Below are 57,671 nucleotides of genomic sequence, written 5' to 3'. Positions count from 1 at the left end.
CGATGCAAACCAGACTTGGCAATCCTAACGATGGCGGCTGTTGTAGATACTGTGTAAAGGATAGCTCACTATACGGGTGCGCCGCGATGGCTCGATTGGTTACCAAACCTGCCAGCTCATCTTCCACGAATGGCTTGAAGCGTTTTTGTAAAGTGATACGAGGCGCGATGGTATCAACCCCTTGTTGCAGCCCTTCTAATACAAACTCATCAAGGCGCTCAAGCATCGGACTTTGCCAATAGCTTTTTTGCGTGCGATAGCTGTTGATTAGGATAATATCGCGCACCCCAAGCGCGGTCATATCCATAATTAAGCGTCGTAGCACTTTAGGACGCGGTAGTGCCAACACAACGGTCAAATCTAGCTTTGGTGGCGGCGAAGTGGTGAGCTGAATATCACGCAACTCAATAGCATCAGAGCGGATGCTCTCAATCACAGCAGTGCCCAAATGACCGCCCATTTGACCGATTTTCAGCGTATCACCAACTTTTGCTGTTAGTACTTTATTGACGTGATTTATTTGTGATAATTCATCAATATATGCCGCATCCGAAGAGAAGTTTTCAATGGGTAATAATAGACAATTCATAGCAGCTCTTGGCTTGGTTGTTGAATAGCATGCTGCTCGACAACCTCTTTAATCATGGTAAATTGGCGGGTCAGTACGGCTTGCTGTTGTCTCGTCATTCGCGCGCCAGCTTGCCCTGCTTGTTCCGCTACCTCAAGATCACTGAGCCAAGACACTAGCTGCTGATAAATGAGCGCTACCTCCTCTTTAGCGGCAGGCTTCTTACGAGAGGATTGTTGATTCGTATCATCATCAGTAGTAGCCGCATTAACAGTAATGGGACGATAGAAAACATTGTTTGGCTGATATAACGCGCCGACCTCCGCCAATTTATCCACCACGCTTTGACAAGACTGCGTATAGCGTCCCATGAGCACAGGCGTTGCCACACTCGCTGGCTCAACGGGATTGTGCCCACCGACATCTACTAACGAGCCGCCGACCAGTGCCACATCTGCCAACTTATACCACGCCATCAGCTCACCCATGCTATCAGCCAGATAGACTTGTGTGTCTACATGAATGCTATCTTCTGCACTACGCCGTGCCATTGTTAATTCAGACGCTTGAATGAACGCTGCTACTTCATCAAAACGTTCAGGATGTCTAGGTACAATGATAAGCAGCGCATCAGCGAGCGCGGGATGTGACAATAGCTGTTGATGCAATGACAGTGCCGTCTCTTCTTCGCCACTATGGGTACTTGCGGCAACCCAAATCGGTCGACCAGCGATATTCATCTCTTTTGCTAATGTGGACTCTTTGACCGATTCAAAATATTGGTTTGGTACACTAGAATTTTCTGTATAGTCAGCTTCTATATCTTCAATTTGAGGCGTATTAATCACCCATTTGAGTGAACCTGCGACACGAATTTGCGCGCTATTCGCACCCAACTGTCGAAAGCGTTTAGCAGAGTCGCTGTCTTGGGCGATAATCAAAGTCAGATTTTTCATCATACTGGCACTGACCGCAGCGATTTTTTGATAACTTTTAAAAGAAGACGCTGACAGCCGACCGTTGACCAAGATACTGGGAATATGGTGTTCGGATAATTTGGTTAGGATATTTGCCCACAGTTCCGTTTCGACAAACAGAGCAGCGATGGGCTTTACATGCGCCAAAAAAGCCTCAATCACAGTTGGGCTGTCGACAGGTACGTAGCTATGGCTCATCCGACCTTGAGCAATATCATCGGCGAAACGGCTAGCACCGCGAGCAAAACCTGTCTGCGTGGTATTGGTTAGCCATATTTGATAGCCATCAGCCAATAATGTATCTAATAATGGCGCGACGGTATTGGTCTCGCCCAATGACACCGCATGACACCAAATAACGCCTTTATCAGTTTGCGCATTAGTCACTTTAGCCACTGGCCGCGGTGGATATTGTTTGCCAAAACGCTGCGCCACTTCTTGTTGATAGTTGTCGCGGTTGTGTGAGCGTTGCCAAACTTGGAGTCGATATAGCGGCTTAAGTAAGCCAATGGCGCACTGATAATACAAAGGCGCAGTATAAACAGTGCGACTGGGCAACGATACTGGGTCAGTCGCTTCTAAAGGACAATCAGAGGATATAGGAGAAGATGGCATAAAGTTGCCCAGATTAGTAATGGCTTAAATAATATAGTCAATTCACTATAAAAGAGTGACGGCATTAACCTCTTTAAATTAAATCGACTATAGTAAGGTGACGGTAAAAAATGCGCCAATTCTACCTGAATTTAGCGATTAACAATACGCTTTACAGCGTGTTGCCATAAAATATTTTAGACAATAATTAGGATCAATATTGCCACTACGAGTATGGCGGCGAATAGCAGCTGATAGCGCTTCATGCTATGTTGCTCTTGTTTTTGTGTCGTTATCAGCGCTTGCGCCTGCTGCCATTGCCCTACTACGCTCGCCGCTTCCGCGTGTCCATTCTTTGCTGCTTGCTCTAGCCAATATTTGCCAGTGTCTATATCTTGCGCCACGCCGACCCCTTGGTAATACATCTTGCTTAGTAGGCGCTGCGCACGACTGTCATTTTTGCTGGCTGCCTGCTTAACCCACTCAACCCCTGACGCTGTAGCAGCACCCTTATCAACCGTTAATCCTTCGCCAAGTAATTCATACATTGCCAAATGTAGCATGGCAGCACTATTACCCGCCTGCGCCGCCTCTTGTAGTGTTAATAGCGCTTGCTTTTTTGTCGTTAAATGACTCTCTGAAAAGCGCATTTGTGCGCGCGGCTGACTTTGCTTGGCGATATGCTGTTCTAACTGCTCCAACACTTTATGGGCTTGCTGATACTCACTATTGCCAGCCGTTTGAACGACTTCTATGTTATCTAGCTCTACGAGTAGTTGCGTAAAAATCGCAGGCGTTGGCAATTCTTGAGGAGAAGGCACTGCCGATGGTAGTGGCTGCTCTAATACCGTATTTTCTGAGGTTGTATGAGGTTGCACTGTTTCTGATTTAGACAGCACAGGCTTAGTTTGGCTCTCTTGCTGAGACAGGTTCTGAGATTCTGGCACAGCATGTGGCGTATGACTCAACCCTTCTTTTTCTAACGGTTTCTGACTATCAACCGTTTTAATGCGCTCTACATTAGCGCTTGTATTTGGTGTGCTGATATTAATGGCTGGTGTGATTGAACTGGCAACGTGATCGTCGTGCGCATGTGGCAACCTTGCGCTAACCGCTTGATAAAGACCACTCGCCACTTGACCGCCTTGTACCGCCTCAAACGGCCGATCAATATGACCAAATAGACGCATCCCTATCGGCTCTAGTGCAAAAAACAATGACGTAACGCTATTAGCATCAGCCGACTGACAATAGACAACCGCCATGTATTGATAAAAATCATCGGTTGTAAGAGCCAGTTCAGGATAGCGCTTATGTAGCTCAAACTGTCCATACCAATGCGGCGTACTTTGCCATTGCTGTGCTAATACTCGCCCTGCATAAAACGCCAAAAATACCATAAAGTTACGATAGCGTTCATCGAGCAATAATCTCTCTTCATGCCATCGACCAGTTTTAACCATCTCACGGCGTATGTGCGACAGCAGCGTATCGACTCGCTGTAAGCTTGCCAATGACTCATCTAAGATACAATCACGAAGCTCGCTTTCGTAAGCAATGCCACCAGCGATAGGACGATCCGCTAGAAAGTCTTGCCAATAGCCTGCTGCAATATAATCAAAGGGCGTTAGAGGTGATGCAGACGATGCATACATAGACAAGCGCATCCTTTATCGGGATAAATTAATAGTAATAAAAATAAGGTCATCATGGCACTAAACTGACATCAGTCGTTTACCTTACCCTAAAATCGAAAATGCTACAATAAAGGACTAAATAAGCGTACCACATTATCAAATAAACGCTCTGCACCATGGCGCTGTTGCCACTGCTCTAAACTCAAAAAACGGCAACTTTGTAAGTAGACTTCTTGGCAATCAGCGACTTGAGCGACCATCTCTGGTGTATAAATGGCCAAGCTCACTTCCATATTTAGATAAAAACTGCGCATATCGATGTTTACAGTACCAAATAAACAATAATCCTCATCGATAACCACTGTTTTGGTATGCAACAGACCACCCTTAAACAAGGCAATCGTCACGCCTGCCTCGAGCAGCTCTTGATAATAGGCTTGTGACGCATGCTGTACAAGAAATGAATCCACCTTTTCCGGGACAATCAGCGTCACCTCAACCCCGCGTTTGGCAGCGATCGTTAATGCTCCCGAGAGCGCCTCGTCAGGTACAAAATACGGTGTGGTAATGCGAATGCGTTTATTGGCGCGATGAATAACGGTCACCAATGTATTGTAAATAACATGGGCTGTCACTTGCGGTGCGGAGGGTATCAGCTGCGCCAGCACTCCTTCTACCATCGGCATCTTCGGTATCACAATCGATGTTGAGCCAATATTTGGTTGCTTATAATAGTCGATCTCACCAGCCAATACCTTTACCCGACTGTTTAAATCATTAATGGTTGGGTTCATCACATATAGTTTACGAGTATAGCCATTGACGCGCTGATTGAGCGCGTCTAAATTGTCGTTATTTTCCGCACCAATATCCGTGGCCACCACGATCGCCATGGCTGTCGTAATACTAATAGAGTGTTGACTGGTCGTGCGTATCGCCACATCGATCCACTGTCCAACGTTTTTATTTTGTTTAAAAAATCTTGGATCGACCAAGTTAAAGCTACCGATATAGCCAATGTGCTCATCAATCACGATAATCTTACGATGGTTACGCAAGTCAGAGCGCTTAAATAGCGTTTTAAACAAACCCACTGGTAGTGACTGATGGACAAAGACACCTGCTTTTTCTAATGTACGATGCGCGCTACTATTAAAGAAACTAAAGCTGCCCACGCTATCGGCCAAGATATGACACTCAATACCACGCTGCGCTGCCGCTGACAACGCCTCTATCACCTCTAGTACTTGTCCTTTAGGATAAACAATATAAAACTCCATCAAGATAATACTCTGAGCGGCATTGATATCTTCGATTAATCTCTGAAAAATAGTATGAGGATCTGTCAATAGCTGCATATTGTGATTAGGAAACACGCCCAGCCCCGTCCAGCGCGTGCCTATTTGACTGACACCGCGGTAGTTGGCTGGCAGCAACTCTTGTCCCTGATCAAAAACCAAATTCTCACGCCGTGCCATATCATCCATCAACAAGCTTGCTTGGTCTACCCGTTGACGATAGCGCCGCCCTATCATCGGCTCACCCAATAGTATATAAGCGATGAAACCAAAAAGAGGCAAGGTATAGAGCACAGCAATCCAAGCGATAGATACACCGATATTGCGCTGCACCGATACAACACGTAACGTCATTACTATCATGAGAACAATATGCAATACCAGACCCAAGCCTGCGAAGTCTCCCCAAGACCAGGTCGTAAAAGTTTGTTCAATAGTGGAATTTTCTATGCCCGCCTCCAACAATCAACATAAAATAAAGCATGAGTCATAAAACACCCTCAATAGTATAGTAGTTTTTGACCATCAAACAATGAATAACCATAATAAGTTTTTAGGCAGCAACCTTAGTAAACACGTGCCTCAGACTACTATTAATAATAGCTTTCAGACAGTATTTTCAATTATTTTTCAAAATAGTTAAAAAACTGTTTGACAGCCATGTGTAAATCTATATAATACACACCCACAGCAGCAGAGCTTAGTGACAAACTTAGAGCTCAGTTGATGTTGAATAAATTGCTTAGCAATTGTTCGAAGGGTGATTAGCTCAGTTGGTAGAGCGTCTGCCTTACACGCAGAATGTCGGCGGTTCGAATCCGTCATCACCCACCACTATTTAGTATAGCGTTACTCTCAAGTAGTAGGCTAAGTGGTTAAATAAACTAAGTACGACCTAAGCAGCGGTAGTTCAGTTGGTTAGAATACCGGCCTGTCACGCCGGGGGTCGCGGGTTCGAGTCCCGTCCGCTGCGCCATATTTAAAACGAATTTAGACTTTCGAGTTTAAGCAAGTTTCGCCTCAAGTATTAGTTTACTTGAGGTTTTTTTGTGTCTATTAATTCTGCCATACCTCTATTCACTTGCCTCTCATATCATTTCTCCTCAACCACCCTACCAGCTCTTTTCACTACTCTGAATCGTAATAATTATTGCTAGTGGTTTAGCCTACCAACTACTTCAACATATCTCCTTGTTTACAAAAATAATAAAGCTGACCATTTAGTCAGTTAATTTAATAAAATCATAAACTTAGGTAATATCAAATACTTAGAAGGATTGATAGACCATTATTCTTAGCCAGCTTATGGTTGTTACTCATTATAAAACATGCTTAACTGTTTCAAAGTGTTAAGAATTATTGCGGATAATGTAGCCAACAGAGCATTTTTTATACTTTTGACAATACTTATATTGATAGCATTTATCTTCATTATTTTAGATTGCTATCAAAAATTGACCGCGCTTTATCCTTAGCAGCATTGACCCGTTTTGACAGGAAGTTAAAACGCGCTTCTGTCATATACCCAGCCTGCTAGGATGACCCACTCTATATAAAGGAATATTACTGTGCGTTATCACTTATTTGCAAACCTGCCACTGGCTAGCCAATTATGTAGAACCAATATTCAGAAAAAACTGTTTTTTAGTAGCTCATTAACCACGGCTTTAGCCGCGATCGTTGCCTTGGGTACGATGAGCAGCAGCCATGCAAAGGTGCTTTTCACCGATACCAGTCTTTCTGTACTGTATGGCAATGACTATGAGCTGGTAAAAGACGGAGAATTGACGACAATCACTCTGGAGCACGCATCAACCCACAGTTGGGGCGGCGTATTTTTCTTCGTCGATCGCCATCAAGGCGCAAATGATATTGAAAACAATAGATTTAAAGAAACGTATGGTGAGTTTGCGCCCAAGCTTAAGCTCACAACTTTCGATGATAGCTTTATCAAACAGCTCAATCTAGCGGGGCAATATGAGTTTGGCTCGAACAGCAAAGGCTTTAGCCAAGACAACTATATGATAGGACTAGGGGCAGATTTGAATGTGCCTATTTCAGGCATGAAGTATGCCTCTGCTTCCCTATATCATGTCTTCAATGATAATACTGATGATGACCAGCAAATCACCTTAACTTACGGTTGGGAGAAAAACAATTTTGTGGTCGATGGTTATGTAGACTACTCTTTTAACAATGATGACTTAAAAAACCAACTACATATCAATCCGCAAATAAAGTATAACTTACAACCGCTATTAGGCATTGATAATCGCTTAGAGGTCGGTATGGAATATAGTTACTGGAAAAATAAGTATGGCAGTGATACAACTCAAAATGTGCCTAGCGCTCTAGTGAAGTTTCATTTTTAACCGTCTAATTGGTTTGACGAATAGTTCTAAAACAGCTTTCAACTCTTTCTTAATAAAATAAATAGCTTCTTAATAAAACAAAGAGTCCTCATGCAAAATTGACAGCTTGCATGAGGATTTTCATTTTATATTTGGTATATTAACCCTTAGGATTCCACTGATTCTCAAGCTGGATACGCATTCATACGTTTTATAAGGCTGTTACGACGTATAATTATTGGCTATTTATAGCCGCTAAATAATCATTTTCAACTGACTTTATCAATGGATATATTTCAAAATTATTCAGCATTTTTTTATTATAAAAGGGACAAAATATGGAATATAACCACATACCCAGACAATAATTGGGCTTCTTCCCCACTCCCTTGATAGCGCTCAGCAGATTGAGTAAAGTGCTTGATGGCCCTACTATTTTTATGAAACGAGATGACAACACGGGACTGGCATTGGGTGGTAATAAAACCCGTAAGCTTGAATTTATCATGGGTGATGCCCTTGCTCAAGGTGCTGATTGCGTGATTACGGCAGGTGCCGCACAATCAAACCATTGTCGCCAAACTGCTGCCGCAGCGGCAAGCTTGGGACTTGACTGCCATTTAGTATTGGGTGGAGAAGAACCCGAACAAACAAGTGGCAATCTGTTATTAGACAAAATTTTTGGATCACATATTCACTGGGCAGGCGCCAATCGTAAAGGAGAAGACATTCCTAAAATCGTTGAGCAGTTAACAAAACAAGGCGAAAAACCATATGTCATACCCTATGGCGGCTCCAATGAGCTGGGTGCTTTAGCGTTTGTAGAAGCTTTTAAAGAGTTGGAATCGCAACGTGAAAGCATGGACGTATTATTTACTCATATCGTTTTTGCTTCTAGCTCTGGGGCAACACAAGCCGGTTTGATGCTTGGCAAAAAAATACTCAACTCGCCCAAATCGTAGGTATTAATATCGATAAAGGCGAAACAGACAAAGTGCCTTTTGATCAGTATACCGTCGCGCTTGCCAATAGCACGGCTTCACTTATCGGTGCCGATCATCAGTTTTCAGAAACCGATTTAATACTCAACTCTGATTATGTGGGCGAAGGCTATGGCGTGGTTGGTACATTAGAAAATGAAGCCATTGCAATGACAGCTCAAACAGAGGGCATACTTTTGGATCCTGTCTATACGGGTCGTGCGATGGGCGGACTCATAGATATAATTCGATCTGGCAAAATCAAGAAAACTGATCGTGTTTTATTTTGGCATACGGGCGGTGCACCAGCTTTATTTGCCTACTCAAGTGACTTAGATATGATGAAAAGAAATGGATAAATAAATTTTAACGCATTAACTCAAGCTATAGGTATTAACTGCAATATTATGAGCGTTGATTCAGCCGGCTTACACTAGCAATCAGCGCCACCATAACCACTCCCATAATGATGAGAATCCCAGACATCATGTGCGCTGCCTCGTAATTTAGCGCCTCTACTTGCTCGTATATCGCAATCGAGACCACTTTAGTCTCATCGGATATACTACCCCCTATCATCAAAACCACGCCAAACTCACCAATAGTATGGGCAAAACTTATTAAGCTACCGAGCACAATACCGACACGCGCTTGTGGCAGAGCGACTCTGAGAAACCGTTTGAAACGGCTTGGCTCCAATAAATGTGCCACTTCCATCACGCTTTGTGGAATACGTAAAAATTGGGCGTAGACAGGCTGAATATAAAAAGGCAAGGAGTAAATAATGGAACCAATGACAAGACCTTCAAAGGTAAATATCAAGGGGCTGATATGATGTTCGCTAAGCCATTTACCAATACCGACACTAGGGCTTAACAGTAATAAAAGGTAAAAGCCGATGACGGTAGGCGGCAAAACCAATGGCATGGCAATGATGCCCATAAGCAAGACTTTAAGACGTGCCACAACTTGCATACGACTGGGCTTAGCGAGCCAATAAGCCACAGGCGTTGCAAACAGTAATAAACAAATGGTAGTAACACCAGCAAGCTTAATACTTACCCAAAACGGACTAAGCATATCGGACATAAGAGACTGGTCTATCATAATGTCACTGCTCGTTGCCATTCGTTATGAGAATAAAGGATCTATTGTATCTAATATTAAAAGATTGAACAGACAAATATAATGCCAGCTCTTATAAATAGCGCGTTTATAAACAAAGCGCATTGATAAACAAACAGTGTAGCGTTTATCAGTCACAGTATCGGTCTTCTTGTGTCGATATTATTTACTAAAACATGACAAGATTAAAGTCTGTTGAAAAATAATCATAGCGTAAAATAAAAAAGCACCTTATTAGGGTGCTTTTTTATTGTATTCACTAAGCTCATCGTATTAAATATTACCGTCAAAAATGATGGTTAAAAAATTTCTTTCAACACGGTAATATTAGAATCAATACGAGTCAAAAGCAATGCAATCAACCTGCTTCACCACGAAGCTAACGATGACGCACTACGCTGAGTAATAAAGCCGTCTGGAGTCTGACCATTGTCTGCTTGCCAGCGCTGGAACGCCAACCGAGTATTGGTACCCACGATACCGTCAGCGCCTTTAGTATCATAGCCTGAGTTGGTCAAACGCTGCTGTAAATTTCGTACTTGAGCTGTGGATAATGGACGCTCATAACGCGGCCATGATTTCTGTAACCCGCCTTGTCCAGCAAGCGCTTTACCCAACAAGCTGACACCTAGCGCATAGCTCGATGAATTATTATAAACTTTGATCACATCAAAGTTTGGACTGAGTAGCAGCACTGGACCATCCTTGCCAGCTGGTAGCCACAGCTCCATTTCGGTATTGGCATCCAAATAAACATCAGCTATCGTATCAACACCCATCGCCGCCCATCTCGCGGCAGGCTGCTTACTACCAACCATGGAGTAATCGAATGAGGCAGGAATGGTCGCTTCGTAAAATGGCGCTAGACCTCGCACCCAACCTGAGTTGCTCAAATAATTAGCTGTGGACGCCAGTGCATCGCCCGTTGCCCACGGATTACGGTGACCATTACCATCGCCATCCACTCCGTGCTTCAGCCAAGTATCGGGGATAAACTGCGTCTGCCCCATGCCGCCTGCCCAAGAACCATCGAGCTGCGACCAAGACACATCACCGCGCTGCAATAACGTCGCTAATGACAACAACTGAGTTTCGGCAAATTCTTGGCGACGACCATCATAAGCCAGACTCGCAAGTGAGCTTGGTATGCTGCTATTACCCGTCACCACGCCGTATGACGACTCCATGCCCCAAATGGCAGCGATTATTTCTGCATTGACACCGTACTGCGATTCTAATTGCGACAAAAATGCCCGTTGCTCGGCAAACTTACGCTTACCAGTACTCACACGCCCATCAGATACGGCAGAATCGACGTATTCCCATGGCATCTTAGAAAACTCTGGCTGTCCTGAGTCAAGTGAGATGACTTGCTGATTTAAATAAGCGGTATCAAGTAAACGGCGCACCGTCGCTGCATCATGGCCTGATGAAATCGCCCGCATAGAAAAATCCGAATTCCAATCAGAAAAACTGTTATAGCTTGGCTTTGCCACTGGCTGCGGCTTGATGACAGGCTTCGGTGCTGGCTTCACTTGAATGGTTTGAGTTTGGGTAATCTGAACGTTGCCTTGACGCACAGGCTTGCTAGGTTTTTGCATTGCCTGTTGGCTGGTACACCCAACCATCACTAACGCAGGAAACAGAGCAAGATATTGTTTTTTTAACATCATAAAATTCTCAAGTATGAATAAGTAAAGCGACTCAAATAAACCGATTTAGTTAAGGTGGCTTTATTCAAACACTCTGAAATTCAAGCGCTCTGAATAAAGCCACTAAACTTGCCAAATCAGTCAAAACTTGGCATCACGTTTAACGCCCTAGTACCGCACGTGGATCAATAGGATTGCCATTTAAGCGCACTTGGAACTCTAAGCCGACCTGATTGGTTTGGCCACTGTTACCCATGTTTGCAATGCGCTGACCGCGCTGTACAGCATCGCCTTCTTTGACCAGTAGCTGACTATTATGCGCATAAGCGGTGATGTAATTATCACTATGACGAATCATAATAAGATTGCCATACTCTGGCAAACCATCGCCCGAGTACAGTACCGTGCCAGATTGGCTAGCAAGTACTGGATCACCGATATTACCAGCAAACCACATACCCATCGTGCCCGCTGCCGCATCAAAGTTACGGGTCACTTGATTGCGACTTGGATATTCATAGCCTGACGTTGCGTTAGCCGTCACTTCGTATACAGGGTTTTGTGAGCTATTATTAGGCACGCTCGTTACAGGTGGTCTGTACGTTGGCTGTGTCGTTGTAGGCGCGTTATAACGATTGTTATCGGCTGGCGTACCTTGCCACAGCTTAAGCCATTGACCACTATAAATCGTATACTTGCTGTCCAAACCATTGAGCGAACCGATTTGACGGTAACTGAGACGATAGCGCTCAGCAATCTGGCTGACCGTATCGCCACGCTGTACGCGATGGTAGTTAGGAACGCCTTGTGCATTGGTAATAATCTTCGGTCCCGCTTGGTTGGCTGATTGGTAAGTAGGCTTGGTTGCACAGCCCACCATCGTTAACGTTGCTGCTGTTAAAGTACCTATCAATGCCACTGTTGCAAAGCGCGATCCAGCAATAAGCTTCTTCATACAAGATTTCCTATTCTTTATGTTACTCACAAACTCCTTGTGTTACTCACAAGCATTTTGCTAACTTTTATACCGTTTAGTATTTAGTATTTGGCAAATACCATTATCAATCATTCGATAGTAAACCATTTTTTAAGGCGTGTCCTCATTTTGAAAATGGTGATAAAAATGAGATAAATGGTAGCCAAATAACAAAAATAGCGCAGATAATATCAGGATATTGACCAGCTGTTTGACGCATTTTGGCAGCGTAAATTTATAGCATTAACGCCGACAGCGTTTTAAGCGTGTCTGCTGGCGTATGATGCAGGCGCACTGGCGATAGACTAATATAACCCGCCGCTACCGCTTGATCATCCGTCAGATCTGTTGTGGAGGACTGCAAACCTTCAGTTTCTAATGGCAACTCATGTGGGCATTTACGTAGCGACAACCAATAAGCATCACGCCCACGTGGATCGACCACATGATGTACAGGACGCGCAATCTGACGGTGCCCTAACGCCGTTATTTTCCGACCTTTGATCTCATCAGCACTATCCACATCAGGAATATTAACGTTTAATACATGATAGGGCAAATTTTTGCAAGCATCTAATATCGGTGTTTCTATCAATAATTTAACAATTTCAGCTGCCGCCATTTGATAATGACTGGTCTGCTCTTGCTTTTCTCCTTTGACGCTGCCGCCCACTAGGGAGGTCGCAATGGCAGGTATTCCAAAGAGCTGTGCGGTTAATGCAGCACCAAAGGTACCCGAAAATAAAACGTCTTGACCAAGATTGGCACCAGAATTGATACCAGTAATCACACTATCAAAACGCGTATCAGGATACAACTCATGCAATGCCAAATGTACACAATCCGCAGGCGAGCCATTTACCGCTATAAAACCAGAATCCAATTGATGAGTATATAATGGCATCGATAGGCTCAAAGCACTCGCGCAGCCACTTTGCTCACTGTTTGGCGCAACCACTACCACCTCTGCAATAGCAGACAGGGCTTGATATAATGCCAATAACCCTGGTGCATAAACCCCATCATCATTACTAATTAAAAATTTCATTCTCACTCAATATACTCATTAATGACCGCCTGTCCACTTATGAACTTTAGCCGCATAAAATTGCTATAATCAGACCCGAAAATGGTGGTTAGATTGTGTGATTATACTGTTGATACTGACATCTACATTGACTTTTTCTACATAAATAGTATTTATAAAAAGCATTTAGCGAGCGTCAAATGATAGCTGAATTTACTATAAAAGTTAAAAAAGCCATACCGCTATCAAAGTAAAATGACACTGTGTTTATATCACAGCATGGATATGGAAAAACTGATATAGCAAAACGTAGATGCCACTATAATTTTGGGCGATTATACCCTAATAATACGCTGACACGAACCCAGTCTTTGCGCAGAATCTATCCAATTTATAATTTTATCTCTATGATATCTGCATCAATAACAGCAAAAAAACTTGGCATGACGTTACAATAGGCAACACCTTACAACAATACAAACTTATATTTTTATGCTGACGTAACTTATGAGTCTATGCTGCTGATATGTTGCTCAAAAAGAGCTTTGGCTCACAAGATATCTACACATAAATCAATATTTTATGTGACTTTTGTTTTTTTACCCATTAACATATCACCATTAAATAAAGATAAGCGAGTGTAATACTGCATGAAAAATCAATCGATATTATCTATAGCTTCTATGATAGCAAAGACGGCGTCCAAAATTAGTCTTGCAGGACTGGTAACGTCTGTTGCCATGCTGTCTCAAGCATCCTTTGCGGCGAATAATTCTGCTACAACCATACCTCTAGATATGTCTGGCATCAATGTTACTAAGCATGAAATTGCGGTCATGCAAGTGCTATCAGAGATATGTCCACCGATGCTCAATGGCAAACAAAAACAGCGCTTTTATAAATCTTATAACGTGCAGCTTCACGAGTTGATGCCGTCTTTAGAAGATCCAAAAGCAGCGATTCAATATCTATCCACTCAGCAAGATTATCGCCAGATATTACAAGGCATTCGTAGCTGGACAATGGGCTTCTCTAAACAAGACAACAAAGCTCTATGCGAAGATTTGGCGAATGCTGAATACCAGTAGTGGATCATCATAATTAGGCTCAACAATTACAACATTATAATTGGCTTACTTATCAGACATCCTATCGTCTCCCCTACAATAGCTATGCCCCAGCATTGATTCTAAATTGATAAAGTCAGCTATAATTAATGACAATAAATCATGGCATTATCTGTCTTGGAACGCTGATTATGGGCTATTTAGCGACAACTTATAAGCTTGTTCATCAGGCTTGTAGGTAACAAAAAAGCTTACGGTCATTCTGTTTATACCAACAGAATGACCGTAAGCTTTTTTATGACAGTCGAATTATTTCTATTCGAGACATTGTGGCAGTCCTAGTCTGAGCAAACGTTTACTTCTTACCACTCTTTCTTTTTAATCGGGTCTTTTTTTGCATTTATCGATTCCCCATCGGTTGGCATTTTGCTAAGATAAGGCGTTAATTTTATGTCTGTCGCTCGGCCATCACCACTCTTATTAATACATTGTTTTTAAACAGAATGTTTAAGACAGGCTACTTAAAATGTTGCATAAGATTTAGTGCAAGGTACAAGCGGTAGATACATTTGGTTTCATGATGCGGTGTAACGATATATGACAGTAAAGCGTGTAAAAAATCAGCTGGTGCAGCTGGTAGTCGGTGTGAGTATCTCTATGAGTGCAGTGATGGCAAACGCAGCCATCCAACCGCCTGAGATGGATAATACCGCCTATGTATTGATGGATTATAATACTGGTGAGATTTTGGCACAAAAGAACGCCAATGAGTCGCTACCGCCAGCGTCTTTGACAAAAATGATGACCAGTTACATCATTGAGCAACGCTTAGCATCAGGCGACCTCAAAGAAGATGACCAAGTCATAATGAGTCCAAATGCTTGGTGTCGTGGTAGTAGCAGCCAGTCTTGTATGTATGTGCCGGTAAATAAATCTGCGAGTGTTATCGACATGCTACGCGGTATTATTATTCAATCAGGTAATGACGCCTCAAAAGCTATGGCTGAGCATATCGCTGGTAGCGAAGCCTCATTTGCTATCTTGATGAATGAGCAAGCAGAAAAACTTGGTATGAAAAATACCCATTTCGTCAACTCTACTGGTATGCCTGACGAAGGGCATGAGGCATCAGCACTAGATTTGGCCAAATTGTCACGCGCTATTATCAAGAATAGCGGCGACTATTATGGTATTTATGCAGAAAAAGAGTTCACCTATAACGGTATTACTCAAGGTAACCGTAATGCTCTACTTGCAACCGACCCAACCGTTGACGGTTTAAAAACTGGCCACACTGATGCCGCAGGCTATTGCTTAGCGGCTTCAAGCAATCGTGATGGCATGCGCTTGATTTCTGTGATTATGGGAACAGAGAGCCAGCAAGCACGTGCCGATCAATCACGTGAGCTGCTCAACTGGGGCTTTGGCCACTTCACTACTGTCACCAAAGCACCTGCCGGACAATTCGTCAGCAAAGTTCCGGTCTGGTTCGGTGAAACTGATGAAGTCGAGCTAGTTACTGCGGATAATTTGCAAATTCTAACCAGCAAAACGCAAAAAAATAAAATCACGACTGTGGTAGATATTCCTGAGAGCCTAGAAGCACCCATCAAAAAAGGTCAAGAAATTGGCAAAATGATGGCCGTTATTGATGGTAAAGCGGTGGCTTCAGTGCCTATTATAGCGACCAGTGATATCGAGCAGTCAGGCTTTATGAGCCGCACTTGGCAGCGTGTCGTACGTTGGGCACAAAATCTGTTTTAGAGAATATTAGTAAAAGCTATTTTTCAAGAACATTACTGACAAAAAAGACGCCTCAAAACGGGGCGTCTTTTTTATGTCTTCATTCACCGCACAGATTTTATTATTGCTATTAAGTAGTGTCCTCATCAAACTGTGATAAACACTGATTTACTAGAATTAGCAGGTTTGCCCTCGTTCATCATATTTTTCAGATTAAAAGCAAGCACCTTTGTCAAAAATACGATTTTCGACACTATTTACAATAAATGAAAGGCAATCGAGTACATTAAACGAGGTTAGTACGGTAAATATGACAAATATTTCGATCTATTACATCCATACCAACCAGCGCTTGAGCAAGTCGCTTAATGCTTTATCTTTATAAGTGGCGCTATAACAGTAATCGACACCAGCTGCTTTTAAACCATGCTCAAAGCTATCTAACTGCTTCGCTCGATGTGGTGGATACCAATATACCAATAAAGCCCGATGTTCACTTTCAAATTGACGAATACGCTTGGCTAACGACTCAGCTTTACTTGGAAAAATATCTTCCGCAAACATCACCATACTCACCTGTCTTATACTCATCTCCTCTATAACCAGTGCTTCATGCTGACGATAAATGACCGTCGCGCCTAAACGCTCTAGCTCTTTCGCTAAAAACCCAACTTCATGATAATAATAGTAAATAATAGTCAATCCAGCCAATAAATGCTGCTGCCGAGACTGCTGTTTATTGGTCATCGATATGGTCAGCATGAATTGGGTGCCTGACCCTAACGTGCTATCTACCTCTATAGTAGCGCCCATCAGCTGAGCCATTTGCTTGACGACTGGCAAACCAACACCTGAGCCTTCATATTGACGAGTTTGTGATGAATCCACTTGGAAAAACGGATTAAAAATATCATCGATATGAGTGCTATCGATACCAATACCTGTATCTTTTACACTGATTTGCCAGCGATTGCTTTTATCAAAATGGGTCAATTGCGACGTAATAGTCACCTGCCCCGCTGGAGTAAACTTAATCGCATTGCTCAATAATATCGATAATATTTGTTTTATTTTTTCCGCATCCCCTTCCAAACCATAGTCTATATGATGAATACGGCTGATCAACTCTAGCCTTTTTTGCCGGGCAATAGGCTCATATTCTGCCAACAGATCGGCGATTAACTGCAATGGATTGAACGCAATACAATTAATACTCATCTGACCTTTTTGTATTTGATTCAATTGAATAATATGATCAAGCGACGACACCAATTTATCACTACCGTCACTGATAATTTCAACCGCATCTTTTTGTTCTCTATTGAGGGTATCGTAATCTAACAGCTGTAAACCGCCTACGATAGCATTTAGCGAAGTTTTCAGCTCATGGGTGATCATGCTTTGAAAGTTATGCAGCTGCACATCGAGGGATACGTCTTTGTTGTGTAATTGCTGCTCAAAAATAGCAAGCGCCTCATAATCTTGTTGGACTTTCTGTAAACGATCAAACAATACAGCCAAAGTTTGCTTGATTTGCACCAGTTCCTGAAATTCAAAAAGCTGTGGAATCACTGGTAACTGCTCAAGCTCTGGGTTTTTCACAACGATGTGACAGACTTCTTTCAAAGCTTCAATATCTCTGATTGGCCATTTGAGTTTGCGCAGAATGTACAATACCCAAAGTACCGTCAATATCGTGGTAATAAGCCATAGCAATATATTGCTTCGAAACCAATGTGAACGCAGGGTGTTCACATCTAAAGTGAGATTAATATATCCAACTAACGCGCTATTTTTATTGGCCTCACTAGACGCTGACGATTCTTGCTCACCATTTGATAAAGTCGTGGACGATTGCTGACTGCTGTTTAACGTATCTAGCGCGCTATCATCACCGATATCGTCACTGGTAACGGGATAATTGAAGCTGACAGTATCTGCAAATAAGGCATTCTTCCAATCATCTCTAGATTGATTAACTTCATCAATAGGTTTGGGTGTTGAGTAAAATAAAATACTTCTAATGCTGGGTTCACTTTCTAACAAGAATCTCACTTGCTCAGCCACGATATCAGCACCATCGGCTGTCGATGCACTGGTGGTCAACATGGTAGCCAATTGCTGGATATGCTGACGCTTCTCTTTATAGTGGTATAACAAACCATAAACAATAGACATCAAGAAACCTGCCAACACAGCCAAAATAATGGCTTGTACGACAGAACGCCAAATAAGCGTAGAGATGTTTTGAGAGGGACGGTTGTTCATATTACTTAACTGAGTTAAGAAAACTTTTGATTATAGTACAGGTATTTTGTAGGAGTAGTGAGGGAAATATCACATGTTAATAAAACTTAACAACGTATTAATATATCATGATGACCGATATAATCATCATGATATAGCACATTACAGAGAAGTATGAACAATAGAATAAAATAGTCTTTATTTACTACAACAATATAAAGACCATCATCATTCTGCTAAATTAACGCTTTTTATCTTTATTGGTGAATTTCTGCTTATCTTTGGTAGTAAATTTCTGTGCCCGATTACGCTCGCGTTGGCGCAACTGTTGCGTCTTCGCTTTGGTTGGTGTATCGCTCTTGTTGGCATATGGGTTGTCATTTTGTTTAAGAACAACGTTGAGCGGCGTGCCTTCGAGCTTAAATACTTGACGGAATTGGTTCTCCAGATAGCGCTGATAGCTCTTAGGTAGCGCACTGGTTTGGTTACCATGAATGACAATGACAGGCGGATTGTGACCACCGATGTGAGCGAAGCGCAGTTTAATACGGCGACCAGCAACCGTTGGTGGTGGATTGGCTGTCACCGCATCTTGCAGAATCTGAGTCAAACGATTGGTTGATACTTCAAACATCGAAGATTTATAAGCACGCAAGATAGACGGGTATAGATTACCCACACCAGTGCCATGTAAGGCTGAGATTAGATGCACTTTTACATAAGGGATAAAGTTAAAGCGGCGATCCATCTCAATCTTGATATAATTTTTCTGATCAGCAGTCAGACCATCCCACTTATTAATCGCAACAACTAAAGCACGACCCGCATCAAGCGCATAGCCAATCATATGCAAGTCTTGATCAACGATACCTTCATGCGCATCAATAACAATAACGGTTACGTTAGAATCCTCGATTGCTTGCAGGGTTTTAATGACCGAGAACTTCTCTACTTTTTCATCAATTCTGCCGCGGCGGCGTACACCAGCAGTATCGATTAAGACGTAGTCCTTACCCTCACGTGTATAAGGAATATAAATACTGTCACGTGTGGTACCGGGCATATCAAAAACCACTACTCGGTCTTCACCCAATAGACGATTGACTAGCGTCGATTTACCAACGTTTGGACGACCTATGATCGCTAGCTTCAAACCTTTTGGCTCTACAACATTCTCTTGCTCAGGCATATCAGCCGTCAATATTTCAAGCAAATTACCGACACCGCGACCATGACTTGCCGCCATCGGATATGGCTCACCCAATCCTAATGCATAAAATTCGGCAGGTGCAGCGTCGTGAGCACCATCGACTTTATTGGCAACCACATAGACTGGTTTGCCAAGGGTGTGTAAAAACTTACCAATCTCAGCATCTGCGCCGATCATACCAGCACGAGCATCCACCACAAATACGATGATGTCCGCTTCATGAATTGCCGTATGCGACTGCTCAGACATATAATCATCAATGTTGCCGCTACCGTCATCCGCCTCACCAATACCACCAGTGTCTACAACGATAAAAGATTTGTCTTCATAGGTCGCATCACCGTACTGACGGTCACGAGTCAGTCCTGACAAATCAGCAACCAATGCCTGCCGACTTTTTGTGAACTGATTAAATAAGGTGGATTTACCGACGTTTGGACGACCAATTAAGGCGACCACAGGCTTGATACTCATGGGTTACTCTCAGTGAAAGGCACAATGGCGGGCAGTACAGTTATTCTTATAACCAGTGATATAACAGTAGTCGTGAATAAGCTGCTCTTGACCGCAAATTAAAATGAATGATAAAACAATAGCAAAAATAATAGTCAGCTATTTTACAATTAGCAAGTGGTACATAGGATGACTAAATGATAAATAAATAATATATATGGATAACACCTACGGCGCATCGGTCGCATAGAGTACGCGAAAGCCTGTATTTAAACAAGCAATTTACACAAGGCACTAAACGCTGACGAAGCAGCGTTTGTGTTCTCTAAAATTGCAATCCATCAGTTGGCTTAACGATAATATCAAACATACTATCTAAGTAAGCATTAACCGATAAAAAGCTTAGCGAGCTAATTGCCAAATAGCAACCTGTCCTGATGTGCTCTGTGTCATTAAACGGCTGCCTTGTACTTGCAAGCTGCTCAAAGCACCCTTAGTTTGTACACGGCTAACGATTTTACCGCTAGCTGGATCGAATAAGTGTACCATGCCGTCAAAATCACCCACGGCAATATAATTGCCAATCATTACAGGATTGGTTAAATGACGATAAGCCAGCTCTTCACTTTCCCAAAGAACCTCACCATTACTGCGATTATAGGCAACCACTTTGCCCTCTAAGCTGGTACCAATCACTTGCTGGTTATTTACAGCAAGTGACTTTAAGCTGGCAAGCTCGTTGACAAACATGACTTGACGCGAAGCCAAATCAATACCTAATAACTGACCACTATAACTGATGGCAAATAGCTGGTTTTTATCGACGATCGGCGTACCATCGACATCACTCATGCGCTCAACTTCACTACTACCAGTGCCAACGCCAACACGTCTTGACCACTGCGGTAAACCACTATCAGTCGTCACCGCATGTAAACGACCATCAGCAGTCGCTAATAATGCTGTTTTGCTGTCCAACAATGTTGGCGCCGCACTACCGCGCACACTGATGGCTGGAACTTGTGTGGCAAACTGCCAGACTGACTGACCTGTCTGTAGTGACAAGCCATGTAAAAAGCCATCGTTCGCTGATAGAATGACACGGTTATTGGTAATTAAAGCGGGTGTCAATACTGATCCTGATAACTGCTTCTGCCAGCGTTTTGCGCCAGTCACACTATCAAATGCCATCACTTGACCACCGCGTGTGCTAATAATCGCTGTTTGGCTCAAAGCATCTAAAGCAACGCCGCCCGTGATTTGATCGCCAACGTTGATCGACCATAAACGTTCGCCTGCACTGTTAAAGCCGGTCAAGTCCCCACCGCGCGATGCAGTGACGATTTGTCCATTGACATAACCTACTTGCAAGTCTAATGGATCTTTCTTACTGGCTTTTTTATTGCCAATATCTGTGCTAAAAACCGGTTGCAACACACTGATAGGCTCAGCAATCTGTACCAGCTTGACTGGATCATTGACGACGGGTTTAATACCACGATTACACCCTATCACCGCAGTGCTCATCGCTGCCAATACTGCCACATACATCACCGTCGATTTGATGGTTTTAGCTTTTGATATCTTGCTAGAGCGAATAGATTGAGTCATTATGAGTTCTCACTACAAATAAATTATTATTAATTAGTAAATTGGTTGTCAGTAAGTATAAGAGCGGCGATTAGTATTCACCAAGCACATTCAATGAGTGCTGGTGGTCTATCCGATGCTGTTTTACTGCACCACTTAGCTTGTAGAACGGTTATAGATACGCGCTATTGACTAGCAATTATCAGGCATTAGGTAGAACGCAAACGCTATTATTGGTTAACAGCGCTTGTCACTGTACAATTATTGCGCAACCTCGGCAGCAGCATTTTCTTCCACTAAGGGCTGTGCAGGACTACTTGACTCTTGAATCAGACTGACTGGTTCGTCGATAGGCTCAGGTACGATGCCCAGACTCTCCATCTTTAATGCCAATACTGCACGCGTCTCTTGACGGTTGCGTAACAACTCCCAAGCATTATTATAAGACTTGATCGCTGAGTCTTTATTGTCTTGTGCCAAATAAATATCCCCTAACAACTCTTGTTGGCTGGCTTCAAATGAGCTTGGCATATCATTGTTGGCTTCTGCTAATGCAGCATCCGTATCGCCCGCCGCCAGTAACGTTGTCGCATAGCGCAAACGAGTAATTGCCTGTAAACCTGCATCACCTAAGTCAATAGCCAATGCTTTTTTGAGGGTTTCACTTGCCTCGGCAAATTCATTATTATCTACTTGCTGACGCGCTTTAATCATCAGTGCTTGCCAAGCGTAAACCGACTCACCATGCTTGCTAACTAGCGCATCAATATCTTTATTTAGCTGGGTGCGACTTTGGGCAAGTGCTGCCTGTGCTTCTGCTTCCAAATCAGGGTTTTGTGAGGCCAAACTGACTTCTTCATTCAACCGCTGAATGTCTGCATAATGATCTGCTGCAACGGTGTCTACGCGCGCATGGTTGTCCTGCCAATATGTCCAACCAAAATAAGCGGCCAGTGCCAACAAAATCGCAGTGACAATATAGCTACCATACTGCTTTAACGCTTGCATTGAATTGTCTGCATTCGGCGAATTGGGTGTCAGAGCCATATGTGTTTACCTGATAAAAGTGTTATTAAATTGCTAATGCTAAAACCGCAATCGATTAATGACGGATAAAATTTTCTTTGCTCGACAACCAATCTGTCGCAACCGTCTGTTGTTCGCCCGTCTGCATGTCTTTAACGCTGAGGGTATTATCATCCAGCTCTTGCTGCGCAATAATAACGGTCAATGCAGCACCTGACTTATCGGCTTTCTTCATTTGCGCTTTTAGGCTCGTCGCACTCGCCATTTTCACCCGAATATCTGGGCGACTATAGCGTAGGCGTTGGGCATAGCCAATACCCGCACTATAAACTTCCGGATGCGCAACCACGAAAACATCGCAAGCGGGAACATCAGCAATCGGCGCAACCGCTTCCATTAACAGTAATAAACGCTCAAGCCCCATGGCAAATCCAACAGCAGGCTCAGATTTTACTGGCTTATTGCCATCAGTACCGATGGATTTTAGTTGCCCAATCAAACCATCATAACGGCCGCCTGCACAAACAGTCGCTTGGCTACCAAGCTTGTCGGTCACCCACTCAAAAACCGTTTTGTTATAATAATCAAGACCGCGTACTAAGTGTGGATTGATCTCAAAATTAATACCCAGCTCAGTCAGATACGTTTGTACTTGCTCAAAATGCGCCACGCTTTCTTCACCTAAAAAGTCAGCCAGCTTCGGCGCGTCTACCAATAGAGCTTGGGTGCTTGCTTCTTTGCTGTCTAAAATACGTAGCGGATTGGTGGTCAAGCGGCGCTTGCTGTCTTCATCCAGCTGATCTTTTTTATCGGTTAAATAAGCAACCAATGCTTCGCGATAAGCATGACGCTCATCAATTTCGCCCAGACTGTTTAGCTCTAAACGCATCTCATCTTTTAGACCCAGCTCTTGCCACATCAGATGGGTCATGGCGATCAGCTCAGCGTCAGCGTCTGGTAAGGCACTACCAAAGCTTTCAACACCTATTTGATGAAATTGACGATAACGACCTTTTTGTGGACGCTCATAGCGAAACATTGGACCGATATACCATAACTTTGGCGTATCACCGCGCAGCAAGTTATGCTCAATCACAGCACGCACCGCCCCTGCCGTACCTTCAGGGCGTAGAGCTAACGGCGTTGGTGGCTCAGATTTATCGGTAAAGCTATACATCTCTTTTTCGACAATATCAGTCGCGCCGCCAATGGCACGCGCAAACAAATCGGTTTGCTCAACGATTGGCAAGCGAATATGCTCAAAGCCGTATCTGCCCAGTACTTCAGCCAATATCGCTTCTAAATGCAGCCATTTTGCGGACTGATCAGGCAAAATATCATTGAACCCTTTGATAGCTTTAATCATGGTACGGTCGTATCCTTAAAAATTTTAACAAGTGTCTCTTTTATTTTTTGCTCACAATAGTGTTTTATTTTACGCGGATAATCTCATTCTCGCGTTTTTTAGCCAAATCTTCGGCATGTGCGCGTACCATGCCTTCGATTTCATCGACCAAATTATCGGTATCGATAAGATGGCTTTTTTCACCCATACGATATACCAAGGATCTTGGTGCAGCACCAACAATGCCAATATCGGCCTCTTTGGCTTCACCAGGACCATTTACTTTACAGCCGATCACAGACAGGTTCATTGGTTCACGAATGTCTTCTAAACGCGACTCTAAAGCCGTCATAACTCGAATCACATCAAACTCTTGGCGCGAGCAGCTTGGGCACGCAATAAAGTTGACACCATTAGAACGTATATTGAGCGATTTTAGAATATCAAAGCCGATTTTAATTTCTTCTTCAGGCTCTGCCGCCAGTGAGATACGAATGGTATCACCGATGCCATCTAACAATAAACCGCCAAGTGCAATCGCAGATTTAACCGCGCCCGTACGATAAACGCCTGCCTCGGTGACGCCTAAATGCAGCGGATTATCAATTTGGGCAGAAATCAGGCGATACGCATCCAAGGTCAAAAACACATTACTGGCTTTGACCGATACTTTATATTGATCAAAATTTAGACGCTCTAATATATCGATATGGCGCATGGCTGATTCAAGCATCGCCGCGCCAGTTGGCTCGGTATATTTGCGCTGAATGTCTTTTTCGAGCGAGCCTGCATTGACACCGATACGAATAGGGATGTTGTAATATTTGGCACAGGCGACCACTTCACGTACTTTGGCATCGCTACCGATGTTACCTGGATTAATACGCAGACAGTCAGCCCCCGCTTCGGCAACTGCTAACGCAATTTTGTGGTCGAAATGCACATCTGCAATCAAAGGCACACTGACCAGCTTACGAATTTCGCCAAAAGCTTTGACCGTATCCATCGTTGGCGTCGACACCCGCATCAAATCCGCACCAGCTTCAACGCAGCGTTCGATTTGAGCGACAGTTGCTGCCACATCGCAAGTATCTGTATTGGTCATACTCTGCACACTAATCGGCGCATCACCACCAATCGCGACATCACCGACATATATTTTTTTGGTAAGGCGACGGTTAATAGGCGCTGACGTTGACATAGACAAACCCTTCAGTTAGAGCGAAAAAACGCAGAAAAAATACACTTATAATAGCTTGCAGATAGCAACTTTTAAAAATAAATCTTGTACAGCAGTCGATAAGACTAGCATTCAAAATTAGCCGCTTAAAAAGTTAAGGCGCTAACTCAAAATTGGCTTGCTTATCCGTTGCATAAGTATTTAGCGCAACCGCTTCTTGGTTAAGCATTATGCTGACATTATCAACATTATCAATTTGTACATTAAACGGCGGCGTACCTGACAGTTTATAATCCCCAGATGTCTGCGAGCCACTCATTAAACTACTACCAGAGGCATCAGTAATACTCACGACGGCGGTATCCGTCAGTTTGACATCTAAAGACGCTGGACTTGCATCGCCGCCCAAGTTTAGAGCAGAGCCAGAGGCACCAACGCCCATCTCATCAGTATTGATTGCCGCCCCTTGCGCTTGCTCTATCGCTGAGACGTCTTCGACCGTCGATACTGGCTGCTCGGCATTCTCTTTACTGGCATTACTCACCATGCGAAATAAGAAAATCGCTAAAATAATGACACCAATAACGGCGATGATCAGTAGTGGGTTAAAACGAATTCGATTGTGCGTATCACGTTGCAACGTGCCCATTGGACGCAGTGGCGTATCCGTGTTATTCACTGACTTGGCTTTCAGCTCCGTAGGATAAGCAGCATCAAAGCTGGTCGCTATTTTTACAGGATCTAAACCCAAAAACTTAGCATAATTGATGGCAAACCCACGGGCAAAAGCAGCTTGCGGCATCTCCGAAAAATTTTCATTTTCAAGCGCTTGCAAATGACGCTTTAAAATAAATAACTCGGCAGCTACCTCGTCTAAGCTGATTTGCTTATTTTTACGGGCTTGCTGCAACACGGCACCAAATGATCCCTGAGCGTTAGATTGAGTGTTTAATGATGGGGTGGTCATTTCCATGGTGCCTCTGGATTGTTAAGCCAAGTCTTAAGTTGTTTTGCTTCATCACTTAAAGGATAAGCGGATAAAAGCTGCTGTGCCAATTGCTGGCGCGTCGTTATGTTATTTTGTGCAGCGGCCAATTTGATACCTTGTAATAGCAAGCGCGGGCTAATGCCCTGCCCTTGCACCAGTATCAACGTTTCATCATAAAGCCTTTGAGCCTGTGGAACACGTTGCTGCTCAAGCAATAAATCGACCAACTCGATATGGGCAATAATACTATTGCGATTGCCATCAAGTGCCCGTAAAAATGCTTTAGCAGCCGCACTGCGATCACCTAGCTGTAAGTAAGTGCGTCCTAGATTCTCTAGCGCACCAATACGACCTTCGTAACCTAATGCTGAACCCGCAATCTCAAACTGCTCTGCCGCCTCACGATAGCGCTTCATTTGTGACAAATAAACGCCATAGTTATTGTGGGCTTGCTCAAAATCTTTATCAAGCGTAATCGCTTTTTTAAAATACTGATCGGCTTTTTCGAGATTGAGTCGACTGCCCTCTTGCTGCAGCAAAACGCCCATCATATCATAGGCTGGCGCGTAACGGCTATCGGCAGCAAAGGCTTTTTCAAGTTGGCGCTGAGCAGTATCAAGCTCATTTTTGCGGATATATTGTGCGGCAAGTGAAGTGCGCACGCGAGCAATTTCTTGTTGATCTAAGTTACGATTGTCATTGGGTCGCGTAGACGTTTGATAAGCCGCGATGTTTGTCAAATCATTGGTCGGCGTGCTTTGACAACCAGTGAGCAGCAACCCTACCAATGCTGTCACTAATACCGTACGCTTCGACATCGCTATTGGGTCAATAGCCCCTAGTCCATTCGCTGTACTCAATCGCTTATAAGTCTGAGAAAATATTTTTTGATAATTGAACTGACAAGAATTTCTAGAAGTCATCATAGCCGCCATCATAAAACTGTGATTCAATGCGTTCGATCCTCGAGGCATCAGTTTAATAGATTTAGCCCGCATAAGTACAATTTAGTTGTCATTAATTGCTGTGCACATCCAAACTAATCGTTATTGATACATTTTTATTACCATTGCGACAGATCAAAGACAAATACGATGCTACATCGAAAATATCTATTCACCATTTATATGACCATCATACTAAACACTTTCACGATCCTTGATGCTTTGCTGCCACGCGGCTGAACGACGCGTTCTGTCAGCCACTTGCCCAACCAATTGACCACATGCCGCATCAATATCATCACCGCGTGTTTGACGTATGGTACAAACAAAACCTGCTTCACTTAATATGTTGCTGAAGGCATGAATACGATTATTACTCGACTTATCATAGTTTGCATGTGGGAACGGGTTGAACGGTATCAAGTTAATCTTACTGGGTAAATCGCCCAATAATGCGACCAATTGCTCAGCATGCTCATTACTATCATTGACACCATCTAGCATCACATATTCAATAGTCACGTGTTTTTTGTGGCGCGGATTGACTTCAAAAACGTAATTTCTTGCTGCTGCCATGAGCTGCTCTAATGGATATTTTTTATTGATCGGCACTAATTCATTACGCAGCTCGTCGTTTGGTGCGTGCAATGAAATCGCTAAAGCCACGTCAAGCTCCTGTGCCAACTCATACATTTTTGGCACCACACCTGAAGTCGATAAAGTAACGCGGCGCTTTGATAAACCATAAGCATGGTCACTGAGCATCAATTCCATTGAGCTGACAACGGGACGATAGTTTAATAACGGCTCGCCCATACCCATCATGACGACGTTGGTGACGTTGTTTTCCCATAAACTATGGTCAACATTTTCTAAACTATCATTTCCATCGGTCATATAAGAGGCATTTGCCACCCATAATTGTCCAAGAATCTCAGCCGCTGTCAAATCGCGCTCAAAGCCCTGCTTACCCGTACTACAAAAGCTACAGTCGAGCGCACAGCCCACTTGCGAAGAAATACACAAGGTTTTACGACCGTTTAATTTACTATCATCTGCGGGAATTAGTACGGTCTCGACCAATGAACCGCCAGTGACTTCAAAGACCCATTTACGCGTACCATCATCACTATATTGACGATGAATCACTTTTGGCGGAATGACGCAGGCATTGGCTGATAATTTATCACGCAAAGATTTACTTAGATTGGTCATTTGCTCAAAATCAGTGACACCCTGCTGATATATCCACTTGATGACTTGCGTCGAGCGAAACGGCTTTTCGCCAATACTCTTAAAGTATTCCGCCAGCTGCGCTTGGGTCATACCTAGTAGATTGGTTTTCGCCTGCGCCTCGTCTACTAATTTTATACTCTTAGTAGTCTTAGCAGGTACGTGTTGGACGTCAGTTTGAATAGGAGTTTGAGCAGTTGACATAATACATAACCTTTTTGCATCTACTGATATAGGCGATGCAATTGTTGAGATGGGTGTTGCTAGACGTACTCAATATATGAGTGCATGAGCAATCCGTTATGAGCGCATTTTTTACCAAAAACTGAAAGTAATATGCTGATAAAGGATTGATAACGCTATATAAAACCAATAATGAGGGAGAAAAGTTAAAATTTCAACACATAGTCAGACTATTATAATAGCTAAAACGGCTTATACCAAAAGATATAAGCCGTCTTGCCACACTAATAATTTATAGTCAATTTTATAAGCTATTAGTGCATAGTGAATCAAATACAGAGCTGGTACAAGGAAGACAAGCGCCAATTGTACATTGAGTACATTAAGCGAGTCTGACACCGTAACAGACTATATTTGGTTTACTATATTAACGCGTACGTGCACAAACTTCTTCTTCATTGAAGAAGTAGCTGATTTCACGTGCTGCTGATTCAGCTGAATCTGAACCATGAACCGCGTTTTCATCGATGCTGCTAGCGAAGTCAGCACGAATAGTGCCTTCAGCGGCGTCTTTTGGGTTAGTAGCACCCATGATATCACGATGCTTAGCGATCGCATTTTCGCCTTCTAATACAGATACCAATACTGGACCTGAAGTCATAAATGACACTAGATCTTTGTAGAATGGACGCTCAGCGTGCTCAGCGTAAAAACCGCCCGCTTTTTTATCATCAAGTTGCATCATTTTAGCGGCAACAATTTTTAGACCTGATTTTTCAAAACGATCGTAGATAGCGCCGATGTTGTTGCCAGCTACTGCGTCAGGTTTGATGATAGATAAAGTACGTTCGTTAGCCATGAAAAGCTCCTAATAAATAATGAATTCGATAAAAATGAGATGGTAAATACTTTGTTTTATCTTTGGCCGCAATGTTGACTTAGGCATATTTAAATAACTCATGGTCTATCAATGCGATAATATGAGCGCCAACACAGGATTGCTGCCTATTATAATGATTAGCGCTATAAATGATAGGGTTAATTTATGACCGCACCTTGCATAAAAGTAAATTTATGACCGCAGCTTATCTTAAAACAAAGTAAGCATTCATCAATAGCAGATTCTTACCCTACGTATCTCATCACTAACTATCTTTGTCATTAATAAGCATAAAACCAACTTGGCGAAAACTCTATGTAAGTGTTACCAACAAAAATCCCTCAGCATATAATGCTAAGGGATTTTATTAATACGCAGCTATGAAGGTCACTGCTTTCAAGCAATACTAAAAAACAACTACTCGCCTAAGCGGCTGTCGCGGCAACTGCCAGCGCTACATTCACGCACACGATCATTTAAGAAGTTCACTCGCTCAGTTGTCACCCGAGTCGCACATCCCATATTGACAAAAAATCCTTCATCATTATTATAACTACATTGGTCATTACGCTCGCGTATCCACGCCAATTGTCCACGTTTGAGTTTGGATTTTTGCTGGCTATTTAACTGCTTAGCCAATTTTGCATAAGAACTATTCAGCTCTTTATCTGCCTCCAAATATACTTTCGTTAAGCAATATAAATCATCAAAATCATTATTGGGTTTATCACAGTTTTGCGCGCCCCATGACAGCATAGGAAACATAAAAGCCGCAGACGTTAGCAGCGCTAAAGCTGTTTTGCCTATAGAGTGCTTGATAATAGTCGCTTTCATCACGTTTTCCTTTTTATATATTGATAAAATTACATTTATTTATAACATAATATACCAATTAAACCAGAATAATGTTAGCAATTCTCTCCTTTATGCTATTTTTTCTTATCTCAATTTATTCAATTACCAGATATCTTGATTTTTTATCGTTAGAAATTAATAGTGATTAACACTTTTTATCATTTGGCATTAATAATAGTTCACATAATAGAAAATGCTGAGAATTTACTCATAAGACATTACTCATAAAAAAATCCCAATGCTCAGCACTGGGATTTTTTATGAACGCTTAAACTAATTAAATTTTACGATAAGAAACTAAGCGTCGTATGGGTCGCGCAATACAATCGTCTCTTCGCGATCAGGACCGGTTGAGATAATATCAACTGGGCAACCAATCAACGCTTCGATACGTTTGATATATTTTTTCGCATTTTCTGGAAGTTCATCATAGTTAGTGATACCAACGGTTGACTCACTCCACCCTTGCATCGTCTCATACTTAGGCGTGACTGACTCATAGAATTCAGCATCATGTGCACCTGCACATTCAGTTTCAGGCAAGTTATAACCCACACCGATTAGTAGCTCTTCAAGACCATCTAATACGTCAAGCTTAGTTAAGCAGATACCTGACATAGAGTTCAGTACCACGGCACGGCGTAATGCTTCCGCATCGAACCAACCACAGCGACGCGCACGACCAGTGGTCGCACCAAACTCATGACCGACTTTAGCCAAATGCGCACCAACATCATCAAATAGTTCAGTTGGGAATGGACCACTACCAACGCGGGTAGTATAAGCTTTAGTGATACCAAGTACGTAATCTAAGTACAATGGACCGATACCAGTACCAGTAGACACGCCGCCAGCGGTTACGCTTGAGCTGGTCACAAACGGATATGTACCATGATCGATATCAAGTAATGTACCTTGCGCGCCTTCAAACATCAGATTCTTGCCAGCCAGACGCAATTGATTAAGGTCTTCGGTTACATCAGTAACCATGCCTTTAATCTCTTCTTTCCACTCTTGGCAAAGCTTAAGTGTCTCATCAAAATCAATCGCTTCAACTTTATAATATTGAGTCAATTGGAAGTTATGATATTCGATTAAGTTGCGGAGTTTTTCTTCTAAATCATCACGGAACAAGTCAGCAAGCTTGATGGCACGGCGCGCCACTTTGTCTTCGTAAGCAGGACCAATACCACGACCTGTCGTACCGATTTTGCCAGTACCGCGTTTGGCTTCGCGTGCTTGGTCAAGTGCCACATGATACGGCATGATAAGTGGGCAGTTTGGAGAGATACGCAGACGCTCACGTACTGGTACGTTGTTGTCTTCTAGCTCTTTCATCTCTTTTAATAATGCGTCAGGTGCTAACACCACGCCGTTACCGATGAAGCAGGTAACGCCTTCACGTAAAATACCTGATGGGATTAAATGTAGGATGGTGGTTTTGCCATCGACAACTAACGTGTGACCAGCGTTATGTCCGCCTTGAAAACGTGCAACTGCTGAAGCTTTTTCGGTTAGTAAATCGACGATTTTACCTTTACCTTCATCGCCCCATTGGCTACCCAAAACTACGACATTCTTACCCATGATCAGTCCTTACCTTTAATGTATTGAGGTGTGTGCAATAACGGTTTAAAACCTGTGATAACTTTCGTTATCTTGATTTTAAAGACGTTAAAAAATGGTAATAATACTAATATTAAAAACTAATGCTTAAATACTCTGTAACTGCCAATGATTATCTGTAAAGCTCAAAAGATGCGTCATATCAGAGGGACGATCTTCTGCATTCAATGGCATGGTGACGCGATAGCCTTGCTCACGTAAACTCTCAACCTGCTGTAGCAGTATCTGTCTCTGTTCTTGGTTCGCACTGCTCAATGCTTCATAGTCGACCAATACGATGATTGGTGTCTCAAGCTGCGTGTGTGCAAGCAAACGACTGACATCCATACTAAAGCCCGTGGCTTCACGTGGCTGATTGATTGCTAACTGATTGCCACTTTGCATACCATCGAAACGACCGCCACGTACCAGAGGTTGCGTCTCACTATTGATATAGCCGTTGAACACAATACCCGTGTGGTAATGATAGCCTGATAATTCCGTCACATCGATACTCACAGGGCATTGCCACTGGTCTTGTAGATGTGTTTTTAGACGTTGTAATTCATTGATAGCAGTCGCGACTTGCGTGTCCTGCTGTGCAGTCTCTGACAATCTCGCCAATAGATTGGTAATATCATGACCAAAACGTGCCAAAGCATAAAAATCATCACCCATTGACAATAACTGGCAGACACGCTTTAGCTCTGGTAGATTTTTATTGGCATATAAATGCATGAGTTGTTCAGTGTCATTATCAGACAACGCTGCCAACTCAGCCAAGCGTTTGAATATCGCCACATGACCCAAGTCTATATGCAGCGTCGCACTCATATTTAGCTTATTTATCATACCAAACAACACATCTATCAGCTCAATATCTGCGGCAAGTGAAGCACAGCCAAATATTTCAGCACCGAGCTGCAAAGGCGTACGTGAGCCAAACAGCCCTGATGGCAAGGTATGAATCACATCACCTGCATAGCAATAACGCGCAATACCTGTGCCGCCCCAATGCGCATCAATACGCAAAATCTGCGGGGTAATATCCGCACGCAGACCCATCAAGCGACCCGTTAGCTGATCGATAATCTTGAAAGTTTGACGCTTTAAATCTTCTGAGGCGCCACTCAACAATGACTCTGTAAATTCAATCATTGGTGGATTGACCAACTGATAACCATGAGCAATAAGCTGCTGAGTCAGCTGATACCTAAGCACTTCTTGCTTACGCGCATCTTCGAACAGCACATCCACCACCCCATCAGGCAACAACCAGCTATTGGCAACGTCGCTGGCAAAGTTGTTTAAATATGGCATGCTAGTAGAGGTAGCAGTGTTTTCAGCAGGCTGAGCCGCCGCTTCATTAGTCGTATTTAACTGGGCAAGTTTTGCAGAATCAGAACTGACAGACACAATAAATCCTTGTTTGGCGTATCGCTTACCAAAAACGCGGTACTGATGCGGTACTTAAAGGTTATATTTACAATTGCATTGACGCCATGCATTTTTATTTTTAACGCGCAACATCATTGACCCAATTATTTATAAACAAACTAGGTAGCCGCAAAAGGGTGAGTAATAAGTATAATTTAGAATGATAAGACGAGTATCTTTATGCGCTAATAAACGGCGTTAAATAATCAAGGCACTTTATGCTTTAGTTTAGCATAGCAGCCAAGGTTCGCCTAGTGACAATTAGCCACAATTACTATCTAATTACGTCTTATCAGCACTTAATCTATGAAGGTTATCTATAGACTATATAAGTAATCGTTGACTCAAAAATGGTTACCATCATTTTATATGATAAAGAAAATAATGAGCAAAGTGAGAACAACGCCTTCGATACCGACTCATGGTACACTAAGCCATATTTTTATCTCGGAAGCCTTATGTCATCTGATTACCACCCAAACCCTGCCAACAATCAAACCAATGTCTTAGGTACGGCACTTGCCAGCTGCTGCTTTGACCCTATTACCGGTTATTACCGCAACGGCTTTTGTCATACTGGCAACCATGACGTTGGTCAGCACACCGTATGCGCCAAGATGACCAGCGAGTTTTTGAACTTTTCTGCCAGTCGCGGCAATGATTTGATTACGCCGCTACCTGAGTATGGATTTTCTGGCCTCAAGCCTGGTGATTATTGGTGCATTTGTGCGTTACGCTGGGTTGAAGCTTTGGACTTTGATATTGCCCCGCAAATCAAACTAGAAGCTTGCCACGAAAGCTTATTGAGCTTGGTCGATATTGATACTTTGAAAAGTTACGCCCTTTAATAACGATCATTATTAACAACAATCATTATAAGTTCTGATTGTGACACGTTTTTTACTTTATAAAGGGAGGGTGTATGGAAAACAATAACGACCAGTTGATAAAAAAAACCGCGCGTATTGCACCTAACTCTAATATCAACCGTATTTACGCCGATATGAATGATGAACATCTCTATCTAGACAATGACGACAGCTATATCTATGGCGATGCTGATACCACCACTGAGGACACCATCGAGACCATGACGGTCTACGATCCTGACTCTGAACGCTATGAGGATATTGACTCTTCCAGTGCCGATGAAGTCGTCAATTGCTACGCTTACTCACGTAAGACGGGTGAAAATCTCGATAAATTGGCGCTAAACGATGTTAGTCGTGCATTAAATAATAATGGTCAGTTTATTTGGCTTGGTCTCTATGATCCAAGCCTAGAAACCATGGTCAAAGTCAAAGAAGCCTTTGGGCTACATGAACTGGCAATCGAAGATGCTTTCGCCGATCATCAACGTGCCAAAGTTGAGAACTACGACAATGACATGGTGTTTGTGGTATTGCGTACCGCTAAGCTTGAGGACAATGTCATTCGCTATGGTACCACCGCGATATTTATGGGCAAAAACTACCTGATTACCATCCGTAATGGTCCATCAAACTCCTACGCACCTGTCCGTGAGCATTGTCATCGTCGCCCTGAAAAGCTGCGTATGGGGCCGATATTTGTACTGCATGCTATTCTCGATTTTATCGTGGATAATTATATGCCGATTACCGATCGTTTAGGTCGCTATTTGCGTGAGCAAGAACGTTACGTGTTTACCTATGAGTTTGATAAAGGTACATTAAAAAACCTTTATGAGCTCAAATCGCAACTCGTACATATGCGGGCGATTATTTTGCCAGTACAAGATATCTGTAGTTTTTTTATCAATCATAAAAAAAGCGAGATGGTCTCTGGTTTTTCTCAGGCCGCTAAGCCCTACTTTCGCGACGTCAATGACCATTTGTTACACTCATTAGACGCCATTAATGGTCTGAATGAGATGCTGAGTGTGGTCATGAATACCTATATGGCCATGGTTAATATGGGACAGAACGAGGTGGTGCGTAAGCTTGCTGCTTGGGCAGGTATTTTAGCTGTACCGACGGCCATTGCGGGTATCTATGGGATGAACTTTGATTTCATGCCCGAGCTGCATTGGCAATATTCCTACTTTGTCATCATGCTCATCATTGGATCATTATGTGGCTATTTATATTACAATTTTAAAAGACTTAAATGGTTATAACCAAAATTTATAGTTGATGTTTCATTTGTAGTTAGCGTTCAGCTTTTAAAAACAGCATCCTTGGTGGTGCTGTTTTTCCACTTTATTATTGATAATAATTCTTATTTGTAATACTATTCACATTTATTATTGCTAAACTCTTGCCGCCATTTCTATTATTCCAACGCCATCATATACGATTGACTCAGTCAATAGCACAAACCCTACAACCGTCGGATTTGTATGGGACGGTTTTGTTATTTTACGGCTGGCGTACTGACATATTGTCAATTTGCATCTATCGAGGTTTTTATGCGTTTATCCCGTCTTACTCAAGCTGTCGCGGTCGTTACCGCAGCCTTGATTCTTACTGCTTGTGGCAGTGATTCCGACACAGCCACTGCTATCATAGATGGGACACCGCCACTACTAACCACTGATAGCAACTTTACTGATGGCTATAGCGCGGTTGCCGCGGTATTTGTCTCAGGACAAGTACAAGATAGCAGCGGCGTTAAATCATTGACCTATATGCATAATAACGAATCAGCTCAAGCGCTAACGCTAGATACTGATGGTTATTTTGATGATCGTATTTTATTAACGCTAGGTAGCAATACCATTGTCTTAGAAGCCACAGACAATGCTGGTAATATCATGCGCTCAACCACAACCATCTACGTAGGCGATACCATAGCGGCAGGTGGTTCGCATACCGCTGCCCTGCGTGATGGTCAGCTATATGGTTGGGGTCGCAACAACTATGGTCAGACAGGACTCGGTCTGACCACAAAAATCAACGATATTATGGGACATCCAGACACGCCGATGCTGATGAACAGCGCACCAAAAGATTTGTTATCTATTGGCTTTAATCAAAATCATTCACTCGCTATTGCTCAAAATGGTCAAGTTTATAGTTGGGGCGAAGACAAATACGGGCAGCTGGGTCGCGGTGATGGGGGTCGTAATGACTGTAGTAAGACTGCTGACTGTCGTTTGGATATCAGCGCGATCGAAGGTATCGAAAATGCCGTCATGGTCGCACCCGGCTATAGCCATAACTTGGTATTGACCGAAGAGGGCACGGTTTGGGCCTTTGGTGCCAATGGGCACGGTCAGCTTGGTAATAATACCAGCACCGATAGCAGCACCCCTGTCAAAGTTGACTTTACAGCAGCCACAGAGGCAGGACATATCGTGCAGGTGGTTGTCAGTGGCAATAGCTCTTATGCCTTAGATGACAAAGGTCAGGTTTGGGGTTGGGGCAGCGATGCTTACGCCAACCTTGGCAAAGGCAAAGTCTGTAACACTACAACCAACTGTATCAACGTCAATGCAACCCCTGTACGTATTCATGTCATTAACGAAACGATTAATCACGCCATTACTGCTAAGACAGATGACGCCACTCAAAAAGCTGACGACCAACCCGCTATAGATGTAGAAAAAGTGACCCAATTGACGGCTGGCAAAGACCATATCTTAGCATTGACCAATAAAGACGCAGTGTATGGTTGGGGCTTAAATGCCACTAGTCAATTGGGCTACAATGGTGAGACATTTAATGGCAGCGAAAAGGCATGGGCAGATGTCATTACCTCACCGACCAAACTGCCTTGGTTTACAGATAAAGAAGTTCGCCGCGTTTATGCCAATGGCAATGCCAGCTATGCGTTACTGGACAATGTCGCCACTAATAATGGCTCATCAGCAACGGATGGTATTCTCTATGCATGGGGCATGTTTGGGGAGACAAATGGCGCAGGCAAGACCATTTACAACGACCTAGATGAACCAACCAATAAGCTGCCGAATCTCAAGAATATCGATAATATGGCCATGGGTGCCATGCATCTGATTGCTCATGAAAAATCGTTTGACCAAGATAATAATACGCTGAAAGCTGGTCATTTATTTACGTGGGGCTGGAGCTTTGAAGGCTCACTCGGCAACAAAGACACCACTCATATTTGGATGTATAACAACCCTATCCCAGTTGCTTTACCTAGTCAGCTATAAGTGTTTTAAGCATGACGAAGCGAACAGTGCATAGTTGGTTGAATTTCCTATCATAAAATTCTCAAACAAGCAGCCTCGTTTATGCTGCTTGTTTGAGTCAATACGCCTAACTATTGCGCGGTAGCTTATCGCATAATCCTCAGGATATCCTCAATTAAATCGACAGCTCTCTAAATAGGCTGACGATGAAGATACACCCTAACCCCTTATATTTTAGCCATTTCAGGTCAGCCCATGTTTTTACGATCAAACTCGTCAACCATATCAAATTCTTCATTGTATACATTACCTCCCATCATACGTAACACACTACTCAGTGTAAGTCTCGCGCTGCTGCTCACTGCTTGTGGTGGCTCAGATGATTCAAATAATTCCAGTAATGATGGCAATACTAACGTACCCAACCCACCCACTACTCCTGACACTCCAGAAATCGACACCAACTGGCAGCCAGCAGGTGGCAGTGCTACGATTGCCGCCAATGGATCACAGCCTTTTTTGCAAATCATGCCCAATCTACCGAGCAGCGCTTTAGGCGGGGTATCACCTGGACGTGAGTTATTTATCACAGAGTGGACACCAGCAAATGAGGGTCGCGTACTGTTCGATGGTGTGGGGCCACTGTTAAATGCCAATGCCTGTACCCAATGCCATAGCGCTGAAGGTCGCAAACCCATTTATGCAGCCAATGGTCAGCTGAGTGATGCGATTTTATTCCGGTTGGGTAATAAGCAAGGCCTGCCACATGCTTATTACGGTGAACAAATGCAGCATCAAAGTATTGCCACAAGTATCAATCCCGAAGGGAGCATGCGCTACGCAGCGATGCCCAGTCAAAATGATAAACCTGCTGGCATACAGTTTAGCTTTACTCCAACTGACCCTAATCAACCCTTAGGAAATACAGCGATTAGCGGACGCATCTCACCGCAATTGGTCGGTATGGGCTTGCTCGACCTTATTCCTGAAGCGAATATCATTGCGGCAGCTGACCCTGATGATAACAATCAAGACGGTATCAGTGGCCGCGTACATTGGGTACAAGATGGCAAACAGCAGCGCATTGGCCGCTTCGGCTGGAAGGCGATTAACTCAAGCCTGCGTACCCAAAACGCCAATGCCATGTCGCAAGATATGGGCTTAACCACCTCGGTATTTATGGATCCTAACTGTACGGTAAATCAGCCTATTTGTTGGACAGCAGCGAATGGCGGCTCTCCAGAAGTCTCAGACAGCAGTCTAGACGCCGTGACCGATTTTATGACCGCCCTTGCCGTACCTGAAAGGCGAATAGACGATTTATCAGATTTTAATAAAGGAGCGCAACTGTTTGCACAAGTCGGCTGTGCTGGCTGTCACACACCCAAGCAAAAAACAGGCAGTAGTGAGCGCTTCCCGCTCCTATCACAGCAAAACATTTATCCTTATACTGATTTATTACTGCATGATATGGGCGCTGGACTAAATGATAGCGTAAAAGAGAAAAATGCAGAAAGCTTTGAGTGGCGTACACCGCCATTGTGGGGAATTGGCATTGTGGCACGTGATCCAGAAGCGCGGTTTTTGCATGATGGTCGTGCCAGCAGCTTGACTGAAGCGATACTCTGGCATGGTGGTGAAGCAGAAAGTACAAAGACGCGCTTTACACAGTTATCCGCCACGCAAAAACAAACATTAATGACCTTCTTAAAGGGCATTTAACGCTCAAACAATAAAATGTGAGAGTTAAGAAGGCAAAAAAGGGCTACCAGTGGTAACCCTTTTTTATGCTGCTATTCAATAGTTATTCACGGCGATGCTTGGTATGACTATCAGGCGCTTGAGCATTATCAGGTAACAGCGCTTTAATCGTTAAGTTTGCATGCTGTTTATCTAGATTGTCCTCTGGACGGCCAAACGTTTTTGCTGTCCAAGTTAATACTACGATAGAACCGCTCAATAGCATAATGGCCACAGAAATTGTCGCCAGCAGCCATAAATGAAAATAGTCTGAGACCGCCTGTACATCGACCACCAAATGTCGTGATAAAGCAGTAATCGCGATAAATATCAAAAACTGTACCGGCAGACGGTGGGTTTTAAAATAAATCCCTATCATGGCGAGCAGCTCAAGATAAATAAACAACATCAATATGTCTTTTAAATCCGCTGAGCCTTTTTGAACAATACCAACGAACTCTTTACCGGCGGTCCAAACGACAACCACACTGATTAGAAATAAAATAACGTAATGACAGACATCGACAAACTCTCTACCGATACCTTGTAGTCGCTCATGAACACCTACGTTTTTTTTAGCCATGTTTAGGTCCTATCAACTGAGATGTGGTTGATTTAGCCTGAGTATATATTACCTCAGGCCCCTTATTTATCGGCAATCAGTATTCGTATGACTCTCTTTTTAGCCGATATTCAAACCGGCAGATTTTTCAGCAGCATCAACCGTTTGGCGAATCAAGGTATTAATGGTCATTGGACCCACGCCGCCCGGTACAGGCGTATAAGCACTGGCGATATTTTCTACGCCTTGCAATTCGATATCACCAACGCCGCCATTATCAGTCGGATGGAAACCTGCATCGATGACTACCGCGCCTGCTTTGATCCACTCTGCTTTAATCAGTTCAGGCACGCCCACTGCCCCAACCACGATATCCGCACGCTTAATATGGGACTCTAAATCCTGCGTTCTTGAATGGCAAATCGTTACGGTGCAGTTGGCATTCAATAGCATCATCGCCATTGGTTTACCCAAGATGGCACTGCGACCTACAACTACGGCTTCCTTACCAGCAAGCTCGATATTATGATGCTCTAATAAGTGCATGATGCCTTGCGGGGTACATGAACCATAAGCGCTCTGCTGCATCGCCATACGACCAAAGCCAAGACAGGTCACACCATCGACATCTTTTGCCAAGTCAATCTGCTCAAAGCAAGCACGCTCATCGATATGTGCAGGTACTGGGTGCTGCAGCAAAATACCATGGACGTCTGGATTGCTATTAAGTTCATCTATTTTCGTCATCAGCTCTTCAGTGGTCGTCGCACTTGGCATCTCAACGCGTATAGAATCCATGCCGACACGTTTACAAGCATTACCTTTCATACGTACATAAGTCGCAGAAGCGGGATCGTCGCCGACCAATATCGTCGCTAAGCTTGGGGTACGTCCTGTTTTAGCTTTAATAGCGTCTACACGGGTACTCAGTTGCTGTTCTATTTGTTTAGCAAGTGCTTTACCGTCCAAAACGGTAGCAGATCCTTGGGCAGTTGACGTAATAGACATAAGAACTCCAATAGAGGGTGCGATAAAAAAAGAAAGACAGCGCCCGCAACTACTTGCATGCCTGTCTTATGCTTGATCAATGTATGATTAAGACTGATATTGTACCTGTCTGGGCTAAAAAATCCTAGCGTGAGATAAGACTTGGATACTTATAAGTTTTTATCACTCGCCAATCTAGCAATATCATGTCATTACCGATGCAACCTTGACAACCTTTACCGTTTTATAAGAAAGTCTACTCACAAATAAAAGCCAATAGCCGCAACACCTTATAAATAATCAACACGCCTTAATAAGCGATATTCTCACATTACTGAATCATTGAAGCAAATACGCGATCGATTGCATCTACCGTTTGCGCGATTTCGGCAGTGGTTAAGGTAGGATGAACCAAAAACATTAAGCTGGTCTCTCCCAACTGTTTTGCTATTGGCAGTCTGTTTTCTGGACGCAAGCCTGTATCATCGAATGCTTTTTCTAAATATACCTCTGAGGCAGACCCTGAATAGCAAGGCACGCCCAGCGTATTTATTTCTTCAATGATGCGATCACGCGTCCATCCGTCAGCTAGGTTATTTGGTTGCACATAAACATACAATTTATAATAGGCATGATTAGAGTTTGGAAAATGAGAAGCTTGCTCTAATGTCGGCACCGATAGATAGCCTTTTTCTTCCCATTTAGCACATGCTTCTAATATCGCTTGAGCATTAGCACGGCGCTTCGCTATCCAGTCACTCATATGTGCCAATTGAATACGCCCAATCACGCCTTGAATCTCGGTCATGCGCCAGTTGGTGCCAAAGCTCTCATGTAGCCAATTATAGCCGGGCTGCTGCTCGGTCTCATAGACCGCCGCATAGCTTTTGCCATGGTCTTTATACGCCCACATTTTTCGCCATAGCTGCTCGTCATCGGTGGTGACCATGCCGCCCTCGCCGCCTGTAGTCATAATCTTATCTTGGCAAAAACTCCACGCGCCAATATGACCTATACTGCCAACGCTACGACCTTTGTAGCGTGCACCATGCGCTTGGGCACAGTCTTCAATGACATATAAGTTATGCCGATCTGCCAGTGCCATGATGCCATCCATATCACAGGGCCAACCTGCCAAATGCACACAGACGATGCCTTTGGTTTTGTCCGTCAATACCGCCGCTATCGACTCTGGAGTGATATTCCCTGTGGACTCATCAACATCCGCAAAAATGGGCGTCGCGCCTGCATTAACCACTGAGGAGATACTGGCAATAAAAGTACGCGGCGTCACGATAACTTCATCACCCACACCTATACCAAGTGCCTGCAATGCCGCGTCCAATGCCAAAGTTCCGTTGCCCAATGCAATCGCGTATTTGCTACCCGCCCAATCAGCGAATTCCTCTTCAAACTGACGGCATTCTTGCCCTGTCCAATAATTGACCTTGTTGGATAACAATACTTGACTGACCGCATCCGCTTCTTGCTGAGTAAAACTAGGCCAAGGTGAAAAAGGAGTATTTAGCATGCGTTCCTCATCAAAGCGTGTTTTTATCGACGCTATTACCTGTGAATTTACTCATGGTCGCTTCACCATCAGCACTAATGCCATCCTTGATAATGACTTTTTTTACTGTTTTAAATAGAATTTTAATGTCTAACCATAATGACTGATGATCAACATACCATGTGTCGAGCGTAAATTTTTCATGCCAACCAATCGCATTGCGACCATTAACTTGTGCGTATCCTGTAATACCCGGACGTACATGGTGGCGACGCGCTTGCTCATCATTATATAGCGGCAGATATTCCATTAATAGTGGTCGCGGCCCCACCAAACTCATATCACCTTTAATCACATTCCATAGTTCAGGCAGCTCATCGAGACTGCTATTACGCAAGGTCTTACCAAATGCCGTCAAACGCTCATCATCCTCTAAAGGATTACCCTCTGTATCGATAGCATCTTTCATCGAGCGAAACTTAATCATCTCAAACGGCTTGCCATTTAGACCAGGACGAGTTTGTTTAAATATCACTGGTGATCCTAAGTTTTTTTTGACCTTATAAGCCGTAATAGCATAAACAGGAGATAATATTACCAAGGCCGTCGTGGCCACCGTGATGTCAAATAGTCGCTTTATCATTTTGCAGCCCGCCTTTTGTCGTTTACGCGGTCATACCTATTACGTAAATAAAAACTTAAATAACTTTGCCATAATTGCTTGCGTTCAAAATTTGCAATGGCCCAGTCTCTTGCCTCAGGATATCTCTTTTCAAATCCCTTATCAGTAGCGGCATCGCGGATTGCTTCGGCGACAGAAGACATATCCTTAAAATTAAATTTTCGACCACTGATACCTTCTTTGACACTATCCTTTACACCAACGACATCATAGGCAAAAGTTGGAACGGCGCAACTTGCTGCTTCAATAGCGACACTGCCAAACCCTTCACGATAGCTCAAAAATAAATGTAAATCAGCACACTGAAAAACCTCGTGTACATTTGGATTGGCTGGTATATACACACCTCTATTATCTTTGACAACTTTCTCAACGACTACTTTTCCTACGTCGTCTTCACAGTCTCCTATGAACATAAAGTAGACGTTTTCTTCTCTTAGTTTTTCGGATATATACTCAATATCTTTGAAGCCTTTATCATCACAAACTCGTCCTACCACGCAAATCACAAAGGTATTGTCAGGTATCTTGTACTTCTTTTTTAATGCCTCTTTTTCTAGCTGAGCCATAGGTTGCAGCAAATCAGTATCGATGCCGTTAAATGAGCCATTATCCATGACAGTTGCCTTGCTTTTTTTGAGGATATTTTCTGCTAAGCATACGCTGAGCAAAGACTCAGAAACAAATAAAACCTCGTGAGACAAGCCAAAACTTAATATATCCAGACCCTGAAACACCCTCTTTTTTAAACCTGAAAAATTCTCATAGGCTCTACCCACGCTAAAAGCAATTCGTCTCTTTTGCAATGTAACAGCACTTGCGATACTCCCTAACAACAAGGCTTTAGGCGTTAAATAAACCACCACATCAAAACGATTCGATAGCATATAACGGGTTAAAAGCGCGAGTGACTGAGCATCTTTCAACAAAGAAGGCTTACGCTGAAAATGTAAATTAATCACCTTGCCTATTTTGCGCTCACGTAAAATATCTAACTGCTGTTTATCGCCACCGCAGATTAAGGTGATATCAACATCCGCGTGATCTCTAATGTATTCAAGCTGATCGCGATATAGCACATTAAATGACACCGCATCTGTCATTAGAAAGCATATCTTCAATGTCATTTCAGCACCTCAGTATTTTTTATATATTATTTTATCAGTGACGTTTTATAAACAATGTCATTTAGCACAAATACTATTTACCACTGACTGATGATGATTTCTTAGCGTGTCAGATATTGTTAATTTATTTCTTTTATTGGCTATCTTTTGTAATAATCCTATCGAATCTAAAAAAGTAACTGTTGTCAGTTTTGCTGATAATTTCAAAGAACCTAAATAACTGTTTCCTTTATATTCACAGTACGTTTTAAAACTGTCTTTGTATGATCTGGTTATTTTAGATAATGATAAATTCCCTTCTTCTCTATAATAGTATAATAAATCAGGCAATACCGCTAAATTTAAATCTTGATTTGAGATAGCTCTACACCACAAATCATAATCTTCAGACCTTGGATAATTTTCATTATATTTATTTCGTTCATACCAACTCTTTTTTGCCAAAACAGCAGCATGTACAATAGGATAAGCCGCGGCTATTTCTTTAAATTCCGTGTAAATTTCATCGACATGACGGCAACCATAAACTTTATTAAAATTATCAATAGACACGACACCTGTAGAAACCAAATCATAATCTGGATTTTTTTCTAAAAAACTTAATTGAATCGCTAGTCTATCCGGATGAATGAGATCATCGGCATCCATGCGCGCTATATAATCATAGTTCGCTTCTTCAATAAGCTGATTTAATCGAGCAGGCAGTTTTTTGTTTATGCCATCAGCAATGACCTTTATTCTATGGTCAGACTCTTCAAAATGCTTGGCGATGGCCAATGACGCATCAGTAGAACCATCGTCGATCAATATAAGCTCCCATAACTCATGCGTTTGAGCCAATATGGATTTGATAGCGTCTTCTAAGTACGCTTCAGCATTATAAATGGGAATACCAATAGATATATATGTCTGATTTTTCATTAGAAAACCTCAAATATCGGATTGATAATATACGGACTCAAGTTACTAAATCTCGATGTCGTCAAGACAAAATACATGAGAAAAATAATGATACTCGCTATATATAAATAAATATTATTCATTCTTTTTAAAACCATAGGCAGTATCAAAACCAATGTCCATGTAAAATACGCAAGCAGCCTTTGAGGACCTGAAGGACTGGTACCCAACATCGCTAACGGTATGATAAAAACCACGCCTGATGCATAAAATGTTATTAGTTTTTGAAACTCTTTGTCTTTGATTTTATACAGATAACTGACCAAGATGATTAAAACCATGATAGCTGTATAAAAACCAAGCGTTAAAAACCCGCCTGCTTCATCAGATGCTTTCGCATAGCCCTCATATCTATCGTTAGTAGAAGAAATATAAGCGACCAATACCCCACTCACTAATAGCGAGCCTAAGAATGTTGCCAAAATTTTATATAAGGGCTTTATTCTTAAATTAACGATAAAATAAAATGGAATCATAAACAATGCGGTTACATGGAACAATGAAGCAATTGCACAAATCAGCAGGTATGGAATAAATCTTTTTTGTAATAAATAAGGAATGGCTAATGTAAATATCGCCATTGCCAACCCTTGACGCAGTCCATTAAAAGAAAAAGTATAAACGCCCAGCGTAATAAATAAAAATACGGAGAACCAATAATTTACGCTGTATTTTTTAATCACTCTAAGATAGCAATAGACAATAATTAAACTGGTAATAACAAGCAGCCAAAAATAATGAGTGGTCATACGTAATAACGCATACTCTAATAACTGATAACCGAATTCAATGTCTTCGTTGAACCTAAAGTACTCAGCATTCAATTGACTGTTGAAATTTCTCGTATAGTTTCCTGTATCCGTACCGACTCGGTAGCTACGAAGGCCTGCAAACAATGTCAATATAATTAGCGGCAGCCAAAAAGACGTACGATTGAGAGATTTTTTCTCCAGTACGATCCAAAAAATAACAAGGCTAAGAACCAGCAGGTATGGAAGCATTTAACCCTCTATAAAAGTAGATGTCGTCAATCTTATATAAATCGGATATGGTGGCAGGTTTACACCGTCTAGTATCTTTTTTACCGTCCAGTACCTATATAACTATAGCCTATCTACCTCGATTTTTTTCTCATTCCGTCCAAACTACCTTGAAACGAATATAAATAAGAAGCAACCACTCCGTCACATACTCAAGTACTTTTGCATTAGTGTTTGCGCGTTGGTAGCAGCACTAAATCCATATAAATTCAGCGCTGCGGTTATGTCTTTTTCATTGGGTTTTGGCTGTTTAGACGCTAATAAGCAATCAACCCAATCCTTGGCTGAGTGAATCGGTAAAAACTGTACTAATCCAAGTCCTAAATCTACTTCAGGTGATACTTGGTCAGAAACCAACGCCTTTAACCCAACTGTTTGGCTCTCGACCAAGACGACAGGGAAACCCTCGTGCAACGAAGGCATAATCATATAGTCGGCGCTGGCCATTAATTCTGTGATATCCGTACGCATCCCCAAAAACTTGACCGTATCTAGGAGTGACTTATCTGCTACTTGTTGCCTGAGCCTCATATCCAATGAACCTTGTCCAACAATGTATAAGGTAAAAGCGATTTGACGTTTTTTTAACTGCTCAGCGATCTCTAAAGAAAACTGATGGTTTTTAACCTCATTTAGACGACCAACTTGGATGATTTTTAGCCCCTCATCGCCAAATTCTTGGTCGATATACTGTCTTGATTGGTTAGCGACTGTCATCATCTGCTGTATGTCAACAGCATTGGGCAATAGCCACACGTCTTTTATGCTGCCAAATAGGTAATGTGCCGCTTGTTCACCGCAACTCATTTTATTCGTGGCCAATTTACGATTGGTAATGAATGCCCACTGTTCATATATTTTTTTAACAATATTGGTTTTACCATTACTGGTGCTATGAGAATGTGAAATGCGATGCGGCACGCCAGCACCTTTGGCAGCCAGCAGATGAAAAGCATTGTTTAATAGCATATGAGCATGAACGATTTGATAGTCAGGATGTTGTTTAAGGAAGTTTTTAAGCTTCCACATACGCGCTAATGAATGATCAGCTAAAATCGGTATAATCCTACCGCCCAGCGCTATTATCTCAGCATCATAGTCACCGACCTCGTCGGTAAAAGTGATAAAATCAAACTGAATCTGGCTATAATCTATATGGCGATATAGATTCATAAGCATGGTCTCTGCCCCAGCCCGATCCATTTTTCCCACGATGTGTAGCACTCTCTGAATAGTCATCTCTTTACCTATTAAGAAGCCATAAAACCAAACGTATTTCTCAAAACTATTCTGAATCTGTTTTCTCTTGACCTTTAACCTTTGCTCTTTTGTCTAGCGCTTGACGAAGCACCTGTAACATCAGCAAAGCAACTTGAGTCGGCATACGTACGATATTACTAATCATCATATTTCTTACGGTCAAATCGCTCTTATAGCCCTTTAGTCGTAACGTTTTATCTGCTTTTTTAGCTTGTGCTACTGCAGCTGTTAAATAGCCATTATCTATACGAGTAAGGATGCTCCAATGACTTTGTTTAATTTTATTGGCGAGTGTTTTTTTAACCTCATCCGCTTGATAGTCCTCTACTAAACTGATGACTTCTGCGTGGATAATGAAAAGGTCTAATAGCTTTTTATCTGTTGACCCTGTGATCGACGTGCCGCGCTGTCTGTATAGATAAAAATCAATGGGCAGGTGATACTTAATATTAGTAGCTAAGCCAAGATGCCAATGAAAAGGCCAGTCTTCGTAGTACAGACCCACTGGGAACTGTAACGAGGCCGACCGCACTGCGCTAGATTTAATAAATTTGAGCCATGCAAAATGCGGTAAGCTAAAATATGAACCGTCTATTTTGGTTGCCTCAAATTCTAAATTTCTAGCGGGATACGGCAGATCTGTCTTTGTGATGCCATCTTTGAAAGGTGTAAAGCCATATGTTACAACCTCTGCATTCGTGCTGAGCGCACAATCCACACACGCTGCCACCAAGCGAGTGTCTATAATGTCATCAGAATCAACGAACATCATGTATTTGCCTATCGCAGACTTGATACCAGTATTACGAGCCGCAGAAAGACCACTGTTTTTATGATGCTGAATGACTTTGATGCGTTCATCTATGAGATGTGACGCAAGTGCTTGTTTTGAATCATCAGTGGAGCAATCTTCCACAACGATAATTTCAATATTCTGATAAGTCTGCTGCTTGATGGATGCCAAGCAAGCATCGATATATGACGCAACGTTATACACTGGTAAAATGATACTTACTAATGGCGTTTCGATAGTCGTCATATCGCTATCAGCGCTTTTTTTAGGTCATCATACTCAGCTATATCAACTGGAGACTCATCCATCGTACCGTGAGGCAGGGACAGAAGGCTATCGATGAATTGTGCAATATCAGCAATCTCTTCCAATTCTAAAAACACCAGCCTTGGATGACCGCCTAACCAGTCCAACTGCGTCTGTCTTATCTTATGATTGGAGTTCGGGAGTACCAAGCACGGCGTACCCGATAGCAAACATAAAATCATGCCATGCAGACGGTCAGTCACGACCAATTTTGCAGCACGAAACTGGCTAAGCTTGTCAGTCAGTAATTTTGTGCAATGTGCCTCATCGAGTTGCGAACCACCAGCATGCGTGTCGGTTTTTTCAATCTGATAGCCAGTATCTGCTAAGGCTTTGTCTATCATGGCGTATTGCTCAGCTGATAATGCGGCTTCTTTGTCATCTCGTAAGCAGCGCAAAATACCTGAAGGCGCTAAGCAATCTGTCGTACCCAGCACTGTGGCATTAGCGCTCATCACAATATCTGGTACGAGACCAATATGCACATTACTGTACTCAGCAAAAAGCTCGATGAGTTTTGCCGCTGTTATCGACTCTCTGGCAAAAACATGTATATCTGGATGCTTGGCGTAGACTTTTACAATACGCTGCAAGGCACGTTTAGATTGAATATAATCATTCCAATCTAGTGTCTGAGGAAAACAAACGATTCGATTGGCAGGAAATGACTTGATGACTAATTGGCGCAGCTCCTCAATATCAGGATACGTGCTACCCATATTACCGCCGCCGATGATAGTGACGATATCCGTCTCTTTTATTTGCTGTTTAATGGAATTGAGCACAAATCTGGTTTGACTGATAGCCACACTAACAACGTCATAATCCGTCAGCACACGTTGCAAATACTGCTTTTGCGCGTGAGAAATAGCAATATCACCAATATTGCCATAGTCAGCGGCAAGAAAAATAAAGCACCGTTTACCAGTTGGTAACGGTAAACCTCTCGCCCCCATATAAGCGGCTAAGTGTTTTTTTAGTTTGAGTGGTATGAGCTTTTTTATAGCAGCAATATTCATTTTTAATGCTCCCTTATTCGTTTCTCATTAACAGCTTCTTCACCCACATACGACGCCTTGAGCCAACAGGAAACAATCTATTCAAGTTAGGAGGCGGTTTACGTTTGAGCGCTTTTTCAATGTATGGCAGCCATTCAAGACCTCTACCCGTTTTAATCATCTCATGACGAATTAACTTCCAATCTATGCTGACAGCCCTGCCCTTTATAGCCATTGATTTAAAAAGTGATGAGTCCATGGGCTCGCTAAAACATTGAGGGTTATCTATACCTGCAACCAAAAAATTGAGACGCGTCCTAACACATTTCTCACAGCTACCGCAGTTACTATCATGCTTATCTCCAGCCCAACAGACACGTAAATTCTCTATACCCAATGGCCATGCTGCAAGCGCTTGAATCTTCTCTGACCGACTAAAACCTGCACCATCATGAATCACTCTAAAGTCGCCAGAACTTAGCAGCGGGTCAGTGATTGGGTGTGAGCCCCAAGGACTAATTAATACATCATAAGAATCACCACTACCAATGAGCCCAATGCCTGCATATCGTTTTAAGCCACATAAGACCGAAGCGATAGCAGCAGCATGATAGTCTTCCCAGTTGATATCCCAAAGTCCCCGAATATTTGTCTCAACTGGCAATAGCTCGATATTGATATCTGCGAGTGTGTTTGCCGCTGTTTTTGCTGCACTGGCAAAGCCTTCTGTATCATCTAGAGGTATATCAAAGCCATGCACAAAAACCCCTGCTTTAATATTTCGTGTGGCGTATCCTGCTCTGCCTGTCGCATGACGATAAGCGGTAAACTGAGCATCAACGCCACCAGAAAATGCAGCGATAGCACCATCTATATGGCAGTCTTGTTCTCTTATACGATCCACTTTTATATCAATCAAAAAATAGCGATCTGGCAACCACTTATTCCAAACATACTGTAGCTCTGTCAGATTGGCTAATAGCTCATGCGACACGCTACCATGCACATGAATGGCTGCTCGCATCTGCATCGCGGGCAACAATGTGGCCAGTAAATAAGCATCACAATCATCGTCTTCTGGCATTGGCAAGTTCGCTGGATATACAAACCACAATACCTTCTCAATCATTTGCCCGTTAGCTGTTGTCTGTTGCAGCAAACAACAGCGCTTTTGGCCTTTTTCATCACTACGTAAAGGCTGAGGCAACAAATCAATATTAAGCATATTTTTTCACCTTTTCTTTAGACCAAGACAGTTGAAGAAAAACCAGCGTCATAACATACCAACGCCGTGAAAAACATAAAATCAATACACGAATGCCGCGGGCTGGATGTCGTTGATAATAATGCGGCAAACAGTTCTGATAAACGAAAGACTGGCGTATTTTAACTAGCTCTGCACGACGCTTTTTCATATCGATATGCGCCAAATTATTAAGTAAATATGGCAGCATATGCTCGACATAACTACGAGCAAAGTCCGATAATAGCACTTGCTTTTCAGTAGCACTGATCGACCAATCATGTATCCTGACTCTGGCTGTATAGTCCGCTTCAATGGATTCCAAAAGCCCTGATTTGTATTGTGAGCTTGTTATTGAGGTCGCATTTTCATAATAGTTGTATGGACAGTCTGGCAGCACCGATAAACGATTTGCTTTGCTTAGACATGCGATATTAAAAATACCATCCTCACCAAATTTGACGTCGCTATCGAAGCGCAGCTCTGCGATTAAGTTTTTGCTATACACCTTGGTGCAGGCGTACCAATATATATGTCTATTCTCTGTCACTCTCAGTTGTAGCATTTCGATATCTTGCCGTGAGTATTCTGCCGCACTATTAGGACGCTCAATAACAGAGCCATCCAGCATCATGCGTTTATGACCAAATGCCAACATCTCGACATCTCGATCTACAGCTTGATCAAAGACAAAATCAAAATACCAATCATCAATGGTGTCATCCGCGTCTATAAAAACGATGTAACTGCCGGTTGCGATATCGAGCCCAGTATTACGAGCCTCTGCCACGCCTGCATTCTTTTGATATTTCACCGTAATCCATGTCTTAGCACTCGCCCAGCTATGCAATAGGCTAGCAGTATTATCTTTAGAACCATCGTCAATGACTATCAGCTCAATGTCGTGACTCTTTTTCGCAACGTCAATACTATTAATACAACGATCAATAGTAGCAGCGGCATTGAATGCGGCGATAATAACTGAAATCATAGTGAGCCTCTCAAGTTGAGACTTCTTATACATATCCTTTGTGACATTTAAAGCAGTCAAAAAATGTACCTACTGCTCCACTTCATCGATATGAACAAGACGCCGAAAAGCGACATAAATGATAGATAAACTGAGCAAAACCCCAACAAATGAGAAAAGGGCAATGGCTATCATATCTGACTCAAAAACGTAAAAACCTACATACAGCGCTGCAGCACGAAATACCACTGCAAACACTTCTCTAATCAAAAGGAATCGCTGTAAACGTAATGCTGGCAATGCCGCAGTACTCGCACCAGACACTAAACTGGTCAAAAGCCAAATAGACAGCCACTGCGAATAACTACCTGCCAATGCCCACTCTGCACCGAACACTAAAGAAAAAAGATAATCGCCAAAAACGAACACTGTACCGAATGGCATAATACCTACCACCAATAAAATCAACGTCACTTTTAATAAAAATTGATAAGCCTCAGATGAATTTGCTGTGATGGCACGCGTAATTTTAGGATAGAAAACCTCTCCAACCGCCTGACCTAACAGCATCGCGGGTGCACCAAGCACAAGGACAGCCAACGAATACTGCCCTGCAGAAGAGGCACTAAATAATGACGCTAACAAGATAGTTGGCAACCCCACTGAAGCTGCATTCAGGATACTTTGTGGCATACGATATATCGCAAAATCACGCTGCGATATGGCGGCATGTCGAATACCCTTAGTACCAAACCAATGACGCACATTTAATACACCTACTCTAGGTACACGAAGCATCTGCATGATAAAGTTTGTGAGCTGCCCTGCTATCGTCAATAAAATAAGTAACATCCCTGAAGGTGCTAGCATACCGCCTATCAGCTTACTACTATCTGTCACAAGCTTGCTTTCCACATAAGCTCGAGCTTTCGCTTTAAATAAGCCCACCCTAATAGCAGACTGATCAGCGACAGAAAGAAAAGCACCGACTAATAGCATTAATGGTATGAGATATAGCATGTTTGGTGTGCTTTCCATACCCATCCAACTTGCCAAATGAAACTTACCGACATAGACAACAATGAATGAGAAGACAGCTATAACCACACTGAGCAATATAGACAATCGGGCAATGGCCGCAGCATCCTCGTCACTGTCTGGCATCACGATTGCATTTGCATAGCCCATAGTGGCAATCGGCGTAATAATACTGACGATAGCAGTAAAGGCAGCAGCGATACCGAAATCCTCAGGTCTGTACAGTCTTGTGAGAAATGGCATAAAAATCATGGCGATGGCCTGTCCAGCAGCAATCCCGCCACCGACCATGACCACATCTCGCACAAAGTGACTGGTTTTCAACCTGTTTATTGTGCTCTGTATCGATAAAAATACTCCAGAGCTCATGACATATTGTCCAATTTAGTGACTCACAGAACTTGTAAGGAATTTATGACAGCGCGCCTCTCTCTATTAACCCATTTCATCTGTCAGTGTGGTATCTACTTTCTCTACCTCGCCATCTTTATCAGATCCTTCTCGGTAACCTTCGACAAAAAACTTAAACTGTGTTTTCAGCCAGACCACATCCTGCTGCTTTGCTTTTTCTGCAAATTCAAATAAAATATTTTCGATATCTTGCAAAGGAAAGCTGTGCTCCATTGCTTGCATAATCAATGGATGAAAAGTAGGTTCGATATTGTCTTCACCAATGATTAACTCCTCGTAGAGCTTTTCACCCGGTCTCAAGCCAGTAAATACGATTTCGATATCGCCATTGGGATTGCTATCATCTTTTAGCTCACAACCTGTCAAACGAATCATACGTTTTGCCAGATCAACAATTTTGACGGGTGCACCCATATCAAGCACAAACACCTCACCACCGAATGCCATCGCACCTGCCTGAATAACCAAACTGGCCGCTTCTGGAATCGTCATAAAATAGCGCGTGATGTCTGGATGAGTGATGGTGATCGGACCGCCTTGCTCAATCTGTTTGGTAAATAACGGCACCACAGAGCCTGATGACCCTAAAACATTGCCAAAACGCACCATGCTAAAACAAGTCTGACTGTTACTTTGGCTCAATCCTTGGCAGACCAACTCAGCCAAGCGTTTGGACGCTCCCATGACATTGGTAGGTCGCACGGCTTTGTCAGTAGAAATCAGCACAAAAGTCTCAACGCGGGCCTGTATCGCAGCACGGGCACAATGGTAGGTGCCTTTGGTATTATTGATGGTGCCCTCAAAGGGATTGGACTCAACAATAGGCACATGCTTATAGGCTGCAGCGTGATAAATCGTTTTTATATGGTTTTTTTCGAATATATTGATTAATTTTTTTTCGTTACTGACACTGCCGATAATGCTAATAATCTCAATATTTTGATAATCAGCATCCGCTTTTTTGAGGTTACTAAGTTCTTGATCTATGGTGTATAAAGCATACTCAGACTGTTCATATAGCACTAAGCATTTAGGCTTATTTTTGATGATTTGCCGACACAGCTCACTACCGATTGAACCACCTGCCCCTGTAACGAGAACGTTTTTACCCGTGATGTTTTTTTGTAGCAACTCCGCAACAGGTTCGACTGTTTCTCGTTCGAGCACATCTAATATGTCAACGGGTCGTATATGACTGACAGTTACTATCTCATCAGCAAGCTCACGTAAGCTTGGCAAGTCTTTTATCTTAACGGAGATACCAGACAGACTGTCCATAATCTGTTTTTTACGACCACGGCTCATAGAGGGCATGGCCAAAATCACCTGCGCCACATTGAGTTTTTCTATCAACCACGGAAGCGCGTGAGCTGCATATATTTGTTTGCCATGCAAATAAGCCCCAGTAAGCTGCAGATCATCATCGATATATGCCACCACATTATACTGATAAGAATGCCTCAAACTTTCTAGCAACTCTCTACCAGCTTCTCCTGCACCATAGATAATCACGTTCTCACAACAGGCATCTGGACGACGGCTTTGACCTGCACCCTGTAGACGTTTCAGTAACGCGCGTATCATGAGCCTACTATTCCACAGCCAAATAAAAAATAGAAATAAAAATATAACGGGGGCTGAGCGCGGTATCGTCGCTGATGGACTCAAATAAATGATGACTTGATAAACAATAATAAGTAAAAAAAACAGTTGCAGCACACGACCCATCACTGCATCAAAAAACCCTCGAGAGGCGCTTCGATAAAAACCAATAAGATATAAGCTAGCAACCGGCACGAATGCATAAAAAGCCAACGCTGCAAGACTGATATGAGAGGCCACATACCCTTGTCGTAGCATCAATGCCAATAATAGGCAAAAGATCGACATAGCAAAATCTATACTAAATAAGAGGGTGCTTTTAGTCAGGCGTGGTAATGACAATAAATACAGAGCCACACGCTTCGACCATTGATTAAAACCACTGGACGATTGATAAGCATTGTTTGACTCTGTTTTTATCAACATAATATCCACCCAATTAAGTTGGTTTGCTTATAAGCGACTACCACGCAAACTAGTGGTTATCTCCATAGGCATAATGATAATGATAGCTATATTTATCCATAAGACCCTGCTGTACATCATTGAGAATAATGCCATCTACTTGTACATTGGCTTTATTCATTTGCTTGATCGCATAAACCAGTTGCCCTTCTATTGAATGATTAAACTTCGTAACGATGAGTACTTTGTCTGCATGTTGCGCAAGTACCATAGCATCTGACGCCGCCAATATCGGGGGTGAGTCGATGACAATATAATCGTATTGAGTCTTTAATTCTGCCATCAAATGATTGAATTTTTCGCCCATCAATAATGAGGTGGGATTATGCGGCTGCCGTCCGCGCGGTATGAAATCAATCAACTCCATACCAGTGGAATGAATAAAGCTTTCGACCCCTAAGCTAGGAACCTCACTGTCTGATCGAGTACCATCAATCGGAGAAAAATGCTTTTTATCCTGCAACAAATAATCGGCAAGACCATCATGTTGGCTCATATTAAACATTTTATGCAGCTCACCTAAGCGCATGTCACCATCGATGACCAAGACTTTTTTGTTGAGCTGGGCAAATACCTCTGATAAATTGGCAGCGATAAACGACTTGCCCACACCAGGGCTCTCCCCAGTAATCAATATGACTTGCGCGGGCTGCCCGACCGCTGTCCCCATTGGCATACCAAACATCAAATTGGTTCTTAAGCTTTTGATCGCCTCATAACTCAAACTACTGTGATCAACATGAGCGAGCATGCGAGGGGTGGTATTCTTCTTTTTACTCAACCTCGACAGTAAGGGTGAGCGTGGAATCGTTGCAATGACAGGGATGCCCGTTGTGACCTCTAAATGCTCTGGATCTTTGACGACATTTCTAATAAGGTTCTTCAAGAGCACCAGCATCACCCCAAACATCATGCCTATCAATGTGGTCAGCATCAGGATTTGTAGTTTATTTGGTGCAATGGCATTAAAGGTACTGGTCGGTGAATCGATAATACGGGCATAGCCGATTTGACCAGCCTTGACGATTTTAAGTTGCTCATAATTTTTGAGCAGCGTCAGATAGATTTCTCGATTGATTGCAGTATCTTCTGATAGCTTTAGAAACTCTCGCTGTATTTCAGGTAGACCTGCAATGGTATTATCTATCTCTCTTGTTCTATTATTAAGCACTTTGAGCTGTTCATTAATTTGAATGACCAGTGGATGTTCTTCGGTGTAATAAGTAGTTAGGTCTGCTTTTTTGAGTTTCAGCTCATTGAGCTGCTCATCGATGCGAGACTTCTCATTCAATAACAACTCGGCTTCTTTACCCACATCAATCGTGCCATATTTTTTACGAAAGTCATTAAACAGTGCTTCAGAAGTCTCTAATTTTTCTTTTAATAGAGGGATCTGCGTTTCCATAAAGGCAAGTGTTTTGGTCGTTTCTTCAGAACCGCGAGATTGGTTTTGATCGACGTAAGATCGGACGATCTGATTGAGTATAGTAGTGATTTGCTCTTGGTTGGGACCCGTCATCGACAGCTGAATAATCCCCGTTTTTTGACCTTTTTCTTCAACGGATAAGGCGCCGTTGATAGCGTCAGTCGCAGCCTTTATCGTCTGCTTACTAATATTAATTGGGTAACCATCAGCAGGTAACTCTGTGACAGTAATATTAATCTGACCGTCCAACCCTTTGAACTGATGCGCCTGACCAAGCTGACCTTTGAATTCATCAAACCCATTGCTCAAAACAAACCCTGTAGCAGATTTTGTTAGTGTAAAAGGTTGGTTTAAGTACGCTGGTGATACATCAAATTGGCGGATTTTGACTATGCCATTTTCGGTATCAAGAGACACATCATCCGGTGTGTTTAATTGCGTGTAAGTACGATTGCTTTTTATTCTATCAAGATGACCAATATTGGGATCTGTTAGTTTAATGCGCAGGTGCAATAGCTCAACCACTGGCTCCAATATCATACGTGATCGTATCAGCTCTGCTTCTGTCTCCGCTTTGCTGACTTCTGCACCCACCAGCTCTGAGATACTCTCACCAAGCGCCTCTATTCCTTGAGTATTTTCTTCAATCTGTATCAGCGCATCTGATTTATAGATGGGATTCACATAGCGGGTATACAAAAGCCCTAGTAAAAGCCCCAATATCGCCATGAGAGCAATGATTTTCCAACCGCGTAACAATACTAAAACCAGCGCCATTAAATCGATGTCGTCATTGTTTTTTTCGCCCGTAGACGTTGATAGGTCTTTTGAATCCATATTATTCATAACCATATACTCATCGCTCAATGTTGATCGTTTAATAGCATTCGCTGAACTTCAACGCTCTAATCGATGTCGCGTCGCTAATCTTGTCAGTCCATTGTTCAAGACTATCGATAATATCTTGTCTACTCTTCTCAAATGCTGAGTCATCCTGCTGATAAGGGTCAGCAATATCTTTATCAAGCCAATGCCCTATTCGAAAGGTTTTTCCGCGACAGTGCGGCCACTGATTTTCAATCCATTTGGTTTGGCTGGTTGTCATCGTCAAAATTAAATCTGACTGACTGACTAACACTTCATCAATTTGCTTAGCGATATGAGCACTGATGTCTATATTATGAGTGGCCATCAATGCAACCGCTTTGGCATCAGCTGCGTGACCTACGAGCGCTGACAAACCAGCAGAGTCGATGTGCTTTT

At 42.7% G+C, this 57,671-nt stretch carries 46 protein-coding genes and 2 tRNA genes (2 of these 48 running past the window's edge); 11 read left to right on the top strand and 37 right to left on the bottom strand.

The window, feature by feature from the left end; translation table 11 throughout:
- The 4 genes from Q6344_03945 to Q6344_03930 form a co-directional block, all read right to left on the bottom strand.
- On the bottom strand, positions 1-589 hold the 5' portion of the coding sequence (locus Q6344_03945) for a 16S rRNA (uracil(1498)-N(3))-methyltransferase (GenBank protein WLG14497.1). The gene continues 137 nt to the left of window position 1, outside the view; the window shows 589 of its 726 coding nt (coding positions 1-589); the start codon lies at positions 587-589; the stop codon falls past the left edge of the window.
- On the bottom strand, positions 586-2,160 hold the full coding sequence (locus Q6344_03940; protein WLG14496.1) for a 3-deoxy-D-manno-octulosonic acid transferase: 1,575 nt from the start codon (positions 2,158-2,160) through the stop codon (positions 586-588). The genes Q6344_03945 and Q6344_03940 overlap by 4 nt, the downstream gene beginning before the upstream one ends.
- Before the next feature lie 176 nt (positions 2,161-2,336).
- Positions 2,337-3,794 (bottom strand): tetratricopeptide repeat protein, encoded by a 1,458-nt coding sequence (locus Q6344_03935; protein ID WLG14495.1) that lies wholly within the window; start codon positions 3,792-3,794, stop codon positions 2,337-2,339.
- A gap of 104 nt (positions 3,795-3,898) precedes the next feature.
- Positions 3,899-5,428, bottom strand: coding sequence for a cardiolipin synthase (locus Q6344_03930; GenBank protein ID WLG14494.1), 1,530 nt, complete (start codon positions 5,426-5,428; stop codon positions 3,899-3,901).
- 404 nt (positions 5,429-5,832) lie between these two features.
- Between Q6344_03930 and Q6344_03925 the strand changes: the two genes are divergently transcribed.
- The 5 genes from Q6344_03925 to Q6344_03905 all read left to right on the top strand — a co-directional run bounded on the left by Q6344_03925 (position 5,833) and on the right by Q6344_03905 (position 8,764).
- Positions 5,833-5,908 (top strand) — tRNA-Val (locus Q6344_03925).
- Between the two features lie 65 nt (positions 5,909-5,973).
- Positions 5,974-6,050: transfer RNA gene (locus Q6344_03920), tRNA-Asp, on the top strand.
- 592 nt (positions 6,051-6,642) lie between these two features.
- Positions 6,643-7,446 carry a DUF5020 family protein gene (locus Q6344_03915; protein ID WLG14493.1) on the top strand — a complete coding sequence of 268 codons (804 nt, stop codon included), beginning with the start codon at positions 6,643-6,645 and terminating at the stop codon, positions 7,444-7,446.
- Positions 7,447-7,841: 395 nt separating this feature from the next.
- On the top strand, positions 7,842-8,387 hold the full coding sequence (locus Q6344_03910; GenBank protein WLG15140.1) for a pyridoxal-phosphate dependent enzyme: 546 nt from the start codon (positions 7,842-7,844) through the stop codon (positions 8,385-8,387).
- Positions 8,388-8,419: 32 nt separating this feature from the next.
- The gene (locus Q6344_03905) at positions 8,420-8,764 is read left to right on the top strand and encodes a hypothetical protein (GenBank protein WLG14492.1); all 345 of its coding nucleotides are present in this window, start codon (positions 8,420-8,422) and stop codon (positions 8,762-8,764) included.
- 46 nt (positions 8,765-8,810) lie between these two features.
- On the opposite strand, the gene modB is transcribed toward Q6344_03905, so the two are convergent.
- From modB to surE, 4 genes are all read right to left on the bottom strand, one after another.
- Entirely contained in the window at positions 8,811-9,512 is a 702-nt protein-coding gene (gene modB / locus Q6344_03900) for a molybdate ABC transporter permease subunit (GenBank protein WLG14491.1), read from the bottom strand.
- A gap of 386 nt (positions 9,513-9,898) precedes the next feature.
- A complete protein-coding gene (locus Q6344_03895) occupies positions 9,899-11,203 on the bottom strand; it encodes a lytic murein transglycosylase (GenBank protein WLG14490.1) in 1,305 nt (434 codons plus the stop codon).
- 139 nt (positions 11,204-11,342) lie between these two features.
- Positions 11,343-12,137: a peptidoglycan DD-metalloendopeptidase family protein gene (locus Q6344_03890; GenBank protein WLG14489.1), complete on the bottom strand. Its 795-nt coding sequence runs from the start codon at positions 12,135-12,137 to the stop codon at positions 11,343-11,345.
- A 256-nt stretch (positions 12,138-12,393) separates the two neighbouring features.
- Complete coding sequence (gene surE, locus Q6344_03885) at positions 12,394-13,206, bottom strand: 5'/3'-nucleotidase SurE (protein ID WLG14488.1); 813 nt, start codon at positions 13,204-13,206, stop codon at positions 12,394-12,396.
- Positions 13,207-13,868: 662 nt separating this feature from the next.
- Here surE and Q6344_03880 point away from each other — a divergent pair.
- Together Q6344_03880 and Q6344_03875 are read left to right on the top strand one after the other, a co-directional pair.
- A complete protein-coding gene (locus Q6344_03880; GenBank protein WLG14487.1) occupies positions 13,869-14,273 on the top strand; it encodes a hypothetical protein in 405 nt (134 codons plus the stop codon).
- 576 nt (positions 14,274-14,849) lie between these two features.
- Entirely contained in the window at positions 14,850-16,016 is a 1,167-nt protein-coding gene (locus tag Q6344_03875) for a D-alanyl-D-alanine carboxypeptidase family protein (GenBank protein ID WLG14486.1), read from the top strand.
- A gap of 309 nt (positions 16,017-16,325) precedes the next feature.
- Here the strand turns inward: Q6344_03875 and Q6344_03870 are convergent, their stop codons facing one another.
- From Q6344_03870 to Q6344_03810, 13 genes are all read right to left on the bottom strand, one after another.
- Entirely contained in the window at positions 16,326-18,263 is a 1,938-nt protein-coding gene (locus Q6344_03870) for a HAMP domain-containing sensor histidine kinase (protein ID WLG14485.1), read from the bottom strand.
- 220 nt (positions 18,264-18,483) lie between these two features.
- The gene (gene der, locus Q6344_03865; GenBank protein ID WLG14484.1) at positions 18,484-19,926 is read right to left on the bottom strand and encodes a ribosome biogenesis GTPase Der; all 1,443 of its coding nucleotides are present in this window, start codon (positions 19,924-19,926) and stop codon (positions 18,484-18,486) included.
- 381 nt (positions 19,927-20,307) lie between these two features.
- The gene (bamB, locus tag Q6344_03860) at positions 20,308-21,516 is read right to left on the bottom strand and encodes an outer membrane protein assembly factor BamB (protein ID WLG14483.1); all 1,209 of its coding nucleotides are present in this window, start codon (positions 21,514-21,516) and stop codon (positions 20,308-20,310) included.
- 240 nt (positions 21,517-21,756) lie between these two features.
- Positions 21,757-22,542 (bottom strand): tetratricopeptide repeat protein, encoded by a 786-nt coding sequence (locus Q6344_03855; GenBank protein ID WLG14482.1) that lies wholly within the window; start codon positions 22,540-22,542, stop codon positions 21,757-21,759.
- Between the two features lie 55 nt (positions 22,543-22,597).
- A complete protein-coding gene (hisS, locus tag Q6344_03850) occupies positions 22,598-23,887 on the bottom strand; it encodes a histidine--tRNA ligase (protein WLG14481.1) in 1,290 nt (429 codons plus the stop codon).
- A gap of 64 nt (positions 23,888-23,951) precedes the next feature.
- Positions 23,952-25,067, bottom strand: a complete 1,116-nt coding sequence (ispG, locus tag Q6344_03845) for a flavodoxin-dependent (E)-4-hydroxy-3-methylbut-2-enyl-diphosphate synthase (protein ID WLG14480.1) — start codon at positions 25,065-25,067, stop codon at positions 23,952-23,954.
- Between the two features lie 133 nt (positions 25,068-25,200).
- Positions 25,201-26,013: a DUF4115 domain-containing protein gene (locus Q6344_03840; GenBank protein WLG14479.1), complete on the bottom strand. Its 813-nt coding sequence runs from the start codon at positions 26,011-26,013 to the stop codon at positions 25,201-25,203.
- Positions 26,010-26,960: a type IV pilus biogenesis/stability protein PilW gene (pilW, locus tag Q6344_03835; GenBank protein WLG14478.1), complete on the bottom strand. Its 951-nt coding sequence runs from the start codon at positions 26,958-26,960 to the stop codon at positions 26,010-26,012. The genes Q6344_03840 and pilW overlap by 4 nt, the downstream gene beginning before the upstream one ends.
- A gap of 213 nt (positions 26,961-27,173) precedes the next feature.
- Positions 27,174-28,415: a 23S rRNA (adenine(2503)-C(2))-methyltransferase RlmN gene (gene rlmN, locus Q6344_03830; protein WLG14477.1), complete on the bottom strand. Its 1,242-nt coding sequence runs from the start codon at positions 28,413-28,415 to the stop codon at positions 27,174-27,176.
- Positions 28,416-28,821: 406 nt separating this feature from the next.
- Positions 28,822-29,253, bottom strand: a complete 432-nt coding sequence (ndk, locus tag Q6344_03825) for a nucleoside-diphosphate kinase (protein ID WLG14476.1) — start codon at positions 29,251-29,253, stop codon at positions 28,822-28,824.
- 438 nt (positions 29,254-29,691) lie between these two features.
- Positions 29,692-30,108 (bottom strand): lysozyme inhibitor LprI family protein, encoded by a 417-nt coding sequence (locus Q6344_03820; GenBank protein ID WLG14475.1) that lies wholly within the window; start codon positions 30,106-30,108, stop codon positions 29,692-29,694.
- A gap of 318 nt (positions 30,109-30,426) precedes the next feature.
- The gene (locus Q6344_03815) at positions 30,427-31,716 is read right to left on the bottom strand and encodes an adenylosuccinate synthase (protein WLG14474.1); all 1,290 of its coding nucleotides are present in this window, start codon (positions 31,714-31,716) and stop codon (positions 30,427-30,429) included.
- Positions 31,717-31,842: 126 nt separating this feature from the next.
- Positions 31,843-33,150: an ATP phosphoribosyltransferase regulatory subunit gene (locus tag Q6344_03810; protein WLG14473.1), complete on the bottom strand. Its 1,308-nt coding sequence runs from the start codon at positions 33,148-33,150 to the stop codon at positions 31,843-31,845.
- Positions 33,151-33,629: 479 nt separating this feature from the next.
- Between Q6344_03810 and Q6344_03805 the strand changes: the two genes are divergently transcribed.
- The 4 genes from Q6344_03805 to Q6344_03790 all read left to right on the top strand — a co-directional run bounded on the left by Q6344_03805 (position 33,630) and on the right by Q6344_03790 (position 39,010).
- Positions 33,630-34,019: a DUF2237 domain-containing protein gene (locus tag Q6344_03805; GenBank protein WLG14472.1), complete on the top strand. Its 390-nt coding sequence runs from the start codon at positions 33,630-33,632 to the stop codon at positions 34,017-34,019.
- 74 nt (positions 34,020-34,093) lie between these two features.
- On the top strand, positions 34,094-35,308 hold the full coding sequence (corA, locus tag Q6344_03800) for a magnesium/cobalt transporter CorA (GenBank protein WLG14471.1): 1,215 nt from the start codon (positions 34,094-34,096) through the stop codon (positions 35,306-35,308).
- A 291-nt stretch (positions 35,309-35,599) separates the two neighbouring features.
- Positions 35,600-37,309 carry a chromosome condensation regulator RCC1 gene (locus Q6344_03795; protein ID WLG14470.1) on the top strand — a complete coding sequence of 570 codons (1,710 nt, stop codon included), beginning with the start codon at positions 35,600-35,602 and terminating at the stop codon, positions 37,307-37,309.
- A 234-nt stretch (positions 37,310-37,543) separates the two neighbouring features.
- Positions 37,544-39,010, top strand: a complete 1,467-nt coding sequence (locus tag Q6344_03790) for a di-heme oxidoredictase family protein (GenBank protein ID WLG14469.1) — start codon at positions 37,544-37,546, stop codon at positions 39,008-39,010.
- 82 nt (positions 39,011-39,092) lie between these two features.
- On the opposite strand, the gene Q6344_03785 is transcribed toward Q6344_03790, so the two are convergent.
- The 16 genes from Q6344_03785 to Q6344_03710 form a co-directional block, all read right to left on the bottom strand.
- Positions 39,093-39,611, bottom strand: coding sequence for a phosphate-starvation-inducible PsiE family protein (locus Q6344_03785; protein WLG14468.1), 519 nt, complete (start codon positions 39,609-39,611; stop codon positions 39,093-39,095).
- A gap of 99 nt (positions 39,612-39,710) precedes the next feature.
- On the bottom strand, positions 39,711-40,598 hold the full coding sequence (gene folD / locus Q6344_03780) for a bifunctional methylenetetrahydrofolate dehydrogenase/methenyltetrahydrofolate cyclohydrolase FolD (protein WLG14467.1): 888 nt from the start codon (positions 40,596-40,598) through the stop codon (positions 39,711-39,713).
- 310 nt (positions 40,599-40,908) lie between these two features.
- Entirely contained in the window at positions 40,909-42,108 is a 1,200-nt protein-coding gene (locus Q6344_03775) for a DegT/DnrJ/EryC1/StrS aminotransferase family protein (GenBank protein ID WLG14466.1), read from the bottom strand.
- A gap of 10 nt (positions 42,109-42,118) precedes the next feature.
- Positions 42,119-42,730, bottom strand: coding sequence for a sugar transferase (locus Q6344_03770; protein WLG14465.1), 612 nt, complete (start codon positions 42,728-42,730; stop codon positions 42,119-42,121).
- A complete protein-coding gene (locus Q6344_03765) occupies positions 42,727-43,896 on the bottom strand; it encodes a glycosyltransferase (GenBank protein ID WLG14464.1) in 1,170 nt (389 codons plus the stop codon). Before Q6344_03765 ends, Q6344_03770 begins: the two co-directional genes overlap by 4 nt.
- A gap of 57 nt (positions 43,897-43,953) precedes the next feature.
- Entirely contained in the window at positions 43,954-44,817 is an 864-nt protein-coding gene (locus Q6344_03760; protein ID WLG14463.1) for a glycosyltransferase family A protein, read from the bottom strand.
- Positions 44,817-45,857: an EpsG family protein gene (locus Q6344_03755; protein WLG14462.1), complete on the bottom strand. Its 1,041-nt coding sequence runs from the start codon at positions 45,855-45,857 to the stop codon at positions 44,817-44,819. The genes Q6344_03760 and Q6344_03755 overlap by 1 nt, the downstream gene beginning before the upstream one ends.
- A gap of 183 nt (positions 45,858-46,040) precedes the next feature.
- Entirely contained in the window at positions 46,041-47,135 is a 1,095-nt protein-coding gene (locus tag Q6344_03750; protein ID WLG14461.1) for a glycosyltransferase, read from the bottom strand.
- A 46-nt stretch (positions 47,136-47,181) separates the two neighbouring features.
- A complete protein-coding gene (locus Q6344_03745; GenBank protein WLG14460.1) occupies positions 47,182-48,195 on the bottom strand; it encodes a glycosyltransferase family 2 protein in 1,014 nt (337 codons plus the stop codon).
- A complete protein-coding gene (locus tag Q6344_03740) occupies positions 48,192-49,274 on the bottom strand; it encodes a polysaccharide pyruvyl transferase family protein (GenBank protein ID WLG14459.1) in 1,083 nt (360 codons plus the stop codon). Before Q6344_03740 ends, Q6344_03745 begins: the two co-directional genes overlap by 4 nt.
- A 13-nt stretch (positions 49,275-49,287) precedes the next feature.
- Positions 49,288-50,478: a hypothetical protein gene (locus tag Q6344_03735; GenBank protein ID WLG14458.1), complete on the bottom strand. Its 1,191-nt coding sequence runs from the start codon at positions 50,476-50,478 to the stop codon at positions 49,288-49,290.
- Positions 50,471-51,487 carry a glycosyltransferase family A protein gene (locus tag Q6344_03730; GenBank protein WLG14457.1) on the bottom strand — a complete coding sequence of 339 codons (1,017 nt, stop codon included), beginning with the start codon at positions 51,485-51,487 and terminating at the stop codon, positions 50,471-50,473. The genes Q6344_03735 and Q6344_03730 overlap by 8 nt, the downstream gene beginning before the upstream one ends.
- A gap of 69 nt (positions 51,488-51,556) precedes the next feature.
- Positions 51,557-52,873: an oligosaccharide flippase family protein gene (locus Q6344_03725; protein ID WLG14456.1), complete on the bottom strand. Its 1,317-nt coding sequence runs from the start codon at positions 52,871-52,873 to the stop codon at positions 51,557-51,559.
- A gap of 66 nt (positions 52,874-52,939) precedes the next feature.
- Positions 52,940-54,943: a nucleoside-diphosphate sugar epimerase/dehydratase gene (locus Q6344_03720; protein WLG14455.1), complete on the bottom strand. Its 2,004-nt coding sequence runs from the start codon at positions 54,941-54,943 to the stop codon at positions 52,940-52,942.
- A 49-nt stretch (positions 54,944-54,992) separates the two neighbouring features.
- Entirely contained in the window at positions 54,993-57,254 is a 2,262-nt protein-coding gene (locus tag Q6344_03715; GenBank protein ID WLG14454.1) for a polysaccharide biosynthesis tyrosine autokinase, read from the bottom strand.
- Positions 57,255-57,285: 31 nt separating this feature from the next.
- A protein-coding gene (locus Q6344_03710) for a low molecular weight protein-tyrosine-phosphatase (GenBank protein ID WLG14453.1) crosses the window boundary here: on the bottom strand, positions 57,286-57,671 show its 3' portion. The gene runs 91 nt beyond the window's last position; the window shows 386 of its 477 coding nt (coding positions 92-477); its start codon lies off the right edge, out of view; it ends in the stop codon at positions 57,286-57,288.

It is taken from the genome of Psychrobacter cibarius, from assembly GCA_030686115.1.
GTDB lineage: Bacteria > Pseudomonadota > Gammaproteobacteria > Pseudomonadales > Moraxellaceae > Psychrobacter > Psychrobacter cibarius_C.
This window is presented reverse-complemented; position numbering and strand designations above follow the sequence as displayed.

Bases quoted from the DNA above. Each gene is read 5' to 3' on its own strand.
- Q6344_03940 (WLG14496.1), bottom strand. From the start codon at position 2,160: ATGCCATCTTCTCCTATATCCTCTGATTGTCCTTTAGAAGCGACTGAC.
- Q6344_03935 (WLG14495.1), bottom strand. From the start codon at position 3,794: ATGTATGCATCGTCTGCATCACCTCTAACGCCCTTTGATTATATTGCA.
- Q6344_03930 (WLG14494.1), bottom strand. From the start codon at position 5,428: ATGACGTTACGTGTTGTATCGGTGCAGCGCAATATCGGTGTATCTATC.
- modB (WLG14491.1), bottom strand. From the start codon at position 9,512: ATGATAGACCAGTCTCTTATGTCCGATATGCTTAGTCCGTTTTGGGTA.
- Q6344_03895 (WLG14490.1), bottom strand. From the start codon at position 11,203: ATGATGTTAAAAAAACAATATCTTGCTCTGTTTCCTGCGTTAGTGATG.
- Q6344_03890 (WLG14489.1), bottom strand. From the start codon at position 12,137: ATGAAGAAGCTTATTGCTGGATCGCGCTTTGCAACAGTGGCATTGATA.
- surE (WLG14488.1), bottom strand. From the start codon at position 13,206: ATGAAATTTTTAATTAGTAATGATGATGGGGTTTATGCACCAGGGTTA.
- Q6344_03880 (WLG14487.1), top strand. From the start codon at position 13,869: ATGATAGCAAAGACGGCGTCCAAAATTAGTCTTGCAGGACTGGTAACG.
- Q6344_03875 (WLG14486.1), top strand. From the start codon at position 14,850: ATGACAGTAAAGCGTGTAAAAAATCAGCTGGTGCAGCTGGTAGTCGGT.
- Q6344_03870 (WLG14485.1), bottom strand. From the start codon at position 18,263: ATGAACAACCGTCCCTCTCAAAACATCTCTACGCTTATTTGGCGTTCT.
- der (WLG14484.1), bottom strand. From the start codon at position 19,926: ATGAGTATCAAGCCTGTGGTCGCCTTAATTGGTCGTCCAAACGTCGGT.
- bamB (WLG14483.1), bottom strand. From the start codon at position 21,516: ATGACTCAATCTATTCGCTCTAGCAAGATATCAAAAGCTAAAACCATC.
- Q6344_03855 (WLG14482.1), bottom strand. From the start codon at position 22,542: ATGGCTCTGACACCCAATTCGCCGAATGCAGACAATTCAATGCAAGCG.
- hisS (WLG14481.1), bottom strand. From the start codon at position 23,887: ATGATTAAAGCTATCAAAGGGTTCAATGATATTTTGCCTGATCAGTCC.
- ispG (WLG14480.1), bottom strand. From the start codon at position 25,067: ATGTCAACGTCAGCGCCTATTAACCGTCGCCTTACCAAAAAAATATAT.
- Q6344_03840 (WLG14479.1), bottom strand. From the start codon at position 26,013: ATGACCACCCCATCATTAAACACTCAATCTAACGCTCAGGGATCATTT.
- pilW (WLG14478.1), bottom strand. From the start codon at position 26,960: ATGATGACTTCTAGAAATTCTTGTCAGTTCAATTATCAAAAAATATTT.
- rlmN (WLG14477.1), bottom strand. From the start codon at position 28,415: ATGTCAACTGCTCAAACTCCTATTCAAACTGACGTCCAACACGTACCT.
- ndk (WLG14476.1), bottom strand. From the start codon at position 29,253: ATGGCTAACGAACGTACTTTATCTATCATCAAACCTGACGCAGTAGCT.
- Q6344_03820 (WLG14475.1), bottom strand. From the start codon at position 30,108: ATGAAAGCGACTATTATCAAGCACTCTATAGGCAAAACAGCTTTAGCG.
- Q6344_03815 (WLG14474.1), bottom strand. From the start codon at position 31,716: ATGGGTAAGAATGTCGTAGTTTTGGGTAGCCAATGGGGCGATGAAGGT.
- Q6344_03805 (WLG14472.1), top strand. From the start codon at position 33,630: ATGTCATCTGATTACCACCCAAACCCTGCCAACAATCAAACCAATGTC.
- corA (WLG14471.1), top strand. From the start codon at position 34,094: ATGGAAAACAATAACGACCAGTTGATAAAAAAAACCGCGCGTATTGCA.
- Q6344_03795 (WLG14470.1), top strand. From the start codon at position 35,600: ATGCGTTTATCCCGTCTTACTCAAGCTGTCGCGGTCGTTACCGCAGCC.
- Q6344_03790 (WLG14469.1), top strand. From the start codon at position 37,544: ATGTTTTTACGATCAAACTCGTCAACCATATCAAATTCTTCATTGTAT.
- Q6344_03785 (WLG14468.1), bottom strand. From the start codon at position 39,611: ATGGCTAAAAAAAACGTAGGTGTTCATGAGCGACTACAAGGTATCGGT.
- folD (WLG14467.1), bottom strand. From the start codon at position 40,598: ATGTCTATTACGTCAACTGCCCAAGGATCTGCTACCGTTTTGGACGGT.
- Q6344_03775 (WLG14466.1), bottom strand. From the start codon at position 42,108: ATGCTAAATACTCCTTTTTCACCTTGGCCTAGTTTTACTCAGCAAGAA.
- Q6344_03770 (WLG14465.1), bottom strand. From the start codon at position 42,730: ATGATAAAGCGACTATTTGACATCACGGTGGCCACGACGGCCTTGGTA.
- Q6344_03765 (WLG14464.1), bottom strand. From the start codon at position 43,896: ATGACATTGAAGATATGCTTTCTAATGACAGATGCGGTGTCATTTAAT.
- Q6344_03760 (WLG14463.1), bottom strand. From the start codon at position 44,817: ATGAAAAATCAGACATATATATCTATTGGTATTCCCATTTATAATGCT.
- Q6344_03755 (WLG14462.1), bottom strand. From the start codon at position 45,857: ATGCTTCCATACCTGCTGGTTCTTAGCCTTGTTATTTTTTGGATCGTA.
- Q6344_03750 (WLG14461.1), bottom strand. From the start codon at position 47,135: ATGACTATTCAGAGAGTGCTACACATCGTGGGAAAAATGGATCGGGCT.
- Q6344_03745 (WLG14460.1), bottom strand. From the start codon at position 48,195: ATGACGACTATCGAAACGCCATTAGTAAGTATCATTTTACCAGTGTAT.
- Q6344_03740 (WLG14459.1), bottom strand. From the start codon at position 49,274: ATGAATATTGCTGCTATAAAAAAGCTCATACCACTCAAACTAAAAAAA.
- Q6344_03735 (WLG14458.1), bottom strand. From the start codon at position 50,478: ATGCTTAATATTGATTTGTTGCCTCAGCCTTTACGTAGTGATGAAAAA.
- Q6344_03730 (WLG14457.1), bottom strand. From the start codon at position 51,487: ATGATTTCAGTTATTATCGCCGCATTCAATGCCGCTGCTACTATTGAT.
- Q6344_03725 (WLG14456.1), bottom strand. From the start codon at position 52,873: ATGAGCTCTGGAGTATTTTTATCGATACAGAGCACAATAAACAGGTTG.
- Q6344_03720 (WLG14455.1), bottom strand. From the start codon at position 54,943: ATGTTGATAAAAACAGAGTCAAACAATGCTTATCAATCGTCCAGTGGT.
- Q6344_03715 (WLG14454.1), bottom strand. From the start codon at position 57,254: ATGAATAATATGGATTCAAAAGACCTATCAACGTCTACGGGCGAAAAA.